Raw genomic sequence first — 55,331 nt, forward strand, 5'->3', positions numbered from 1 at the left:
TCCGCCGCCGCCGGTTCGCCCGTGGGCGAATACGAACAGGTCCCCCGGGTGGTCCCACTCGCTTTTCGTGATCGCCGTCACGCCGTCGGCGACGTGGGCGCCGTTGACGGCGCCGCCGCGGTACTCCCGCTCCGGTTCCCCGCTCGCGTCGCCGGGCGCCGACCACAGGCTCGTCGCGCCCTCGTCGGGCGTCGAGAAGAACACGCGCTCCTCGTCGGGCCCCCACTGCGGGGCGGCCTCGTAGCCCAGGGTCCGGTCCAGGTCCGCGGTGAGGTCGTGCGTCTCGTCGGCCGCGCGGTCGTACACGTGGAGTTCGGTCGGCTGGATGCTCGCCTGCTCCTCCTCGGTGTAGGTGTAGGCGATCCGGTGGTCCTCGGTGACCGCGAGCGACGCGCCCCAGCCCGTCGTCCGGTGGACGTCCTCGGTCTCGCCCGACTCGGTGTCGTAGGCGACGACGTCGATCTGGTAGTTGTCGTCGGGGTCGTCGCCGACCTTCTCGGCGGTGAAGTACAGCGTCCCGTCGTCGGCCCACGTCGGCTCGGCGTGGTCGTGGTCGCCGTCGGTGACGCGGGTGAGGTCGCCCGATTCCACGTCGGCGACGTACACCTGCGGGCGCTTCCCGTCGAAGTACTCGGTCCCGCTCCGGTACACCGTCCGGTCGATGACCCGCGGGTCGGGCTCCTCGGGCTCGTACTCCTCGGGGATCTCGACGTCGCGGCCCTCCTCGCGGTCCTCGGGGGCGACCGACTGGAGGAACGCGATCCGGGTGCCGTCCGGGCTCCACGAGATCCCGCTGACTCCCCCGACCACGTCGGTCACCCGCTCGGCCTCGCCGCCGACGCCGTCGAGCGGGAGCAGCCACAGCTGCTGGGTGTCGTCGTCCTTCCCGCGCGTGGAGGTGAACGCCAGCCGGTCGCCCGAGGGCGAGAACCGCGGCTCCGCGTCGGCGCCCTCCTCGACGGTCAGCCGCCGGGCGTCCGCGCTCGCGTCCGTCGGGGCGAGGTACACGGTGGACTCGTACGACTCGTCGTCGTCCGGGACGGTCCGCACGAACGCCACGTGGTCGCCGTCGGGGGCGACCCGCGGGTCGCTCGGCTTGGCGAGGTCGTGGAAGTCGCTCGCCTGAATCCGGTCCATACCGCGGCGTCGAACCCCCGGGGCAAGTACGTTCGGAACCCGGAACGCGGGGTCGCCGACCGCGGCGTCGGCGCCCCGGACCGTGTCGAGCGCCCGCGACGACGAGGGCGGCGACGCCGGCGATAGCACCACCGGGGGCGTCCCCGTCGCCGCCGGCTCACCCGATGTCGACGCGTCCGCTCGTCGCCGAGCGCAGGCGGTCGCGGAGGCCGTCGGCCTCGGCGACCGGGACGCGCGCCTCGAAGGTCACGCGCTCGTCGTAGTCGGCCTCGAACTCGACGCCCGACGACTCGAGGACCCCGCGCACGGTGCCGGAGTCGTCGTACGCGACCGCGAGGTCGACCCGCTCGTGTGGCTCCTCCTCGACGACGCCGGCGGCGTCGAGCCCCTCCTTCACCGCCCGGGAGTAGGCTCTGGCGAGGCCGCCGACGCCGAGGTTCGTTCCGCCGTAGTAGCGCGTGACGACCGCGACGACGTTCCGGATCTCCTGCTGTTCGAGGACGTTCAGCGCGGGGTCGCCGGCCGAGCCGGTCGGCTCGCCGTCGTCGCTCGAATACTCCCGGAGCATCACCTCCCCCGGCGTCCGCGAGGCGCCGTCGCCGGCGGGGACGCGATAGGCGGGGACGTTGTGGGTGGCGTCGTCGTGCTCGGCCTCGACCTCGGCGACGAACGCCTCCGCCTCGTTCACGGTGTCGGCGGGCGCGAGGTAGCCGACGAACCGCGACCCCTGCACCGTGAACTCGGCGGACGCGCGGCCGGCGACGGTTCGGTACGGCTCGGGGTTCGCCATGGTCGCCCTACCGTGCGGCGGCGGAAAGGGTTACTCGTCGCCGGTCGCGCCGACCTCGTCGCCGCCGGCGTCGGCGGCCCGGGCGGCGGCCCCGGCGCCCGCGTCGCCCCCGTCGTTCCCCGGGAGGTCGGGGTCGGCGACGAACAGCGCGAGGAACGCGGCGACCCCGACGGCCTGCGCGGCGAACGCGACGAGCGCGACCGGGTCGCTCGCGAGGTGCGCGAGCACCTCCCCGACGGGGTTCGCCACCTCGTGGCTCGGGACGAGGCCGCCGTGGTCGGTGAGGTGCCACCACGCGTAGCCGGCGCTGTACGCGAGCAGGACGCCCGCCGTCAGCGAGTAGAGCCGCCGGTGGCGCGCGCCCCGGACGATCAGCGTCGCCAGCGCCACGAGCAGCAGCGCCGAGGGGACGAACAGGTAGGGCCGCGGGTCCCGAACCGACAGCAGCGGGAGGTAGACGAACAGGCGCGGGAGCCCCTCGATCAGGTGGATCGCCGCCGAGACGAGCGCCGCCTGCACGCCGAGGACGCGCAGGACGCTCGCGGTTCGGTCGTCCATACCCGCCCTCGGCGACTCGCGCCCAAAGCCGCGTCGGTTCACTCCGTCGGGTCCGCTAGAACTCGACGCTCCGCACGTACGACAGCTCGCGGATCGACACCAGCAGGTCGCCCGGGAGCTCCTCGTCGGTGATGAGGTACAGCTTCGGCTCGTCGGCGAACTCCGGGTCGTCCGACAACACCTGCCGCAGCGAGATGCCGGCGTCCGCCAGCATCCCGGTGATCTCGGCGACGATGCCGGCGGCGTCGGGGTCGCCCACCTCGACGGTGAGCACCGTGAGATCGAGCACCGGCGCCAGGTCCATCAGGCTCGGCACCGCGGTGATGTTGGCGAAGATCCGGCGCAACTGCTCGTCCTCGCGGATCGCCGTCGTCGTCGCGTCGACGACCCGGCGGTCGACGCCGGCCTCGCGGGCGATGCCGGTGTCGGGGATCTCGATGCCGCCGGAGACGACGCGGCCGTCTTCGTTCACGGAGAAGCCGCGCGCGAGGAGGAGCCTGACCACCGCCTGCTGGCCGGGCGACCCCTCGAACTTCCCCATGATCTCGTCGAACATTCGTGTCCGTCGTCGTCCACGTGCGGGCATAACTGTTCGGTGTCGTCGGGTTCCGCCCCCGCGTCGCCGGGCGGTCGTGTCCTCCCGTCGCTCGGCCACGCCCTGCTCACGACTCCCTTCGGTCGCCGTTCGCATTCGAGGTGCTCGCTCCGCTCGCACCTCGCCCTGCTCGCGGGTCGTTTCACTCCCCGCTCGCCGTCCGTGGCCTCGCTTCGCTCGGCCACGCCCGCAACGCCCTTGTCGTCCCCCACCCACGCCCGGGACATGCGCGAACTCGACTGCGACTTCTGCGGGGGGACCGCGGACGGCGCGTACGAGGTGCTCCCCGCGGAACTGGATCCTACCCCCGCCGAACAGGTCCGGCTGGTCCTCTGTGACGACTGCCGGGAGACGCTCGACGGCGTGCTCGCCCCGCTGCTCGACCGGCTCGACGCCGGCGCCGGCGGCGTCGGCGAGCCCTCCCTCGACGGCGACGCCGCCGGGCACGCGGGTCCGACCCCGACCGACACGCGCGCCCGGGACTCCCCGGACGACGCCGCGAGCGACGCGGCCGGCCACGCCACCCCGGACGCGTCCCGCCGCGACGAGGCGGCGACCGATCCCGATCGGGGGACCGATCTCGACCCGGGCTCCCCGACCGCGACGACCGACGCGACGGACCCGGGGGCGGAACCGGACGGGACGGACCGGCCCGACGCGACGGACGACGCGGTCGACGAGTTCGAGCGCCCGACGGAAGCGACGGCGGACACCGCCGAGGACCGGTCCGCCGCAGACGACACCGACGCCGGCGCCGACGCGGATCCGGCAGGAGAGTCGGCCGGCGGGGACGCGGACCCCGCCGGGGCCGCGACGCCGCCGAACGGCGAGCCCTCGGACGAGCCGGACCAGTTCCGGACGGTGATGCGCCTGCTCAACAACCGGGAGTTCCCGGTCGAGCGCGCGACGGTGACGGATCTGGCCGCCGGCGCCTACGACCTGGAGGACCACGAGGTGGCCGAGATACTGGACTACGCCATCGAGCGCGGCATCCTCGCCGAGGAGGACGGGACACTGGTCAAGGGATAGCGGGCCGTTCGACGTGTCCGGTGGTGTCGTCGCCGGCGGCGACGCGGCCCGGCCCGGTTCGGCGCGCCCCGGCCTACAGGTCGCCCTTCGTGCTCGGGGTGTCGCTGCGGCGCCCGTCGAGGCGGGTCGCGTCGTCCAGCGCCCGCGCGAGCGCCTTGAACAGCGCCTCGACCTCGTGGTGGGCGTTGACGCCGCTCTCGACCTCGACGTGCAGCGTCAGGCCGGCGTTCATCGCCAGCGAGTACGCGAAGTGGCGGGCCATGTCGCTGGTCATCTCGCCGACCTCGTCCTGCGAGAACGAGCCCGAGAACTCGAAGTACGGCCGGCCGCTCACGTCGACGACGACGCCGACGACCGCCTCGTCCAGCGGGACGCGCCGGTCGGCGTAGCGGCGGATGCCGCGCTTGTCGCCCAGCGCCTCCGCGAACGCCTCCCCGAGCGCGATGCCCACGTCCTCGACGGTGTGGTGGTCGTCGACGTGGGTGTCGCCGTCGCACCGGACCGTCAGGTCGAACAGCCCGTGCTTGGCGAACGACGCGAGCATGTGGTCGAGGAAGCCGATTCCCGTCTCCGCCTCGCTCTCGCCGTCGCCGTCGACCGCGAGGGTGAGGTCGATGTCCGTCTCGGCCGTCTCCCGGCTCACGGCGGCCGTGCGGTCGCTCATGCGCGAGGCGTCGGGTCGCCCGGCCAAGACGGTTCCGGCTTCCGCGACCCCGGCGGACCGCTCCGTCGTTCGGCCGTCAGACGCCCGTTCGACCGGGTTTCAAGTCGATCCGTGCGCATCGTTCACGCCCATGAGAATCGACCTCCCGGCCGCGCTCACGTTCGCCGGCGGCTCCGTCTCCCTCTCGTCGGCGACCGACGGCGGGCTCCTCCTCGGGCTGGTCCTGATGGCGGTCGCGACGACGCTGACCGTCGCGTGCGTCTCGCGGCGGCTCGGGTCCTGACCCGGGACCGTCGCGACGGCGGTCGTCCCCCGTCCCGGGGGGTCGCGTACTCCGGTCGTCCCGGCCGACTCAGACTGACTGCGCCTCCGCCAGCGTGAACTCCCCCTCGTACAGCGCGGTGCCGACGACGACCGCCGCGGCGCCGGCGTCGCGAAGTTCCCGGACGTCCGCGAGGGTCGCGACCCCGCCGGAGGCGACGACGGGGATCCCGACGGCGTCGACGACGCGCTCGACGAGGGCGCGGTTCACCCCCTCCAACTGCCCCTCAACGTCCACGTCGGTGAACAGGACCGCCCCCGCACCGAGGTCCTCGTAGCGCCCGGCGGCCTCGGCGGGGTCGAGGCCGGTCCCCTCGGTCCACCCCGAGACGACGACCTCCCCGTCCCTGGCGTCGAGGCTCACCATCACGCTCCCGGGGTACTCCTCGGATATCTCGGCGACGATGTCCGGGTTCTCGACGGCGGCGGTCCCGAGGATGACCCGGTCGACGCCCCGCTCCAGCAGGTCCAGGGCGTCGTCGGCGGCGCGGATCCCGCCGCCGAGTTGGACGGGCACGTCGACGGCGTCGAGGACGGCCTCGACCGCGTCGGCGTTGGCGCGCTCGCCCTCGAAGGCGCCGTCGAGGTCGACGAGGTGCAGCGTTCGGGCGCCGGCGTCGACCCACCTGCGGGCCGCCTCGACGGGGTCGCCGTAGCGGGTCGCGGTGCCGCGCTCGCCCTGCACCAACTGGACGACCTCGCCGTCCTGCATGTCCACGGCGGGGATCACCTCGAACTCCGGGAAGTGGCTCATGGGCGGTGGTGGGTCGGGATCGGGGGTAAGTGGTTCGCGATCGGTCCGGGCCGGTCGGTGTGGGCGGCGCACCCGGGACGCGTTCCCCCGCGACGTGGACGGGCGCGAACGCCCCCGGCGCCCGACCGGAGGACCGACGACGGCGCCCGACCCCGTTCCCGTCGCCGTGCTTATGCTCCGACCGGCCACACCGTTCACGCATGACCGTCTACGAGTCCGACCTCCCGGGGGTCGGGAAGAAACACGAGATCGAGCTGACGGGCGACGAACGGCTCGTCGTCGTCACCCACAACACCGGGAAGCGGGAGGTGTTCCGCCGGGCGGACGCCGACAGCGACGCCGAGAAGCTGTTCGAGCTGTCCGACCGGCTCGCCCGGACCGTCGGCACCGTGCTGGAGGGGGCGTACTTCCAGCCGGTCGCCACCGACAACATCGAGACGGTCCTCGGCGGCGACGCGCTCATCGAGTGGTACGAGGTGCCCGAGGGCTCCGAACTCGCGGGCGAGTCGATCGAGGCCGCCGACGTGCGCCGGCGCACCGGCGTCTCGATCATCGCGGTCGAACACGGGGACGAGGTGACGCCCAACCCCGATCCGGGCGCCGGCGTCCGCGCCGGCGACACCGTCGTCGTCGTCGGCTCGCGCGCGGAGGTCGACGACTTCCACGACACGTTCATCGGGTCGGGCGAGGGGGACGGCGGCGGCCGGTCCGCCGACCCCGACGGCGACGAGGTCGACCCGGGCGACGGCGACGAGGTCGACGACGGCGACGGCGCCGGCCGCTGATGGCGCCGGGAGCGACCGCCGCCGGCGACCTCCACGGCCTGCTCGCGCTCGGGACCCTGATCGCGGCCGCGACGCTCGTCGCCGCTGCCGGCCGGCGCGTCGGGGTCCCGACGGTGCCGCTGTACGTCCTCGGCGGGGTGCTCGTCGGCCCGCACGTCGCCGGCGCCGTCGGCCTCCCCTCGGTCGCCCCCGCGGAGGTGCTCACGCTCGCGGAGGTCGGCGTCGTCCTCCTGCTGTTCTTCCTCGGGCTGGAGTTCAGCCTCGACCGGCTGATCGCCGCCCGGCGGAAGCTCTCGGCGGCCGCCGCCGTCGACCTGCTCGTGAACTTCCCCGTGGGAGTCGCCGTCGGCCTCCTGTTCGGGCTCGGCCCGCTCGGGGCGTTCCTCGTCGGCGGCATCGTCTACATCTCCTCGTCGGCGGTGATCACCAAGTCGCTGGTCGACCTCGGGTGGATCGCGGACCCCGAGGCTGAGCCGGTGCTCGGGACGCTCGTCGCCGAGGACCTCGTCATCGCCGTCTACCTCGCGCTCGCGGTGGCGCTCGTCGCCGGGGGCTCGCCCGTCGACGCCCTCCCGCGGATCGCGGTCGCGCTCGGGTTCCTGCTCGCGCTGGCGGCCGCCGCGCAGACGCTCGCGCCGCGGCTCGCCCCCTATCTGGGCACGACCGACGAGGACCTGGTCGTCCGGACGCTCGCCGTCGCGCTCGTGGTGTCCGGGCTGGCGCTGTCGGTCGGCGCCAGCGAGGCGGTCGCGGGCTTCTTCGTCGGCGTCGGCGTCGGCGCCACCCCGCTGCACGACCGCGTCGCCGACCGGATCGCGCCCCTGCGGGACGCCTTCGCGGTGGTGTTCTTCGCGTGGGTCGGGCTCAACACCGACCCCGTCGCCGTCGCGGGCGTGGCCGTCCCGGTCCTCGCGGCGGCGGCGCTGTCGGGGCCGGCGAAGGTGGTCAGCGGCGGGATCGCCGGCCGGCTGTACGACCTCTCGCCCCGGCGCTCGCTACGGACCGGGCTCGCGCTGGTGCCGCGCGGCGAGTTCTCGCTCATCATCGCGGCGCTGGCGGCGACCTCGCCGGACCCGACGATCGCCCGGGTGATCCCCGCGTTCGCCGTCGGCTACGTGCTCGTGATGGCGTTCGCCGGCACCCTGGCGATGAGCGAGGCCGACCGGATCGAGCGCCTCCTCGGCGTCGCGGACGGCTGACCGGCGTCGCCCCCGGACCGCGCGTGCCGTCGGCTCGTTCCGGTTTTCACCGCTGAGTACGGGTGCGAAACGGTCAAGTCTCCCGGCTCACAGTCGACGGCTATGAGCGAGACGGTCGTCGCCGACTTCGTCGGCCGGTTCTTCGCGCCCGGCGTCGAGGGCGACCCGCCCACGGGGCGGATCATCCTCAGCCAGCGACGGCTCGTGCTCGCGGCCGACGGCTACAAGGAGACGATCCCGCTGTCGTCGGTGTTCGACGTGAAGGTGGGGCAGGTGCCCCCGGAGATGGCCGGCTACTTCAACGACACCGTCACCGTCGCGTACAGGCGCGACGACGCGCGGGCCGTCGCCGCCATCGAGGGGAACGACACCAACATCGACCGCTTCGCCACGGTGCTGTTCAAGGTGCTGCTCAACGGGACGAAGGCGCTCACCCGCCACCCGGCGAAGGTCGGCGGACGGGTGGTCGACAGCGACGCCCAGAAGGCCCGTCTCGACGTGACGCACGGCGAACTCGCGTTCAAGGGGTCCGACCCGTTCACCGTCACCCTGAGCAACGTCGTCTCCGTCGAGCGCGCCGACCGCGACCTCGGCAACGGCAAACACCCCGTCATCTCCTTCCGGCACATCGAGGACGGCACCGCCGTCACCTCCCAGGTCGGCATGACCTCCGGCCGGCTCACGAACGTCCTCGGGCGGTACATCCGCCTGCGCTACGCCGACGTGAAGGAGGAACTGGAGGACGTGGAGCTCGGCGAGGAGGAGACGGAGGTGCTCGTGGCCGCCTACTCCGCGGGGCCGGGCGTCTCGCTGGCGAAGGTGGTCGACATCGAGCCCCAGCGGCTCACCATGCTCCTCAACGGCCTCATCGACGAGGGGCTGCTCGTCGACACCGAGGAGGGGACCGAACTCACCGCGAAGGGCCGGGTCATCGTCGGCCAGCGCATCGAGTCGGTGAACACCTGACGCACGCCCGAGCCGCAGCCGCGGGACTCGGTCAGGAACGGCGCGCTCCCCGCCCGGTTACTGCTCGTTCATCGCCTCGCTGGCGATGTTGCGGCCGCGGGGCTCCAGCGCCACCTCCCGGCGGGTGCGAACCTCCTCCAGCACGTCCACCTCGATGAGGCGCTCGAAGATCTCCTCGACCCGGTCGACGTCCATGCCGAGGAAGTTCGGCACCTCGAACGAGGAGACGCCCGAGTACAGCGCCATGAGCACCTCCCGCTCGGCCTCCGACAGCTCGACGGCGCCGCGGTTCTGGTCGCGCCCCTGCCCGAGGTACGACTTCAGCACGGCGACGGTCCACGGCTCGCCCGAGAGGTACGTCTGGACGCTCGTCCCCTCGTCGTCGGTGTGCTCGGCCTCGATCACCGGCGCCTTCTCGTCCATGACGGTCCGCTCGGTCTCCTCCAGGGTCCCGATGTCGTCGAGTTCGAGGCGCACGAACGCGCCGCTCTGCTGGGCGACAGAGATGCCGCCGGCCTCCACCTTCACGCGGGCCTGCTGCCACTCGGTGTCCTGGACGACGCCCCCCTTGATCGCGGGGTGGCGCGCCTTGATCACCGTACGGTCGAGGAACGCGCGGTACAGGTCCGTGCGGAACTCCTCGTGCTCCTCGGCGGCGATGAGGAACACGTCGTCGCCGATGCGGAGGCTGACGTAGTTCGAGACGCGCTGGATCTCCTGGTTGGCGTCGTAGCGCCCGCCGATGGCGTCGACCGACGAGAGCGCGAGCGTGCGCTTGCCGGCGTTGCTGACGAGGACGGCCCGCTTGTTCGAGAGGACGACCCGGCCGTTCGTCCAGGAGACGTCGTTGAGCTTCCGGCCGTCCTTCATCGCCTGGGCGAACCTGGCGCGGGTGTCCGCGACCTTGTACTCCTCGTCGCCGTCCCGTTGCTGTCCGCCGCCGTTTCGCTGTGTGTTGCTCACTGTCTAACACCTCCGAGCTTCGACAGCGACGCGAACGCGCGCTTGCGGATCTGCTTGTCCACGTCGCCGTCGGTGATCGCGTCCAGCACCTCCTTCGCGCGGTCGCCGCCCACGTCGCCGAGGGCGTACGCCGCCTTCGCCCGCGCGTCGACGGACGCGTCGTCGTCCTTCACCACGTCGATGAGCGTCGACTCCACGTTGTGGCCCGAGAGGCTCGTCACGCTCGTCGCCGCGAACTGCGCGGTCATCCTGTCGTCGTCGTCCAGCGAGTCCACGAGCGCGTCGAGCACGTGGTCCGGGGGCTGCTCGCTGGTCACCCGCCCGAGGAACCACACCGCGTTGCGGCGCTGGCGCGCCTGGGTGGCGTCCTCGAGGATCTCCACGAGCGGCCCGAGCACCGTCTCGTCGTCGGCGTCCTGCAGCTCCGAGACGACGGCGTCGCGGACGGCGTGGCTCTGTTTCGTCGGCGCGTTCGCCAGCAGCTCGATGATCGAGAACACCGCGGCACGCCGCACCGTGTCGTGCTCGTCCGCCAGCGCGCCCGCGAGCTTCGGCACCGGCTTCGCCGAGCTGGCGTTGCCCAGCGCCGAGGCCGCCAGCCGCCGGATGCTCGGGTTGTCGTCGTCGAGGAGGTCGACCAGCGCCGCCAGCGCCTCGCCGCTGGCGATGGTGCCGAGCGCGTCCGCGGCGGCCGACTTCACCGCCGGGTGCTCGTCGTCCAGCTTCCCCTTCAGCCGCCCGACGGCGCGGGGGTCGCCGATGCGCCCGAGCGCGAGGCAGGCGCGCTCGCGCACCCGCGGGTCGGGGTCCTCCAGCCGCTTCGCCAGCGGCCCGACGGCGTCGGAGTCGCCCATCCGCCCGAGCGCGTTGGCGGCGGCCATCCGGTACTCGGGGATGCTCGCGCCGCCGAGCACCTTCGCGAACGCCCGGACGGCGGCCCAGTCGGCCGCGTTCGGGTCGACGCCGGTCTCCCTGGCGATGAGCCGTTCGAGGCCGTCGCCGCCCAGCTCGTCGAGGCCGTCGACCGCCGCCGCGCGGACGGAGTCGTCGTCGTCCTCGCGGGCGAGGTGGATGAGCACGTCCACCGTCCGGTCGTCGTCGGGGTCGCCCACGTCGCCGAGCATCTCGGCCGCCCGCCGGCGCACCGCGGCGCTGTCGCTGTTCTTCGCGGTGTCGGTGAGCTGTTCCATGTCCCCGTCGCGGGCGAGCGTGTACAGCGACATTATCCCGTGTACCGGTAGATCCGGCTCCGCTTCTCGACCGGCTCGAACGCGTCGCGACAGCCCGGCGGGACCGTCTCGGTCTTCCCGAGCACGAGGTAGCCGCCCGGGCGGATCGAGTCGCGGAGCGTCTCGAACAGCGGCTCCTTGTACTCGCTGTCGATGTAGATGAGGAGGTTCCGGCAGAACACCAGGTCCATGCCGCCCTTCGCCCCGTCGCTGACGAGGTCGTACGGCTCGAAGGTCACCCGGGACTTCACCGACTCGCGCACCCGGAAGGTGTCGCCCTCGCGCTCGACGTACGCCTCCGGGTTCGACAGCGGCGCCAGCTCCTCGCCGATGTCCGTCGTGCGCGTCGTCTCGTACAGCCCGACCCTGGCGGCCTCCAGCGCCTCCTCGCTGATGTCGACGGCGACGATCCGCACCCGGCGCTCGTCGACCTCGGGGTCGTCGGCCGCGAGCATCGACAGCGAGTACGGCTCCCGGCCGTCGGCGCAGGGGGCGCTCCAGACGTCGACCCCGTCGCGGCCGTTCTCGGCCGACAGCTCCCGCAGGACCGGGCGAAGGTCCGCCCACATGTCCGGGTCGCGGAAGAAGCCGGTGACGTTGATGGTGAGCGCGTCCAGCAGCGCCTCGCGCTCCTCGTCGTCGCGCTCTAAGAGCGCGCGGTACTCCGCGTGGTCGTCGGCGTCGCGCCGCTGCATCCGCGCGGCGATGCGCCGGCCGAGGTACGCCTCGTTGTAGTACCCCGGCTCGAACGGCACCCGGTCCTCGACGAACTCGATGACCCCCCGCAGGTCGCCGTCGCCGTCGCCATCGTCCGCGTCGGCGCTCGCCCGGCTCATCGGCTCCCGCCTCCCCCGAGCGTCTCCACGTCGAGGATGCTCACCACGTCGCCGTCGCCGAGCACGGCCGTCCCCGAGAGGCCGGGGATGCCCGAGAGGATCCCCTCCAGCGGCTTCACGACGACCTCCTCCTGGTGGAGCACGTCGTCGCAGTGGAGCGCGACCGGGCGCTTCTCCTCGTTGATGCGCAGCAGCATCCCGTCCTCGCCGTCGCCGCCGCGGTCGTGGACGGCGGAGTCGTGATCGTGTGCGTGTGCGTCCGCGCCGCTGTCGCCATCGTCTCCGGGGTCGCCGCCGACGGAGCCGCCGTCGGCCAGCGCGCCGGCTCTGCCGGCGTCGCCCGCGGCGGCCGGGCCGTCGGTGCCGAGCACCTCGCGCAGCCTGATCACCGGGTAGATGTCGCCGTCGTGGCGCACGATCTCGTCGCCGTGGGCCACGTCGATGCCCTCGGCGCGGCTCACCTCCGCGATGTTCTTGATCGGGACGCCGTACTCGACGCCGTCCACCTCGATGAACATCACGCGGACGATGGCGACGGTGACGGGCAGCTTGATCTCGAAGCGCGTCCCCTCGCCGGGCGTCGAGTCGAGCGTGACGCTCCCGTCGAGGTCCTTCACCGTCGTGCGGACTACGTCCATGCCGACGCCGCGGCCGGACACGTCCGTCACCTCCTCGTTCGTCGAGAAGCCCGGGTGGAACACGAGCTCCCGGGCCTCGGCGTCCGACATCGCCTCGACCTCGGCGCGCGACTTCACGCCCTCCTCGACGGCCTTCTCGCGCAGGGCGTCGGCCTCGATGCCGCCGCCGTCGTCCTCGACGACGATGGTGACGTGGTCGCGCTCGCGGTCGGCCCGCAGCTCGATGGTGCCGGCGCGGTCCTTCCCGGCGGCCTCGCGCTCGTCCGGGTCCTCGATGCCGTGGTCGACGGCGTTGCGGAGGATGTGGACCAGCGGGTCCCGGATCTCCGTGAGGATGGTGCGGTCCAGCTCGATGTCGCGGCCCTCGATGTCGAAGTTCACCTCCTTGGACTGGTCGCGCGCGAGGTCGCGCACCAGCCGCGGGAACGTGTCGACGACCGCCGACAGCGGGATGAGCCGCATGTCCATCACCGTGTCCTGGAGGTTCGAGGAGATCTTGTCCAGCTCGTCGAGGTTCTCGGAGTCGATGTCGGCCTCCTCCATCTCCCGACGGAGCTTGATCCGGCTCGTCACGAGCTGTTCGACCAGCCCGTACAGGTCGTCCAGCTGCTCCACGTCGACCCGGACCGACGAGATGTTGTCCGAGGACGTGGACGTCCCCGAGCCGGATCCGGAGCCGGACGAGCTCCCGTCCTCGTCGGCGTCCGCGCCGGCGTCGTCCACGTCGACGTCCGCCCCGGCCGCGCCCGTCGCCGGCGCGTCGCCGGTATCGCCGGCCGCGTCGCCGCCGTCGTCGTCCGCGTCGCCGTCGGCGGTACCTCCGGGGGCGTCGTCGCCCGCCGCCGGGTCGACTGCGGCCACCTCGACGGTCTCGACCTGGCTCACAGCCCCGACGCCGGCCTCGACGGTCGCCGCCGACTCGGCGGGCACGTACACGTCGAAGGTGCCGTCGAACTCGCCCTCCTCGACCGCCTCCCGGTCCGGGTCGCACGCCAGCCCGCCGAAGCCGTCCTCGACGGCCTCCAGCACGAACATCGCGTCGATGCCGGGCATCTCGGCGTCGCCGAGGCCGACCCGGGCGCGGTAGACGCCCTCGTCGTCGCCGGGCGAGAGCCCGTGGTCGACGTCCGTGTCGACCGTCCCGGACGCGGCGCCGCCGTCGTCCGTGGCGTCGCCGGCGGTCCCGCCGCCGGCGGCGTCCGCCGGGTCGTCCCCGCCGGCATCCCCGTCGTCGGCCGTGGTGTCGTCGTCGCCCGGGTCCGCGTCCTCACGGGCCGCTCCGCTCCCCGTTCGGGTCGGGGACTCGCTCAGCGCGTCCTCGCCCTCCTCGGCGAGGGTCCGGAGGTCCTCCTCCACGTCGGTCGGGTCGACGGCGGTGTCGCCCGACTCGTCGATGTCGCCGAGCATCGCGTCGAGCAGGTCGACCGCCTCGAACAGCCGGTCCATCAGCTCCGGCGACACGTCCATGTCGCCGCCGCGGACCTCGTCGAGGAGGTCCTCCATCGCGTGCGCGAGCCCGGAGAAGTCGCCGAAGCCCATCGCCGCCGCGTTCCCCTTCAGGGTGTGGGCGGTGCGGAAGATGGCGTCCATGGCCTCGGGGTCGTCGGGGTCCGACTCCAGCGCGAGCAGGGAGTTGTTCAGCTCCGTGATCCCCTCCTCGGACTCGCGAACGAACGCGCGGATGTGTGCGTCGCTCACGCGGACCACCTCCGGCGGACCGTGTGCGTTCGACGCGACCCGTCGTCACTCACGCCGTCTCACCCGTGATCCCCGCCGCGATGTCGTCCAGCGGGAGGACGGTGTCCACGGCGCCGGTGGCGGCCGCGCGCTTCGGCATCCCGTACACCACACAGGAGTCCTCGTCCTGTGCGAGGACGCGCCCGCCGGCCCGCGAGAGGGCCTGCACGCCCTCGGTGCCGTCGTCGCCCATGCCGGTGAGGACGACGCCGACGAGGGGGTCGTCGACGACCTCGGCGGCCGACTCCATCGTCACGTTCACCGAGGGGCGGACGCCCTGGCCGCGCTCCTCGTCGATCACCGCCAGCCGGAGGCGTCCGTCGCGGGCGTTCGTGATCTCCAGGTGGTGACCCCCGCGGGCGACGGCGAGCTCGCCGCGCCCGATCCGCGTCCCGTCCTCGGCCTCCCGCACCGACAGCTCGCTGGCGGCGTCCAGCCGGTCCGCGAAGCGGCCGGTGAACGCCTCGGGCATGTGCTGGACGACGACGCCGCGGAGGTCGGCGTCGCCGGGGAGCGCCGAGACGACGCGCTCGACGGCGTCGGGACCGCCGGTCGACGAGCCGATGATCAGCGTCGTGTTGGGCTCGACGGAGGGGGTGCCGGTCGCGTCCGCGGCGCCCGTCCCGGGCGCGGCCGTCCCCGCCGCGGCCGCGGCGGCCTCGGTCCGGCGGTCCCGCCCGGCCGGCGAGAGGTCCGCCGTCGCGACCGACCGCACCGTCTCCACGAGCTGTTCCTCCATCCGGGAGACGCCCATCGACACCTCGCCGCCGGGCTTGGCGAAGAAGTCCACCGCGCCCGCGTCCAGCGCCGCGAACGTCTCCTCGGCGCCCTCGGCCGTGTACGCCGACAGCATCAGCGTCGGGGTGGGGTCCTCGGCCATCAGGCGCTCGACGGCCTCGATGCCGTCCATCCCGGGCATCTCGACGTCCATCGTCACCACGTCCGGGTCGGCCTCGGCGACGACCGAGAGGGCCTCCCGTCCGTCCTCGGCCTCGCCGACGACCTCCACGCCGCCGGACTCCAGGATGTCCGTGATGAGGCCCCGCATGAACCGCGAGTCGTCCACCACGACCGTCCGCGGGGACCGCGCGCTCACGGCGCACCCCCGGCCGGCCGTGTGGCGTCTCGAATCATGTTCCCGGCTACCGATACGCCGTTATTGAAGGCTCCGTCCCGAATTTCACCGCTGATAGCTCGTGCGCTACGGTTAAGCGGGAGGCTCCGGGCGTCGTGTGTATGGCAAGCAGCGAGCGCGCGGCGGCCGCGGAGGCCGACACGGCGGAGGCGGAGACCACCCAGGTGCTGGAGTTCGGACTGGGCGAGGAGACGTACTGTCTCGACATCGCCTACATCGACGAGATCGTGGACGCCGGCGACCTCACGGCGATCCCGAACTCCCCCCGACACGTCGAGGGCGTGATGGACCTGCGCGGGAAGACGACCACCATCATCGACCCCAAGACGCTGCTGGGCGTCGCCGGCACGGGCGCCCGCGAGCGCATCATCGTGTTCGACCCCGAGGAGACCGACGACGGCGGCACCGTCGGCTGGGTCGTCGATGAGGTGTACCAGGTGCGCGACGTCGCCGCCGACCAGGTCGACGAGGCGACGACCGCCGGCGACGACTCCGTCCGGGGGATCGTCAAGGGCGACGACCGGTTCGTCGTCTGGGTCGAGCCGCGGACGGAGTGATACCGGCGGACGTACGTCCGCCGGAGCGCCGCCCGCGACCCGGCCGCTATCAGGCGTGAGTATCGGGAGCGAGCCCTTATGCCCCAGGTCGAACGGAGTGCGGGTATGCGCGTATCGAGCGGCGTTGCGGGGTTCGACGACCTCGTCGGCGGGGGGTTGCCGGGCGAACGGCTCTACGTCGTCTGCGGCCCGCCCGGCAGCGGGAAGACGACGTTCTCGGCGCAGTTCATCGCCGAGGGCGCCGACGACGGCGAGCGGTGTCTGTTCATCAGCATGCACGAGAGCCGCGAGGACATCGAGCGCGACATGGCCGCCTACGACTTCGGCTTCGAGGCGGCCCTGGAGTCCGGCTCGGTGACGTTCCTCGACGCCTTCTCCTCGGAGGGGAAGCGCTTCTTCGGGATGCCGGGTGACCGGCGCGACGTCAACAGCGTCACCAACCGGATCAGCTCGTTCATCGAGTCGCGCGACATCGACCGCGTCGTCATCGACTCGACGATGCTGTTGCGGTATCTCCTCGACGACTCCGACAACACGGTGATGCGGTTCCTCTCGGCGCTCAAGCGGACGAGCGCGACGACGTACCTCATCTCGGAGATGACCGACCCGTCCGCGTACGCGGACGAGCACTTCCTCGCCCACGGGGTCGTCTTCTTCCACAACTACATGGAGGACGACGGGATGCGCCGCGGGGTGCAGGTCGTGAAGATGCGGGGGGCCGACGTGGACACGGACATCCAGCCGCTCAGCTTCACCGAGTCGGGGCTCGTGGTCGGCGAGGGCCGGACCGTCTCCCACTGATGTACGAGACACGACTGGGGACCGACTGGGAGGACATCCCCGAGGAGGAGGCGATACGGCGGGCGTACGCGCTCGGGGTCGCCGCCTCCTTCGGCTACGAGAACCGCGAGGAGTTCGAGCGCCTGCAGGACGCGCTCGATACCTCCTACGACCGCAGCATCGTCGACCTCGCGTATCAGGAGGGGAAGCAGGAGGCGGCGGTGGTCAGGGAGGACGGCGAGACCGACACTGACGAGGAGGTGTGGGACCAGCTGGTCACCGGCGTCGACCCGAACGCCGACCCCGGCGACGCCGACGCCGGGTCGGCCGCCGGCGAGCCGATCGCCGCGACTGGTCTCCCGGCGGCCCTCGAGCGGGCGGGCCTGCTCGACGGCGGCGCGGACCTCGACGCGCTCGGCTTTCCGGCGCTGCTCGGCGCGTCCCCGACCGACCCGGGCGGCGCTGAGGGGGACGGCTGACCGTGCCGCTCCCGACGACACTCGACGCGACGGCGCGAGCGTCGCGTTCGCGACCCGCGGCGACGATCCGCGAACCGTCGGACGGCGGGGTGTGCGATTGATGCCAGTTCCCCGATCGGACCCGCTGCTCCGGTCGTTTTGGACAAAGGTTTTAGCTGTCGGTCGCAATCTCACTCGTATGCTGGAGGACGCCCCGCTGTCCATCGACAGCGGCGGGGGAGGCAACAGCCTCCTCATCGCCGGTCCGCCCATGACCGGCAAGTACGACCTCATGCTCCGCCTGCTGGCGGACGCCGGCGAGCGTGGCGTCCTCATCACCACCGGCGACACCGCCGAGACCGTCGCCGCCGACTACGCCGAGGTCGCCGGCGTCGACCCCGCGTCGGTCGGGGTCGTCGACTGCGTCTCCAAGCAGCGCGGCGGCGACCTCGTCGACCGCGAGTTCGTCCGATACGCCTCCTCGCCGAAGAACGTCACCGACATCGGGATGAAGTTCACCGACCTGTACGAGGTGTTCCGCGAGTTCGACACCTCGGTCGGCGTCGGCGTCCACTCGCTGTCGGAGCTGTTGATGTACCTCGACCCGCAGGACGTCTACCAGTTCGTCCGCGTGCTCACCCGGCAGGTGGAGAGCGAGGGCTGGACCACCGTGGCGGTCATCGGCTCGACGATGCACGACGAGCAGACGCTCCACACCATGTACGAGCCGTTCGACACCGTGATCAACACCCGCGAGGAGGACGGCGCCCGCGAGCTCCGCGTCCGCGACCGCCAGCAGGCCGCGACCGCGTGGACGACGTTCTGAGGTCCCCTCTCCCGGCGGCGCCCGTCGAGGCTTCGCGGTCCCGCCGACGACGCGGACTAGCCGGCGATCCCGTCCCGTCTACTCTGACCCTGACCCTCGACGTGTAGGGACCGAGACTATGCTCCGGGCGTCGCTCGGGACGGTACACAGATGGCCGACCGGAACACGACCGGCGACGCCTCTTTCCGGACCGACGGACCGCACGACGGGGCCGCCGAACCGGACGCCGACGGCGTCGTACGGACGCGTATGGGCGACCGGTCGCCGAGCGTCGCCGTGATCGAGGCCGCGGCGGCGGCGCGCGGAACCGACCCGCTCGATCTCGCCCCGCTCCACGCGACGCTCGACCCGGACGCGCTGGAGCGACTGCTCGGCCGGGGGGAGGGCGGCGACGGCCGCGCCCCGAGGACGCACGCGACGTTCGAGTTTGCGGGCTGTCTCGTGTGCGTCGCCGGCGACGGGACGGTCCGCGCGGAACCGGTGGGGGACGCCGCTTCCCGGTAGTTCCGGGAGCGTCGCCGCCGCGGCGGGCGCCCGGTCGCTACCGGCCGTGATCGAACAGGAGGGTGATCAGCTTGCGCTCGGCCGCGTGGATGTGCTCGGAGAAGGTCGCCGAGCTGATCCCCAGTTCGTCGGCGACGCGCTCCCCGGTACACGCGCGGGGCCAGTCGTAATAACCCGCCTCGAAGGCGGTGCGCAGTACCTCCCGCTGTCTGTCGGTGAGGCGGGCGTGTACCACCTGTTCGAACGCCGACCGCGAGAACAGCGGGGCGACCGCGTCCTTCTCCTCGATCGAGACGAGCTCGGATCCCGATATCCGGTCGAGGAACGCCTCCACCACCGACGCCGACTCCGCCGTCGGCGGGATCTCGGCGACGATCCGCCCCTCGCCGGCCTCGCTTTCTACCTCCCGCGGGAGCGCGCCGAGTTCGGCCAGCGCGTGGGCCGGGCAGTCGCCGGAGACGACGAACTCGAACAGGCCCCCGTCGTCGTACTCCCTGAGGAGCGAAGCCTCGACCGTCTCCCGCTCGGCGGCCCCTGACAGGACCGACGGGGGATCGGCGCCACGGACGTTGAAGAACTCCGCGTACCGGCCGTCGCCGCGCGGGAGCATCTCCGCGAGCGAGAACGTACACCCCGCGGCGGCCGACGCGCCGACGAACGGGTACTCCGGGTTCCGGATTCCGAACTCGACCTCGACCGCGGAACCGGATTCGGGGACGGCGTCTCCCTCGGCCATAGTCACGCGGACTTCGCTGTTCTCGGTGATAGCTGTTCCGGGGGTCCGACCGACGCGTGACCGTCGTCCCGGTCGCCTCGATCCACAACCTCGGAGGATGGCTTTGATGCGTGCCTTCTGTTCGTCCGAAGATAGTGTGAAAAGGGAGCTGTCATGCGGTTCTCATTTTATATCAGCAAGAAAACTTTTCTGAGTATCATACTGCGTGGCTGTTTACTAATCACCGGACGCAAGCCCGTCCATCCGCAGTATGCGTGAAAATAAGCCACGCATCAGATCCCATCCTCCGAAACTGTGTCGATCGCGGTACTCGGTTCGATATCGCGGGATATGGTGTATCGGCCCCGACCGTCGCGCTTACACCGTTGCCGGCGGATCGTCCGACAATGGCCGAGTTCGACCCCGAGCGGTTCGAGGACAAGTACGCGAACTACTTCCCGCAGCTCCAGCGCGCGTACAAGAACGCCTTCGAGACGATGAACGACCGCTACGACTCCGAGCTGATCCACGCCATCGACCAGCAGATCCTCAACGAGTCCGAGCCGTTCTACGACGAGGGGACCGGCGAGTTCCGGGTCGAACTGCCGGAGAACCCGACCGAACGCCTGACCGCGATCGTCGTCGACGACGAGAAGCTCGCCGAGACGCTCGACCGCTACGTCGACGAGATCGAGGCCCAGCTGTACCGCGTGTTCGAGCTCGAACCCCCGGAGGAGTGACCCTTCGGGGTCGGGGTCCCCCCGAGCACAAGGTTGAAAGCCTCGTGCCGCCAAGCGTCCGGTAATGAGCGCCGACTCCCAGGACGACGGCGGCGAGGACGAACTGCGCGAGCGGATCACGAACTTCCTGCGCCGCAACTTCCCGCAGATCCAGATGCACGGCGGCAGCGCCGCCATCCAGCACCTCGACCGCGAGACGGGCGAGGTCCACATCCAGCTCGGCGGGGCCTGCTCCGGCTGCGGCATCTCGCCGATGACGATCCAGGCGATCAAGTCGCGGATGACCAAGGAGATCCCCGAGATCGAGGAGGTCGTCGCCGACACCGGCATGGGCGCCGGCGCCGACGGCGACCTCGGCGGCATGGGCCACGACGACGCCGGCATGTCCCCCTCCTTCCCGGGCGAGAGCTCCGACGGCGAGGAGGACGAGGGGCCGCAGGCGCCCTTCTGAGCCGGCGACCCGCTCGCGGTTCCGTCCGCTCGGTTCTCCGTTCTCCGTTCTTCGCGCCGGTAGCGTCGGCTCCGCGTCCGGCCCGGGCTAGACCGCCGCTGCGCCCGGACGCGCCGCCCGCCTGACGCGCGGGGGTACCCCGCGTACCGACCGCGTTCGCTTCCGTCTCGCCCGATCTGTGCCCCCGGTCGGCGGGACTGTCTTCCCCGATAAACTAGATAGCGCGATATCGAATCGACGCTCGGCCGATCTGTCCCCGCGGCGCCACGAGCGACGGCGCCGCGGAGACCAGAAGAGGGATTACCGGCGAGGGGAATCCCGAGGACATGAGCGACGACTCGCCCGCGAACGTGCTGTTCGTCGTGCTCGATACGGTCCGCAAGGACCGCCTCGGGCCGTACGGGTACGACGGCGGGACGACGCCGGGGCTGGACGCGTTCGCCGAGGAGGCGACCGTCTTCGAGAACGCGGTCGCGCCCGCGCCGTGGACCCTCCCGGTGCACGCGTCGCTGTTCACCGGGATGTACCCCCACCGCCACGGCGCCGACCAGGAGAACCCGTATCTGGAGGGAGCGACGACGCTCGCGGAGACGCTCTCGGCGGCGGGGTACCGGACGGCCTGCTACTCCTCGAACGCCTGGATCACGCCGTACACCCACCTCACGGACGGGTTCGACGACCAGGACAACTTCTTCGAGGTGATGCCCGGCGACTTCCTGTCCGGCCCGCTCGCGCGTGCCTGGAAGACGATGAACGACAACGAGGCGCTGCGCGCGGTCGCGGACAAGCTCGTCTCGCTGGGCAACGTCGCCCACGAGTACCTCGCGGGCGGCGAGGGCGCCGACTCGAAGACGCCGGCGGTGATAGACCGGACGAAGTCGTTCGTCGAGGGCGCGGCGGCCGACGGCGACGACTGGTTCGCGTTCATCAACCTGATGGACGCCCACCTGCCGTACCACCCCCCGCAGGAGTACGTCGACGAGTTCGCACCCGGCGTCGACTCGACCGAGGTGTGCCAGAACTCCAAGGAATACAACTCGGGCGCCCGCGACATCGACGACGAGGAGTGGGAGGCGATCCGGGGGCTGTACGACGCCGAGATCGCCCACATCGACGACCAGCTCTCCCGGCTGTTCGGCTGGCTGAAGGAGACCGGCCGGTGGGACGACACCGCGGTCGTCGTCTGCGCCGACCACGGGGAGCTCCACGGCGAACACGACCTCTACGGCCACGAGTTCTGCCTGTACGACCAGCTGATCAACGTCCCGCTCATGGTCAAACACCCGGCCCTCGACGCCGGGCGGCGGGCGGACACGGTCGAACTCCTCGACTGCTACCACACCGTCCTCGACGCGCTCGACGTGACGGGCGGCGACCCGGCCGCGGCGGGCGAGGAGGCCGTCACGCTCGACCGCACGCGCTCGCTGCTGTCGGACGACTACCGGGAGTTCGCCGGCGTCGACGGGACCGACCGCGACCCGGGGCAGCGCGCCGCCCCCGACGGCGACTTCGGCTTCGTCGAGTACTCCAGGCCCGTCGTGGAGCTGAAACAGCTGGAGGAGAAGGCCGCGAGTGCCGGGATCGAGCTCCCGGAGGACTCGCGGTTCTACTCGCGGATGCGCGCCGCCCGGAGCACGGACGCGAAGTACGTCCGCATCGACCGGATCCCCGACGAGGCGTACCGCCTCGACGAGGACCCCGGCGAGGAGCGGAACGTCGCCGACGCCGCGGACGACGAAGACGACCGGATCGCGGCCGCCGAGTCCCGCCTCGGCGAGTTCGAGGCCGCCGCCGGCGGCGCCTGGACCGACGCCGCCGACGGCGAGGTGACCGACGACTCGCTGGCGGAGATGGACGAGGAGGCGACCGAGCGTCTCCGCGACCTGGGCTACGTCGAGTAAGTTCCGATCAGCAGCTTCCTATTTCGTTTTTGACGAAGTCGAAGAAATATCCAAAACCACTATACAGGAACGCAAACCGGAGAGAACCACCGCCGTCACGTCGGCGGGTTCACTCCCCGACCCGTTCGGCCTCCCACGCCCGCAGGAGCCCCGTCAGGACCCGGTTCGTCGGCACGTCGGTCCCGTGGTCCTCGGCGCGCTCGACCACCGCGCCGTTGATGAACTCGACCTCGGTCCGGTCGCCGTCGGTCACGTCCTGGAGCATCGACGACCGGTTCGCGGCCGTCTCGGCGACGACCGTCTCGACGGCGTCGACCGCGTCGTCGTTCGGGAGGTCGATCCCCTCGGCGCGGGCGACGCGGGCCGTCTCGCGGGCGGCGCTGCGGGCGACCCCCGCGGCCGGCCCGTCCGCCAGCGCGCCGTTCGGGACGCGAGCGAGCGCCGTCACCGCGTTGATGCCGGCGTTGACGGCGAGCTTCTCCCAGCGGCGCCGCGGCATCTCCGGGTCGGCCGTGCAGTCGAGGCCGGCGTCGCGGAACGCCGCGGCGACGCGTTCGGCCCGGTCGCTCGCGGCGTCGCCCCCGTCGCTGTCGAGCCGGTCCTCCGCGAACTCGCCGACCCGGATCCGGCCGACGCCGGTACAGCGCACCTCGCCCGGTCCGACGAGTTCGGCGCCGTAGGTCGCCGACCCCGCGAGCACGCGGTCGCCCAGCTCGGCCGCCAGCGTCCCCTCGGTCAGCCCGTTCGACAGCGAACAGACGAGGTCGGGATCGCCGGCGGCGAGCGCCGCGGCGGCGCCGGCCGTGTCGTACGCCTTCACCGTCACCAGCGCGAGGTCCGCCGACAGGTCCTCGGGGGTCGGGTCGGTCGTCGCCCGCGGCCGGGTGCGGGCGTCGAGTTCGCCGACGACGCGGAGGCCCCGTCCGGCCACCCGCCGGGCGTGCGGGTCGCGCGCGACCAGCGTCACCTGGTGCTCGCGCGCGAGCAGTCCGCCGACGAGGCTCCCGAGCGCGCCGGCGCCGAACACGACGATCTCCATGCCCGCCGGTCGGCGGGCGTCGAAAAGAGCGGTTCGGTCGGTCGCGCCGGCCGCCGCGGATCGGTCAGTCCTCGATCCAGTAGTAGACGTGCTCGCGCGGGGCCTCGCAGTTCGGGCACGCCTCGGGCATCCCCTCGCCGAGGTCGCCCATCTCCCCGCAGTCCGAGCAGCGCCACATCAACTCCCCCTCGCCGAACTCGTGGCCGGCCCGCTCGTGTTCGACCGACAGCGAGACGATCCCCTCGCGCGTCGTCACGTAGACGCCGTGCTCGTCGAAGCCGCGGACGGTGCCGACCTCCCGCCCGTCCTCGGTGAACAGGCGCTGGCCGAGCCCGACGGGGGGTACCTCGTCGCTCATGCACGGACGTTTCTCGGCTGACAGAATAAACCCGCCGGCGCTCCCACGACGTCGGGAACGGCCCGACGGGCTGTTTCCCCGGGACGCCGCGTCCGCCGGCCGCCGCGGGACGGGCGCGTCGTCGTCCGCGCGGTCAGTCCTCGACCCAGTAGTACAGGTCCTCGCGGGGCGCCCCGCAGTCCGGGCACTGCGCCGGGAGGTCGCCCTCGATCTGCCCCATCTCGCCGCACTCCCAGCAGCGCCACATCACGTACGACTCCCCGAAGGCGCTGCGGGCCTCCTCCAGCGTCACCCGGCCGGTGTCCTCGGTCGAGAGGACGTAGAAGCCGGCGTCGTCGATGCCCCGAACCGTCCCCAGTTCGTTGCCGTCGTCGTCGTACACGCTCTGTCCGACCGAAATGTCCGTCACCCGGGCTTCGTCCTCCTCTCGCTCGGTGGCCATACGCGCGTGTACGTCGGCTGATCTGTTAAACGATCGCACGGGTATTGTCAACGAGGTGCGCGACTGTCGAACGAACGCGAGCGATCGACGGCTCAGTACGGGGATTCTGTGACACCAGAGAACCGGGAGACGATCGCGTGACGGCGTACCGAATCGGAAAAACTCCCCTCGGGAGTCACATGAAGTCCGCGATGCTCCCCTGTTTGTTCTTATCGTTCTCGAACACGGACTCGAGCGACCGTTCGAGGATCTCCAGCCGCTGTTTCGTGTACTCCCGGCAGCCGAACTCCTCGGCGACGCGGCGGGCGACGTCCATGTACTTGTTCACCGAGCCCCGGTGGACGGTGAGCGTCATGTCGCCGCCGCACTCGCGGCAGTCGCCCGTGAGCGGCATCCGGCGGTACTTCTCCCCGCAGTCGAGACACCGGGTCTCCTGGCGGGAGAACGCCCGGAGGTTGCCGATGAGGTCCGGCAGGAAGTGGTACTCGATGACCCGCTCGGCCACGTCGGTCTCGTCGACCGCGCGGAGCTTCCGGGCGAGCTCCAGCTGGGCGTCCATCTTGTCCATCATCGACCCGAGCGTCTTGTACGCCGAGAGGTCGGGCCCGAGCGCGATGTCGGTCGTGTCGTGGGTGTGGTCGAAGCCGCGGTACTCGTCGTCGGTGCCGAGGGTGTCCTCGCCGATCCGGATGAGGTCCTCGACCTCGCCGGGGTCGGCCATCTCCAGGGTCGCCTCGTAGAACTCCCGGGGGTACTGCCGGACGATGTCCATGTTGTGCGCCTCGTCGTCGATCTCCGAGGGGTCGATCCGCGAGGACATGACGAGGGGCGCGTCCATCTGTCCCCCGCGCTTGTCCGGGAGGTACGATTTGCTGAAGTTGAGCAGGCCGTCCATGAGGAGCATGACGCAGTCCTCGTCGCCGTCGCACTGGGCGGCGTGTATGCCGTTCGTGACGAGCGTGTGCGTCTCCTCGACGGTGAGACAGTACGTGTGCTCGGTGTCGCTCTCGACGTACTCCACCGATTCGACGGGATCGACCGTGCGTCCGCCGTCGGCGTGAATCGGACGGGGGGAGGCGACATCCATCGAGCCGCTTCCCCCGCCCGGCAGCGACGACGGCACGGACAGTTCGTCGCCGACGGACAGTTCGGTCGCTTCCACCTTCTCGACGCCGTCGCGCTGCCGACAGAGCCGGTGGTCCGGCGTCACCGTGATCGCTCTCCCGCTCGCGGTCTCCACGCGGACCATGTGGTCGGGGGCGACGTGCTTCGACACCGCCTCGACCGGTTTCAGCACTTCCTCGCCCTCCTCCGTCACCGACGGGACGAACACGTCGCCGTCGAGTTCCGACACGAGTGTCCCGAAGTCGTCCTCGCTCGGATCGTCCAGCCGGTCCTCGACGAACTCGTCGATCCGGCCGTAGTGCCACTCGTCCCCCTCGTCGCGGTACCAGAGCTTCGTTTCCGGGTGGAAGCAGTTCCGACGCTTCGCCGCGTGGAAGTACGGGTGCGCGTAGCCGACCGCCGCGCTCGTGAAGCCCACTACGCGCCCGACCACGGCGGCGCTGGTGTGGGGAGCCATCCCGAACACCAGTTCGCCCACGAGGTCGTCGCGCTCGTTCACCTCGTAGAACGGCTCCAGGTCGTAGAAGTCGGCGAGCAGTTCGTCGACGAAGTCCGCCGTCTTCATCATGTGGTCGGCGGCGCCGTCCGAGAGGACGATGTCCTGCACCTTCAGCTCGACCAACTGGTCGTCGTGGACGAGCGGCTCGCCGTCGATGTCGGTCTCGTAGCCCAGTTCCCGGAAGTGGTCGGCCGTCACGTCCAGCTCCTCGGGCCGGACCGACGTGACCGGGAGGTCGGTCATGTCGTAGCGGACAGTGCCGTCCTTGAACGAGGAGACGCCGTGTTTCGCGCGGAAGATCCCCTTCTCGATGGGTTCGGGCGTCTTGTCCGAGGAGGACAGCCCCTGGACGCCCTTCAGGATCTCGAAGCTGGCCTCGCGCTCGTCCGCCCGCTCAAGCGCCGACCGGTACTCGTCGTTGAGGTCGACCGTGTGCCAGTCCGGGCTCTCCACCTCGCGCTCGCAGCGGGGGCACTCCACGCGGCCGGACTCGTCGGGCTCGCAGACGGTGCCGCACTCGTCGCACTCGTAGTACGGCTCGGTGTGCGTCGAGCACTCCGGACACAGCGTCTTGAAGGTGTGCTCGCCGCAGTCGGGGCACTCGCGCTCGCCGACGAGCACGTCGTACACCCCCCGCCCCTGGTCGGTGCGCTCGCGGGCGGCGTCGCCGACCGAGCGCTGGCTCCCGCCGAGCTCCTTGATCGGGAAGAGGGTGTGGACCGCCGGGGAGAGCTCGCGGCTCTCGGACTTCTCGGGGCGGCCCATCCGGTTGCCGATACGGGTCGGCGCGCGCTCGCGCACCTCGAAGTCGGCCACCTCGTTGACCGCGCGGATCGCGTTGTCCCCGTCGTCCCACCCGCGCGCCTCCCCGGGGAGATCCTCCGGCGTCCACTCGCGGCGGAGGCCGTCCGTGACCCCGAGTTGCCGCAGGAGGGGGCGGAAGTCGGGGATCCGGAGGGCGTCCTCGGTCTGGGTGTGCTCGACGAGTAGCTTCTCCAGCGCCCGCCGAACGGTGTCGGCGTTCTCGACGACGAGCAGGTCGCCGGTCACCTCGCCCGCGGCGGCCGCGTCGGCGAGGGCGTCGTACTCGTCGACCGTGATATCGTGCCAGCAGTAGGTGTAGGCGGGGTGCAGCGGCGCGTCGTACTCCTCGACCCACGCGAGCGCCTGTTCGGCGTCGGGGTCGTCCAGGTCCGTCGTCAGGTCGTCCTCCAGCGCCTGGAGGTCGGCGCCCGCCTCGGCGAGGTCCTGCTCCCACCACTCGCGGACGTAGGAGGCGGGCGCGAGCGGGTGGTTGTTCTCGACGAACTCGCCGAAGTTGACGAGGTACTCGCCCAGGTCGAGCACCTCCTCGACGCCGTTCCTGACCTCCTTGGCCTCCTTCGGGTCGTCGATGCGGCGCACGTCGCCGTTGGCGAGGCGGACGGTCGGCCCCTCGATGGAGTCGACGGGCACCACCCCCCCGGCCTTCCCGGGTCGCTCGGTCTTGATCTGCGTGCCCGTCGCGAGGAAGTCGTCGACGATGTGCATCGTCGCCGGGTGGACCCCGGCGGTCGCGAAGCCGTGGTTGCGCGCGCGGCCGTACCGCAGGCGGAACCCGCCCGGCTCCGAGGGGTGGCCGAAGACGGGCCGCCCGGCGATCAGGTCGCGCAGGAACTTCTCGGAGGGGTCGACCCGCGGTGAGCCGGCCAGCCCGTCGCCGGCGCCGTCGTCGGCGTCCCCTCCCGCGGCGCCGTCCGCGTCGCAGTCGGCGTCACCCTCGCCACCCTCGCCGCCGGCGTCGCCGGCGTCGGCTCCGTCGTCCGCGTCCTCGGCGGCCGCCTCGTCGCCGGCCCCGTCGTCGTAGTACGTGCCGTCGATGAGGTCCTGGAGCCACGGCCAGTCGACCTCCTCGAGCTGGCGGGTGTAGCGCTGGATCTTCGGCGCCTTCAGCGCGATCCCCTCCGCGAGCACGAGGCACATGCCGCCCCGGGCGGAGTTGGTGTCCACCCGCTCTAGGTCGCGGAAGCCGGAGACCTCCTCGTCGCCGGTGGCCTCCCCGTCGAGCATGATCGGCATGTGCTCGGCGATGAACTTCGTCTCCGCGTCCTTGGGCGTGTACTGGAGGCCGGTCTCCTTGTCGTACAGCGCGACCTCCTCGGCGTAGCGTTCGATCTCGTCGTCGCGGGCGCGGTACTCCTCGATGCCCAGCAGGGCGCGGGCGTAGTCGCCCACGAGCACCGACAGCGCCTGCGCCGTCCCGCCCGCAGAGCGGATCGGGCCGGCGTAGTAGACGTTGATGAACTCGGTGCCGTCGTCGTTCTCCAGGATCTCGACGCGGTCGATCCCCTCGATGGGGGCGGCGACGACCCCCTCGGTGAGCAGGGCGACGGCGGTCCGGACCGCGCCCTCGATCTTGCCCGCGCGGCTGTCGAAGTCGCCGACGGTTCCCTCGACGAAGTCGGTCACCAGCTCCAGGGCCGCCTCCTCGCGGGACATCTCCCCCTCCAGTTCGCGGACGCGCTCGGCGACGCCGGGGATGCCCAGGATGTTCTCGACGCGGTCGGCCATGTCGCGGGCGACGGGGATCTCGATCTCCGTCTCCGGATCCATCCCCCGCGCCTTCGCGGCCTCGGCGCGGTCGAACGCCTCGTCCAGCCTGTCCTCGATCCGCGTGAAGTAGCGCTCGTCGTCCGGTCTCATCGCGTCGCCTCCGTCGGTTCCTCGGTCGACCTCCCGGCCGTCTTCCCGCCAGCGTCGCACCGCTGTCGCGTCGTCGTCGGCGACGACCCCGGAGCCGGCGTCGCGTCGACGGCGGTCGCGCCGCCTCGGCCCGCGTGTCGGGGTCGTCCGTGCACGTCACCTTCCTGTGCGGGGGAGGGTGATAAGCGGTTCGCGTCCCACTCACCCGTCGGCTCCCGTCGAGCCGGACCCGTCCCCCGGTGCCCCTACAGCCAGAGGTCGAGGTCGGTCACCTCGTCGTGCTCGCGCTCCAGCGGCTCCTCGAACGCGCGGAGGTACACCTCGCCCGCGAACACGGTCCCCGCGTTCAGGTGGCCCGCCAGCGCCTGCCCGCTGCGGCGCGAGAGCACCGCGTGGGTGTGGGCGAAGCGCTCGCCGTCCAGCCACGCGACGTTGCCCACGCAGGCGGCCACCTCCAGCGCCTCGTCGAAGAACACCGACCGGTACTCCGTGTCGTCCTGGTCGTAGAACCACACCTCGGCGTCCTGCACGGCGCCCATGGCGTTGAACCACGCCGCGTCCGCCTCCACCTCGTCGGCGAGCGATTCGATCTCCTCGCGCCAGTCCGCCCCGTTGTCCAGACTCGCCAGGTACTCCCCGGTCGCCTCCACCTCGCGGTAGTTCATGCGCGACCCGTCGACCGACCGGCAGTAAAACGTTGCCGCCGCGACAGACCCGGCCGGCACCCGCTCGCCGGCGACCTCGCCGGCCGCCGTGTCTCGTCGCACGGAGCGGGGCGACGGTTCAAATAGGAATACGGGACCAGTCGCGCCGATGCGACGCTGAGAACTGCCGCCGACGGCGAGGCGGGCGCGCGGCCCGACCGTCGGCGCCTCGACCCGATCCGACCGCCGCCGCGACCGGCCGGGTCGCCCGGGCCGCCTGTCAGCCCCTCCGGAGCCGCGACTACCGCGTCGCCTCCGCGATGGCGCGGTCGAGGTCGGCGACGATGTCGTCGGGGTCCTCCACGCCGACCGAGAGCCGGACCATGTCGTCGGTGACGCCCGCGGCCAGCCGCTCCTCCTCGGTGAGCTGTTGGTGGGTGGTGCTCGCCGGGTGGATCACGAGCGTCTTGGCGTCGCCGACGTTCGCCAGCAACGACGCGAGCTCGGTGTTCTCGACGGTGCCCCGGGCGGCCTCGTAGCCGTCCGCCAGCCCGAAGGCGATCATGCCGCCGTAGCCGCCGTCGAGGTACTCCGACGCCTCCGCGTGGGTCTCGTGGTCCGGGAGCCCCGGGTACGTCACCCACTCGACGGCCGGGTGATCGGCGAGGTGCTCGGCGACCTGCCGTGCGTTCGCGCAGTGGCGGTCCATCCGCATCGGCAGCGACTCCAGTTTCTGCATCGTCACCCACGCGTCGAACGGCGACTGCGCGCTTCCCAGGTCGCGCAGGCCGCGCGCGATGGCGGCGTAGGTGAGCGCGGCCTCCCCGAACCGCTCGGCGAAGTTGACGCCGTGGTAGGCGGGGTTGTCGGCGCCAAGCTCCGGGAACCGGCCCGCGTGCTCTCCCCACGGGAACGAGCCGCCGTCGACGAGCACGCCGCCGACCGTGGAGCCGGAGCCGTGGATCCACTTGGTCGTCGACTCCCACACGAGGTCGGCGCCGTGCTCGACCGGCCGGCAGAGGTGCGGCGTCGCGAACGTGTTGTCCACGAACAGCGGGACGCCGTGCTCGTGGGCGATCCCGGCGACCCGTTCGATGTCCGGGGTGACGAGCGCCGGATTTCCGATCGTCTCCAGGTGGACGAACGCGGTGTCGCCGTCGATCGCGTCTGCGTAGGCGTCGTAGTCGAGCGTGTCGACGAAGCGCGTCTCGATCCCCCGTCGCTCCACCGTGTGCGTGAGGTAGGTGTAGGTGCCGCCGTACAGCGACGACGCGGAGACGACGTTGTCGCCGGCGGAGGCGAGCAGGAACGTCGCGAGGTCGAACGCCGCCATCCCGGAGGCGGTCGGGACGGCGCCGACGCCGCCCTCCAGCGACGCGAGGCGCTCGCCGAGGCGCGCGACCGTGGGGTTGAGCAGCCGGCTGTAGATGTACCCTTCCTCCTCCAGCGCGAACAGCCGCGCGGCGTGGTCGGCGTCGTCGAACACGTAGGAGGTCGTCTGCTGGATCGGCGGCGCCCGCGCGCCCGTGGCCGGGTCGGGTTCCGCCCCCTCGTGGACGCTGCGCGTTCGGAAGCCGTAGCCGTCGGTATCTCCCTCCGACATGTCGGTCCGCACTACCGGGGCCGACGGCTAACCGCTACCGTCGCCACGGAGAATCGCCGGCGTTCCGGACGCGCCCGAACGTGTTCGAGTCGGGCGATCGTCCGTGGGATATTATCCCGGAAACAGGCTCGCGTGGACCGGCGCGCGCTCGGGCCCCCCCGCGCGCTCCTCGGCGGGGTCCTCCTCGCCCTCGTCGCGGACGGCGCGCCCGTCGACGCCGTCGGCGAGGAAGTCGCGCAGCGGCGGCCCCACGGACTCGGGTTCGACGAGGAACGCGTCGTGGCCGTGGTCGGACTCGACGACGTGGTGGGCCGTCGGCACCTCCGCCTCGCGGGCGGCCTCGGCGAGCAGGCGCGACTCCTCGACGGTGAAGTGCCAGTCGCCCGTGAACGACAGCGCGAGCAACTCGCCCTCGAAGGCGGCCAGCGCCTCCGCGTCGGAGCCGTAGCCGGCCGCGAGGTCGTACTCGTCCATCGCGCGGGTGAGATAGAGGTAGCTGTTGGCGTCGAACCGGCCGGTGAACGAGTCGGCGTTGTAATCCAGGTACGACTCCACCTCGCGGTAGGGGAAGAACCGGCCCGTCGGGTCCGGCGGCGCGTCGCCGAAGGCGCCGCGGCCGGCCGCGCGGCGGCCGAACTTCCGCGCCATCGACGCCTTCGAGAGGTACATCACGTGGCCGATCCGGCGGGCCTGCGCGAGCCCGTCGTCCGGGTTCGGTCGGTCGGCGCCGTAGTAGTCGCCGCCGTTCCAGTTCGGGTCCGTGGTGATGGCTCGTCGCGCGATCGCGTCGAGCGAGAGGCACTGCGTGTCCAGCCGCGGCGCCGTCGCGACGGCGGCCACGCGGCGTACGTCGTCCGGGTAGCGCTTCGCCCAGTCGACTGCGTTCATGCCGCCGACGCTGCCGCCGACGACGGCGTGCAGGCGGCCGACGCCGATCCGGTCGAGGAGCCGCCGCTGGGCGCGCGTCCAGTCGCCGACCGTCACCGGCGGGAAGTCGGTGCCCCACGGCTCGCCGTCCGGGCCCTCCGACGGCGGCCCCGATGAGCCGTAACAGGAGCCGGGGACGTTCACGCAGACGACGTAGTACTCGGTCGTGTCGATGGCCTTCCCCGGCCCGACCACGTCGTCCCACCACGCGCGGGCCTGCCCCGCCGTCTGGACGCCCGGGGTGCCCGTCGGGCCGTCCCCGGCGTCGGCGTCGCTTCCGCCTTCCTCGTCGTCGCCCTCGCCGCCCGCGTCGTCGCCCCCGTCCGCGCCGCCGCCGACGGCGTCGGCGTCGTGCTCCTCGCTGCGGGGGGCGTTCGAGACGTGCTGGCTTCCGGTGAGGGCGTGACAGACGAGCACCGCGTTATCACCGTCGAACTCGCCGTACGTCTCGTACGCGAGCGTGAGGTCTGACACGGACTCGCCGCACTCGAAGCGGAACTCGCCGACGGACTCGACGGCCGTCATCGCGTCGCCTCCGCGATGGCGCGGTCGAGGTCGGCCACGATGTCGGCGGGGTCCTCGATGCCGACCGACAGGCGAAGCAGGTCCGGGCTGACGCCCGCGGCCGCCTGTTCCTCCTCGGTGAGCTGGGCGTGGGTCGTGCTCGCGGGGTGAATGAGCAGCGACCGCGCGTCGCCGATGTTCGCGAGGAACGAGATCAGTTCCACCTCCTCGCAGAGCCGCTTCCCGGCGACGAAGCCGTCCTCCAGCCCGAACACGACCATGCCGCCGAAGTCGTCGAGGTACTCGGCGGCGTTGCGGTGGGTCGGGTGGTCCTCGAAGCCCGGGTACGTCACCCACGCGACCGCGGGGTGGTCGCGGAGGTGTTCGGCGACGATCCGGGCGTTCTCGCAGTGCTTCTCCATGCGGATGGGGAGCGTCGAGAGGCCCTGGAGGGTCTGCCAGGCGTCGAAGGGTGACTGCGGGTTCCCGAGGGCGCGGACGCCGCGGTGGCGCGCGACCTGCGCGAACGCCCGCTCGCCGAATCGCTCGGAGAAGTCGACGCCGAAGGCGGGGTTCTCCCCCGACAGCTCCGGGTAGTCGGCGTCCGGGTGATCCCACGGGAAGGTGCCGCCGTCGACGAGGACGCCGCCGACCGTGGTGCCCGCGCCGTGGATCCACTTGGTGGTGGAGTTCCACACGACGTCGGCGCCGTGGTCGATCGGGTTGCACAGCGCCGGCGTCCCGAACGTGTTGTCGACGACCAGCGGGACGGCGTGCTCGTGGGCGATGTCGGCGACCCGCTCGAAGTCGGGCGTGACGAGCGAGGGGTTCGCCAGCGTCTCGACGTGGACGAAGGCGGTGTCGTCGTCGACGGCCTCCTCGTAGGCGTCGTACTCGAGGGTGTCGACCGTCCGCGTCTCGACGCCGCGGCGGGAGGCGATGTGCGCGAGGTAGGCGCTCGTGCCGCCGTACATGTCGGCGCTGGCGACGACGTTGTCGCCGGCGCGGGCGAGCAGGCTCGTCGCCGTGTCGATGGCGGCCATCCCCGAGGCGGTGGCGACGGCGTCGGTTCCCCCCTCCAGGTCCGCAAGGCGCTCCTCCAGCACCCGGGTCGTTGGGTTGGAGATGCGCGTGTACACGTCGCCCTCGCGCTCCAGGGCGTACAGGTCGGCGGCGGTGTCGGCGTCGGGGAACGAGTAGGAGGTGGTCTGATAGATCGGCGGCGCGCGGGCGCCGGTCGCGGGATCCCCCCGCCAGCCGGCGTGGAGCGCCCGCGTCCGCTCGCGCCAGTCGCCCCGCGGCGCGTCGGCGTCGTCGGTCATGTACGACGGGAATATTCCCCCGGACGGTTATGCGCGCCAGTTACGGCAACGTCTGCCGGGTGACGAACGGACTCCCAAAGCCTAAAGCGGAGACCGGCGGAAGCGGGCGGTATATGGCCGCCATCGAATTGGAGGGAGTCACGAAGCGGTACGGCGACGTCACGGCCGTCCGCGACCTCGACCTCGCGGTCGAGGAGGGCGAGGTGTTCGGCTTCCTCGGTCCGAACGGCGCCGGCAAGTCCACGACGATCAACATGCTCCTCGACTTCGTCCGCCCGACGAGCGGCACCGTGCGGGTGCTCTCGCGGGACGCGCAGGCGGAGTCGGTGGAGGTGCGCCGCCGTACGGGCGTCCTCCCGGAGGGGTACGACGTGTACGAGCGGCTCACCGGCCGCCAGCACGTCGAGTTCGCCATGCGATCGAAGGAGCTCGATGGCGACGTGGACGCCGTGCTGGAGCGCGTCGGGATCGCCGACGCCGCCGACCGCCGCGCGGGCGACTACTCCAAGGGGATGCGCCAGCGGCTCGTCCTCGGGATGGCGCTCGTCGGCGAGCCCGAGATCCTCATCCTCGACGAGCCCTCCTCGGGGCTGGACCCGACCGGCGCCAAGGAGATGCGCGAGATCGTCCGAACCGAGGCCGACCGCGGCGCGACGGTGTTCTTCTCCAGCCACGTGCTCGGGCAGGTCGAGGCCGTCTGCGACCGCGTCGGCATCCTGCGCGAGGGCGAACTCGTCGCCGAGGACTCCATCGAGGGCCTGCGCGAGGCCGTCGGCGGCGAGGAGCAACTGGTCGTCACTGTCGACGCCGCCAGCGAGGAGGATCTGCAGGGCGTCCGCGCGCTCGCCGGCGTCTCCTCGGCGGCGACCGACGGCGGCACCGTCTCCGTCTCCTGTGAGAGCGACGCGAAGACGAAGGTGATCGGGGCGTTAGAGGACGCCGGCGTCACGGTGAAGGACTTCACCACCGAGGAGGCGAGCCTGGAGGACCTGTTCCTCACGTACGCGGAGGACGGCGGCGCCGGGACCGACGGCGGCGACGCCACCGCCGCCGACACGGGGGTGGCCGAATGACGCCGGCCGGCGACGCGGCGGTCGGCCCCCGGGGGTGGTCGGCGTGAGCCTGGAGGCCGTCGCGCGCAAGGACTTCCAGGACGCCGTCCGCTCGCGCTGGCTGCTGGGGCTGACGGCGTTCTTCGTCCTGCTCGTCTCGGTGGTCGTCTACCTCGTCCGCCCGGGGGAGGGACAGACGCTCTCGACGAGCGCGCTGCTCGGATCGATCTTCGTCCGCGACGCGCTCGTCACGACGCTCATCCCGCTCATCGCGCTGGTCGTCTCGTACAACGCCGTCGTCGGCGAGCGCGAGTCGGGGTCGCTGAAGCTGCTGCTCGCGCTGCCGCACTCGCGGGCGGACGTGGTGTTCGGCAAGGTGGTCGGCCGCGCCGGCGCCATCGCCGTCCCGGTGTCGGTGGGGTTCCTCCTGCCGGCGCTGGTGGCCGCGATCGGCCCGCTGTCGCTGCAGGTCGGGACGTTCCTCGGCTACATCCTGCTGACGCTGCTGCTGTCGTCGGCGTTCGTCGCCATCGCCGTCGGCTTCTCGTCGGCGGTGGCGTCGAACCGGCTCGCCATCGGCGGCGCCGTCGGGCTCTACTTCCTGTTCGTCCCGCTGTGGGGCGCCATCCAGTTCCCCCTGCGGCTGTACCTGGGGACGGGCGGCCCGGGTTGGCTCCCCATCGCCGGCTCGGAGCTGCTGCGGCTGCTCCGGCTGATCAACCCCACGGGCTCGTTCAAGATCGTCTCCGGCGAGTTCGTCGGCGGACTCCTGTTCGCCGCCGGACGGGGCGGGACCGAGGCGGCCGGCCAGTACGGGACGCAGATGGAGATCGCGGCGTTCGCGATGCTGGCGGCGTGGCTGCTGGTGCCGCCGCTGCTCGGACTGTGGCGGTTCGAGGGCGAGGACCTGTAGACTCCCACCGAACCGGATTCGCTCTCGTCGTTCTCGTCAGTGTCGAGGTGCCCGCGCTGTCGCTCGCGAAAGCCCCCGACGCTCTCGACTCGCGCGGCTCGCTGCGCTCCTCGCTACGGTCGCTACCGCTCCCTCCGCTGCGGTGCTTGCGTCGCCGTGCTTCGTCGGGAGCGCCGGCCCCTTTCAGTCCCGCCCGACAGCACCGCACGGCAGCCACGACCTCCCCAGCCGATTCACTCGTCGCTCACCCCGTTCGCTCCTCGTTCATCCCTCGCGCGCTCCCGGCGGGCACAGAGGCCCGCCGCCGCGCGCCACCGCCGTTCTCTATTCCTCCCCTTCTTCGGGCGGCCACTCGATACCGTGGTCCGCGAGGAGGTCGGCGAACGCCTCCTCGTCCAGTTCGGGCACGTCGTTCGCCGCGGCGTCCTCGCGCTTGCTCGTCCCCGGGTTCTCGCCGACGACGAGGTAGTCCGTGTTGCCAGAGACCGACGAGGTCGCGTTCGCGCCGTGCGCCTCCACCAGGTCCTGTGCCTCGCTGCGAGTGGTCGACAGCGACCCGGTGAACACGAAGGTGCGCCCGTCGAGGGCGTCGCCCGTCTCGGTGTCGTCGGGCTGGGGGTCGACGTACCGGAGGAGGTCGTCGATGACGCGGGCGTTCTGCTCGGCCTCGAAGAAGTCGCGGACCGTCCGCGCGACCGTCTCGCCGATGTCGTCGACCGCCTGTAGCTCCTCCTCGCTCGCCGTCCGGACGGCCTCGAAGGTGCCGAAGTGGCGCGCGAGCCGGCGGGCGGTCGCCTCGCCCACCTCGTGGATGCCGAGCGCCGCGAGGAACTCCGCCAACTCCGGCTCGGTGCTGGCCTCTATCTCGCGGATCAGGTTGTCCGCGCTCGTCTCGCCCCACCCCTCCAGCGCGGCGAGTTCCTCCCGGCGGTCGGGCAGGCGGTACAGGTCCGGGATGGTCTCGACGAGCCCCGCCTCCCGGAGCTGTTCGACCGACTCCTCGCCCAGCCCCTCGATGTCGAGCCCTCCGCGGCTGGCGTAGTGGACGACCGCGCGCTCGGCCTGGGCGGGACACGCCAGCCCGTTCGGGCAGAACGCGAGCGGCCCGTCGCGCTCCACCTCGCTGCCGCAGGCGGGACACTCCCCGGGGAACTCGTAGGGGGCGTCGCTGCGGGACTCGACCACCTCGGCGACCTGCGGGATCACGTCGCCGGCGCGCTTCACGCGCACCTCGTCGCCGACGTTCACGCCGAGCGACTCGATCTCGTCGGGGTTGTGCAGCGTCGCCCGCGAGACCGTCACCCCGCCCACGTCGACCGGGTCGAGGAGCGCAACCGGGGTGAGCCGCCCGGTGCGGCCCACCTGCACCACGATGTCCTCGACGGTCGTCACCTCGTGGCGCGCGGGGAACTTGTAGGCGAACGCCCAGCGGTAGCTCCGGGCCTTCGTCCCCAGCTCCTCGCAGGCGGCGCGGTCGTTCACCTTGATCACGACGCCGTCGATCTCGTAGTTGAGGTCCTCGCGCTCCTCGGCGAGGCGGTCGCGGTAGTCGATCGCCGCCTCGATGTCGGCTGCGAGTTCGGCCCGGTCGTTCACGTGCAGGCCGAACGAGTCCAGCGCGTCCAGTTCCCCGAGATGGGTGTCGGGACGGGCCGGGGCGTTCGGATCGGCGTCGCTGTCCGGTTCCCACCCGAGCACGTCGTAGAAGAAGCAGTCCAGCGGCCGCTCGGCGACGGCGTCGATGTCCAGCTGTCGGAGGGTGCCCGCGGCGGCGTTGCGGGGGTTCGCGAACGGCTCCTCGCCCGCCTCGACGCGCTCGCGGTTGTGCTCCTGGAAGGCGTCGCGGGGGATGAACACCTCCCCGCGAACTGCCAGCGTCCCGGGCGGGTCGCCCCCGAGGCGCTCGGGGACCGAGCGGACCGTCCGCACCTGCTCGGTCACGTCGTCGCCCTCGCGGCCGTCGCCGCGCGTGGCCGCCTGCACGTAGCGCCCGTCCTCGTACACCACCTCGACCGAGAGGCCGTCGAACTTCGGCTCGCACGAGTAGGTCACCTCCGCGTCCGCGCCCAGTTCGCGCCGGACGCGCTCGTCGAACTCGCGCACGTCCTCGGCGTCGCCCGACTGGTCGATCGACAGCATCGGCGCGGCGTGCTCGACCGTCTCCAGCTCGTCGAGGGTGCCGCCCCCCACGCGGCGCGTCGGCGACTCCGACGTGTCGAGGTCGAAGGCGTCCTCCAGCTCCGCCAGCCGCGAGAACAGCGCGTCGTACGTCCGGTCGGCGACCAGCGGGTCGTTCTCGGCGTAGTAGCGGTAGTCGTGCTCGCGGACCGCCGCCCGGAGCAGGGCGGCCTCGCGCTCGGCCTCGTCGGCGTCGAGGTCCTCGACGGGCGCGAAGTCGGTGTCGGGGTCCGTCAGGTAGGGGTTGTCCGGGTCGGCGAACCGCAGGTCGTCGGCGTCGACCTCCGCGGGCGTGCTCATCGCCGGCGCTTGGGGCGGTCCCCGCCTCAATCCATCGAAGGCGACGCGCGCTCGGCGGCGATCGTCTCCCCGCCGGGGCCTACGCCCCGCCGTCGCCGACGAGGACGCCCTCGGCCTCGAACAGGTCCGCGAGCTCGAACATCGACTCCACGACCGCGTCGCACGCCGGCTCGACCGCGGGCTTGGGCTCGTAGCCGACGGCCAGCCCCGCCACCTCCAGCATCGGGAGGTCGTTTGCGCCGTCGCCGACGGCGACGGTCCGGGTCATCGGGACGCCCTGCTCGTCGGCGACGCGCTCCAGTTGCTCGTCCTTCGTCCCCTCGACGAGCGGCCCCTCGACCTCGCCGGTCAGCCTGCCGCCCCGGATCGGCAGGCGGTTGGCGACGATCTCGTCGACCTCGGCGCCGGCGCTCTCCAGCGCGCGGGCGACGCCGCGCTCGAAGCCGCCGGTGAAGATGGCGACGTAGTGCCCCCGCTCGCGCAGGCGCCCGATCACGTCGGCGGCGCCCTCGCGGAGTTCGACCGCTCCGTACGCCGCCTCGGCGTCCGCCTCCTCCAGGTGCTCCAGCAGCGCCGCGCGCCTCCGGAGGCTCTCGGCGTAGCTGAGTTCGTCGTTCATCGCCCGCTCGGTGATGTCGGCCATCTCGTCGGCGACGCCGCACCGCTCGCCCAGCAGCACCGTCATCTCCGAGTCCGAGAGCGTCCCGTCGAAGTCGAAGGCCACGAGTCGCGTCATGGCTCACGGTTCGGCGGCCGGGGCTTCAACTCCCCGGCTCGGGCGAGCGTTCCGGGACCGACCGTCCGGCCGGGCTCGCCCCCCGGTCACCGGCCCCGGGGCGGCCGCTCGGACGGTCCTCGCCGGCGTCCCGTCGCCGCGGCAGCACCGGCACAGCGCCCGCCGGATAATACACACACGTGGTACCTACTCCCGGACGGAGGGAGTGACATATCCATCTACGTGGACAGTTCCGCCGGGCGAGTTCCGCCGAGGTGGAAAGCCTTTACCACGCGCCGGAACTCCGGTCGGGCATGAAGGTACTCGTCACGGACCCCATCGCCGACGCGGGGATCGAGACGCTCCGAGACGCAGGCCACGAGGTCGTCACGGGCTACGAACTGGAGGGGGAGGCGCTGCTGGAGGCCGTCGCCGACGCGAATGCGCTGATCGTGCGGTCGGGGACGGAGGTGACCGCCGAGGTGTTCGAGGCGGCCCCCGAGCTGGTGATCGTCGGGCGCGCCGGCATCGGCGTCGACAACATCGACATCGAGGCGGCGACCGATCACGGCGTCGTCGTCGCGAACGCGCCGGAGGGGAACGTCCGCGCGGCCGCCGAGCACACCGTCGCCATGACGTTCGCGGTCGCCCGCTCCATCCCGCAGGCGCACGGCCGCCTCAAGGAGGGCGAGTGGGCAAAGGGCGACTACCTCGGCCGGGAGGTGAACAACAAGACGCTCGGCATCGTCGGCCTCGGGCGCGTCGGCCAGGAGGTCGCCAAGCGCCTCGACTCGCTGGGGATGGATCTGGTCGTCTACGACCCGTACATCAACGAGGAGCGCGCCGCCCAGTTCGGCGCCGAGCTCGTCGACGACCTCGACGACTGCCTCGCCCGCGCCGACTTCGTCACCATCCACACGCCGCTGCTCCCCGAGACGGAGGGGATGATCGGCGCCGAGGAGCTGGAGACGATGGGCGACGCCTACCTCGTCAACTGCGCGCGCGGCGGCATCGTCGACGAGGACGCCCTCGCCGAGGCCGTCGAGGACGGCCCCGTCCCCGGCGCGGCGCTGGACGTGTTCGCCGAGGAGCCCCTCCCGGCGGACTCGCCGCTGCTCGACGTGGACGACGTCATCGTCACGCCCCACCTCGGCGCGAGCACGGAGGCCGCCCAGGAGAACGTCGCCGTCGACACCGCCAAGCAGGTGCTTGCGGCCTTCGAGGACGAGCCGGTCGTCAACGCGCTCAACGCCCCCTCGGTCGACGAGTCGGCGTTCCCGCGCATCGAGCCGTACCTCGACGTGGCCGAGACCGCCGGCAAGATCGCCGCCCAGCTGCTCGGCGAGCGCATCTCCGGCGTCGAGGTCCACTACGAGGGCGACATCGCCGCCGAGGACGTCGAGCTCGTCACAGCCAGCGCGCTGAAGGGCGTGTTCTCGCCGCTGGAGTACGAGGTGAACGCGGTCAACGCACCGCAGCTCGCGAAGGACCGCGGCATCGAGGTCACCGAGAGCAAGACCCGCCAGGCCGAGGACTTCCAGAGCCTCGTCACGGTGACCGTGAAGGACGGCGACACGGAGCTGTCCGTCTGCGGGACGCTGTTCGCCGGCGACGACCCCCGGATCGTCCGCATCGACGGCTACCGCGTCGACGCCCGGCCGTACGGCCAGATGCTCGTCGCGCGCAACCGCGACGAGCCGGGCGTCATCGGCCTCATCGGGACCGTCCTCGGCGACGCCGACGTCAACATCGCGGGGATGTTCAACGCCCGCGAGACCATCGGCGGCGAGGCGCTCACCGTCTACAACCTCGACGACCCGCTCCCCGAGGACGCCGTCGAGCGTCTCATGGCCGACGACCGGATCATCTCGGTGACCCGGATCACGCTCGACGGCCGCGAGGAGAGCGGCTGACCCGGCCGTCGGCGACCCCGGCTCAGGGGCGTCGCAGGCGGTCCAGGACCCGTTCGAGCACCGACCGCTCGGGCGGCCCGTGACTCACGCCGCCCCCGCTTCCGTCCCCGTCTCGCTCCCGTTCTCCCTCGTCCTCCCCGCCGGTCCCGTCGGGTCGCTGTCCCCGGCCGACGCGGTCGGGGTGGGTCCCCCCGTCGCTTCCGTCGGGGCCGTCGGAGCCGTCGCGGGCGGCGTCCAGCAGCGCCTCGTAGTGGTCGACGATCCCCTCCCGCTCGCGCCGCCGCGCCGCCAGTCGGTTCCGAAGCCGCTCGTTCTCCGCGCGCAGTTCCTCGACCGCCTCCGCGGTCGCCCGTCCCGCCGTCGACTCGACCCCGTCGGTCGGCGTCTCGCGGTCCGTCGCCTCCTGCTCCGCCGCGGTCCGACCGATCGCCGCCCGTCCCGTCGTCCCCTCCCCGTCCGCCTCGCGCTCCGTCGCCTCCCGATCGACCGCCCGTTCCGCCGTCTCGCGCCCCGCCGTCCGCCCTCGCGGCGCTCGCCCCGCGTCCGCCGACGGTCCCCGGTCTCCTGGGTCCCTCGCCATGTTCACATGTACCACCCGAGGCCGCAAAAACCCGCGTCGGACGCGCGGGTGACGGGCGAGTCACGCGGGCGATCCGGATAACGCGCGGGAGTCCGGAGACGGTCGGCCGGGTCGCCGCCGGCCTACTTCGCGCCGATGTGCTCCAGCACCGCCTCGGTGGAGTTGTCGACGGGCTCGGGATCGCCGCCGGCCTCGTAGGCGGCGTCGGGGTCCTTCAGCAGGTGGCCGGTCGTGAGACACACCACGTCCTCGTCGGCGTCCACGCGGCCCGCCTCGCGGAGTTTCCGGAGGCCGGCGACGGAGGCGGCGGAGGCGGGCTCGACGCCCACGCCCTCGCGGGCGAGGTCGCGCTGCGCCTCGGTGATCGCCTCGTCGTCGACGGCGACGGCGGTGCCGCCGGTCGCGCGGATCCCCGGCAGCGCCTTCGGGGCGTTCACCGGGTTGCCGATGCGGATGGCGGTCGCGCGCGTCTCCACCGACTCCCAGCGGCGCACCTCGTCGGCGCCGTTCTCGATGGCCTCGACCATCGGCGCCGCGCCGGCGGCCTGCACGCCCGTCAGCGCGGGCACCTCGTCGGCGTCCATCGCGCCGGCGGCGACGAGCTCGCGGAACGCCTTGTACAGCGCCGCGGTGTTGCCCGCGTTGCCGACGGGGAGGACGATCCGGTCGGGGAGGCGGCCGTAGTCCTCGCGGAACTCCTCGAGGATCTCGAAGCCGATCGTCTTCTGGCCCTCCAGCCGGAACGGGTTCAGCGAGTTGAGCAGGTACACCTCCCCGCGGGCCGCGAGGTCCTGCACGATGTCGAGGCAGGCGTCGAAGTTGCCGTCGACCTCGAGGATGCGCGCGTCGTGGAGGCTCGCCTGCGCGACCTTGCCGGCGGCGACCTTCCCCGCCGGGAGCAACACGAGCGTCTCCATGCCCGCGCGGGCGCCGTAGGCGGCCAGTGCGGCGGAGGTGTTGCCGGTGGAGGCGCACGCGAGCCGGCCGACGCCGAGCTCGCGCGCGACGCGGACGCCGACGGTCATCCCGCGGTCCTTGAACGAGCCGGTCGGGTTCATCCCCTCGTGTTTGATCCGGAGGCGGTTCACGCCGAGGTCCTCGCTGAGCCGCGGCACCTCGTGGAGGGGGGTGTCGCCCTCCGGCAGCGAGTACCACGCTCCGCCGCCTCCGGCGGCTCCGTCCGAGGCGCTCCGCGCCTCGCCCTCCTCGAAGGGAAGCGCGGCCGCGTACCGCCAGACTCCCTCGCCCTCGAAGTCGGCGAACGTCGGCGGGTCCGCGTAGCGGACCTCCAGCAGGCCGTCGCAGTCGTTGCAGGTGAAGCGGACGGCGTCGAAGGGGGCGAACTGCGCGCCGCACGCGATACACTCCAGCCAGACGTCGTCGTCGGCGACCGCCGGGGCGTCCTGGGCCGGCGCGTCGAGGGAGAGGCTCATGCGGTAGCGGTCGAACTCGCCGGGTAAAAGTCGGCCGTTCGTGGCGGGTAGTGCCAGCGATGGCGAACGGCGCGGGGCCGACCGACGGGAGGCCCCGGCGGACGGCGGAGCGGTCCCGTGCCGCCCCGCCCCGACAGTAGAGCGAGACGATCCGCGAACCCGGACGGACCGGGGGCCGGGGCCGCTACTCCGTCTCCTCGCCGAACTCCTCGATGACCTCGTGGACCGTCTCGGCCCACTCGTCGAGCGCCTCGTGGAGGAGTTCCTTCGCCTCCGGCAGCGGCGTGGCGGTGTACTGGTACACGTAGCCGCCGGGGTCGAGCAGCCGGCGCTCGCGCTCGGCCAGCCCCTTCTCCAGGAGCGTCGTGAGCGAGCGGTTCACGTTCGACCGGTCGCGCTCCAGCACGTCCGCGAGCTCCTCGACGGTGCTGCCGGGGTTCTCCAGCAGGCGGAGGTACGTCCGGCTCTCGTGCTCCTGGATGCCGAAGACGCACGCCATCACGTGGCCGAAGCTGGGGTCGTTCGTGTCGATGAGGTCCTCCATGTCCGGCGTCTCGCTCATGTCGTCCGTACCGACGGCGCCTCCGTGAATAAACCCCGGCGGTCCCCGACGGTATCGCCGTCGCCGCCGGCCGGCGGGCCCGGAGCTCACCGCTCCGCTTCGGACTCGGCGGCGTCCGTCCCGTCTCGGTCGCCCGGCTCCGCTCCGGCCTCGTCGCTCGCGTCCGCCCCCTCCCCGTCGTCCCGGGCGTAGCCCATCCGCCGGATACAGGTGAGCATCCCGTCCTCGTCGTCGTGTTTGTGGAGCCGCGTGGGCGTGTCGCAGTAGTACGTCTCCCCGTCGTGACGGAGGGTGAGCTTCCGCTCGCTCCCGAACAGGTCGGCGGTGACGACGACCCGGCGCCCCTCCCGGAGGGCGTCGATGATCTCCTCGGCCGTGAGCTCGCCGGCGTCGACTTCGAGCGGCTGCATGCCCGGAACTGCGCGGGCCGGCGTTATGTTTCTTGTCTCCCCGCCCGGAGTTCCCGCCGTGAACGTCCGCACCATCGACCACGTGAACCTCCGGATCCCCGGGGACGGGCTGGCCGACGCGCGCGCCTTCTACGCCGACGGCCTCGGCCTCGACCTGGAGGGCGTCGACCGCTTCGAGTCGGGCGAGAAGCCGTTCTTCGACGTGCGCCTCGCCCCGGAACACGTGATCCACCTGTGGCCCACGGAGGACTTCGAGCCGCCGGAGGCGACGAACTACGACCACGTCGCGCTCGTCGTCGAGGAGGACGTCGAGACGGTGAAGGACCGCCTCGCGGCCGCCGGGATCGACGTCGAGACGGAACTGGACAGCCCGCTGGGGGCGACCGGGGAGGCGGGCGCGGTGTACGTCCGTGACCCGTTCGGCTACCGGGTGGAGCTGAAGGAGCCGGTCGCGACGGAGTAGGGGGGCGCCGACCGTCCCGGTCGCCGGAGCGACCTCAGTTCGTCGTCGGGCTTCTCCACCCCGACGCCGACCGAGACGGCCGACGGCGCGGCCTCAGTTCGTCGTCGGGCTGGACTCCCCCTCGTTGCCCTCCTCGACCGTCTCCGTGGGCGCCTCGGCGCCCTCGGCGGCCTCGGCGCCCTCGACCTCCTTCGGCGTGTCGACGTGCCAGCGGTCCACGTCGTCCTCGTAGCCGGCGAGCCGCTCGGACACCTCGTCCTTCAGGTCGTCGTCGTTGACGTTCACCTCGAAGATGAACTCCGGGCCGCCCTCGCCACGGGTGGACTTCTGGATGTTCGCCGAGACGAGCTCGTTGTCGAAGTAGTACGGCGCCATCTGGGTCATGACCCGCCGGTAGACGGTGTTCTCGAACTTCCGGACGGCCTTCCGGCCGGCGGAGTCGGCCGCGCGGGCGACGTGGTCGATGGAGTCCTTCCAGGAGTCGAGCGCGCCGTCGTTGTCGCCGTCCTCGACGCGCTCGTACGACTCCGAGAGCTTCTCGCCGGCGGTCTGGAGGTCCTCCTCGGGGCTCTTCCCCTCCTTCTCGCCTTTCCCCTCGGCGACGCTGGCCTGGTCGGCGGTCTTCTCGTTGACGTCCTCGCCGAGCCGCTCGTGCGCCTTGGGGCGCCACTCGTCCCACTCCTCGAAGGCGTCGCGGTCGACGTCCGGCGCCCCGGCCTCGTGGAGGGCGCGAGTGATGCGCTCGCCGTGCTCGACGACGTCGCCCCACTCGCCGCGGACCTTGAAGCCGGAGATGCTCTCTTCCATGCGATTGAGCGCCGGCTACGACCCGAAGCGGGATAAGCGTCTCTCCATCGTCACGCGCCCGTCGGACGCGGCCGCCGGCCGGGCGACGGCTCGGTCCGGTCCGGCGGGCGGCGCCGCGGTCACCGCTTGCCGTACGTGAGCCGGGTCGCCACGTCGTCGATCTTCGAGACGACGCCGCCGAGCCACGCGCCGGGCGAGGCCCGCCGGAGCTGGTCGTCGTCGACCTCGATGCGCTCCTCTCCGAAGGGGTCGCGGTCGGCCGCCCCTTCGCCGTCCTCGGTCGCGTCGACGACCGTCGTCATCGAGCACCGGCCGCACGTCTCACGTTCGCCGAATCCCATGGTGATCGGTCACACCGTCGTGGACGACGGTGATAAACCCTCCGCGCGGATGTCGTCGCCGCGGACGACCGCGGACGACGGGCTTTTCATCCCCGTGGGCTTCCCGCGAGGTATGGGATACCACGTCGTGACCCCGGACGAACTGGAACCGGTGCCGGATCGTCCCTGCGAGCTCAGACGCGTGAGCGAGGCCGCCGGCTTCGAGGAGATGGCGGCCAACTGGTTCCGCGCCGAGCCGGGCGAGGAGATCCCGCTGGCGTACCACTACCACGACGATCAGGAGGAGCTGTTCTACGTGATCGAGGGGACGCTCCACGTCGAGACCCCCGAGGGGACCTACGAGGTGCCTGAGGGGTCGCTGTTCGCGGTCGAGCCTGAGAGCCCGCAACGGGCGCACAACCCCGCGGACGCCGACGCGCCGGTGACGACGCTCGCCGTCGGCGCGCCCGCCGTCGACGACGTCCACCCGTACGAGCCGGAGTCGTGAGATGAGCGAGGACGAGGGCGGCGGGCGACCGGGCGGGGCCGCCGACGGCGGCGGGGACGACCCCGGCGGCGCGCTCGGCGGCGGCGTCGACCCGGCGACGGCCGGGGCAACCGGGGCGGACGGCGAGGAGCCGCGGACCGACGAGCACGGGCGGGTACTCGACGGCGACGCCTACGAGGACGTCCCCGTGTGGGACGACGAGTACCTCGACCGCGTCAGCGACCGCCTCATGTTCAACTACGACCTCGAGCGCGACCACCGCGCGCTCGGCGAGCGGTTCGACCTCTACGGGAACATGCGGATCGCCTCCCAGAAGGAGTTCTTCCACCCGTCGCTCGACTACGCAAACCACCACAGCGACGAGCACCTGTTCGCCCGCCGGGTCGACTCGGCGACCGTCCGGGAGCTGGAGCGGCTCGTCGACCTCGGCCACCGGCTGGCCGACGAGCGCGTCGAGGCCGACGAGGAGCACTTCGGGACCGACTTCTCGTTCGTCCTCGTCGCCCCGGAGATCCCCGAGGACGTCCGGGAGTTCGTCGTCGACTTCCGCGAGCGCCAGCTACTGAAGCTGGGGTACTACGGCCACTACGAGATCACCCTCGGCGTCGTCGCGCCCGAGCGCGAGGAGGCGGTCGCCAGCCGCGAGGCGGACGTGGTCGCGGCGTTCACGCTGTGGGACGACGTGCCCGAGCGCCGGTCCGGCGGGCTCGTCTCGCGGCTGCTCCGCCGGCTCAGGGGGTAGATCGGGTCGAGTCGGGTCGAGTCGGGTCGGGTCGAGTCGGGTCGAGTCGGGTCGAGTCGGGTCGGGTCGAGTCGGGTCGAGTCGGGTCGGGTCGAGTCGGGTCGAGTCGGGTCGAGTCGGGTCGGGGCCCCCACGGTCGCCGGCCTACAGCGCCTCCTTGTACGCCTCCAGCGTCTCCTCGACGTCCGCCTCGGTGTGGGCGTAGGAGACGAACTGCGACTCGAACTGGTTCGCCGTCAGCCAGATCCCGCAGTCCTTCATCTCCTGCCAGAACACGCGCTCCCAGCGCTCGGTGGCCGCCCGGGCGACGTCGGCGCCGGTCTTCGGGCAGGCCTCGAAGCGGGGACACGACTCGCGCTGGCGGCAGCCGCCCTCGCAGTGCCCCTCGAAGGTGTCGGGCGCCTCGCGGGTGAACACCGTCTTGAACATCGAGTCGGTGCCGACGACGGTGTACTCGGGCGCCTGGTCCTCGCAGATGTCCCGGATCCCCGAGCGGAGCCGCTCGCCGAGTTCGTTCACGTGGTCGTAGACGTCGTGTTCGGCCGCGTACTTCAGGTACTCGTGGCCGGCGGCCATCGTCACCGGGTGGCCCGAGAAGGTGCCCGACTGGAACACGTCGCCGCCGGGCGTGAAGTGCTCGATGACCTCGGCTTTGCCCCCGATCGCGCCGACGGGGAAGCCGCCGCCGATGATCTTCCCGAAGGTGGTCACGTCGGGGGTGACGCCGAACTTCCCCTGGGCGCACTGGAGGCCGCCGACGCGGAAGCCGGTGATCACCTCGTCGAAGATCAGCAGCGAGCCGTGGTCGTCACAGAGGTCCCGGAGCGTCTCGTGGTAGCCCTCGACCGGGTGGACGATGCCCGAGTTCGCCAGGATCGGCTCGGTCATGACCGCCGCGATCTCGTCGCCGCGCTCGGCGAACACCTCCCGGATCGCGTCCTCGTCGTTGAACGGGACGGCGATCGTGTGCTCGGCGAACTCGTCGGGGATGCCCGGCGAGGAGGGGTGGGTGTGGTACGGGTCGTCGCCGGCCTCCACCAGCGTCGACTCCTGGGCGCCGTGGTAGCCGCCCTGCATGATCACGATCTCGTCGCGCCCGGTGTACCCGCGGGCGAGGCGGACCGCCGAGACGGTGGCCTCCGTGCCCGAGTTGACGAACCGGAGCATCTCCACCGACGGGACGTGCCGGGCGACGAACTCGGCGTGCTTCACCTCCACCTCCGTGGGGCCGCCGTACATCGGGCCCTGGCTGGCGTGGCGCTGGACCGCCGACTGCACCCGCTCGGGCGGGTCGTGGCCGTACAGGAGCGGGCCGTACCCCATCACGTAGTCGAGGTAGCGGTTGCCGTCGGCGTCGATCACGTGGGCGCCGTCGCCGCGCTCGACGACGAACGGGTACGGTCGGGTCGCGCGAACCGAGGAGTTCACGCCGCCCGCCAGCACCGAGAGCGCGCGGTCGTACAGCTCGCGCGAACGGTCGTGGTTCATACGCCGCCCTTGGGGTGTGACGCCGAAAGTAGTTACTGGGTCGCGGCGGACGCCGCCGCTGGGCGGGTCGGGTGTGTGGTATCGAAACGGGTGACGAACCGCGACGGCCTGGCGGGCCCGTCGCGGGTAGCCGGACGCGTCACCCGGCAGGCGGCTACGGCGGCCGCGGGGGCGGTGACACGGAACGTGACACGGTGGCGGGCGCGCGGAGGGAGCACCAGTACCAGTGGGGTCCTCCGTCGCGTCGCCCCCGGCGGCCGCGTCCGCGCCGCGTGCGGGGTGCGGACCGAGGTCGGTGTGCGGGCGATGCGGATCGGCGATCGGCGGACCGGATCGGGGACCCGACCCGGTCGCGTGCGTGGGGGCCTACACCGCGCTGCGCCCCCGCTCGCCGGTCCGGATCTGGTAGGCGTCCTCGACGGGGAGGACGAACACCTTGCCGTCGCCCTTCTCGCCGGTCTGTGCGGCCTCGCTGATCGCCTCGGCCACGTCGCCGGCGGGGATGTCCGCGACGACGCACTCGATCTTCACCTTCTGGTGGAGGTCGACCGTGTACTCCTCGCCGCGCCACTGGCCCTTCTTGGCGGGCTGGCTGCCGCGGCCGGAGACGTTCGTCACCGTCAGCGAGGGCGCGCCGATCTCCGCGAGGCCGGTCTTGACCGCCGAGAGCTTGTCCGGGCGGATGAAGGCGGTCACCATCTTGATGCCGCCGTCGTTCGCCTCGCCGCCGTCGGCGCGGATGACGCCGCTCTCGTCCTCGACGAAGCCGCCGTCGGCGGCCGTGTCGGGGCGGCCGAACTCGGGGTAGGTGTCGACGCCGTGCTCGGAGGAGTCGAGCCCCTCGAGCTCGTGGTCGCGGGTGACGCGGATCTCGCCCAGCGCCTTGATGACGCCGAAGACGAGGCCGGTCGCGGCGACCGTCCAGACCGCGATGACGCCGACGCCGACGACCTGCGCGACGAGCGCGCTCACGGTGAAGCCGTCGACCGCGAAGAACGGCAGCAGCACCGCGCCGAGCACGCCGGCGCTCCCGTGGACCGGGAACACCGCGCAGACGTCGTCGATCTTGAGGCGCTTCTCGACGAACTCGAAGACGATGGGGAGCTGGGCGCCGGCGAGCAGGCCGATGACCAGCGCGCCGGGCCAGACGATCGCGTCCGTGTTCGAGGTGACGCCGACGAGGCCCGCCAGGAGCCCGTTGGCGACGTACAGCGTGTCGACCTTCCCGGTCTTGTACAGCGAGAGCGCGCCCGCGCCGATGGCGCCGGCGGCCATGCCGAGCGTCGTCGTCAGCGCGACGCGCCCGACGTAGGAGAACGCCCCGAGCGTGAGCTCGCCGTTCTCGACGGCGAACACCGAGGCCGCGGTGCCGACGTTGAAGCCGTACCAGCCGAACGCCAGCACGAGCGTGCCCAGCACCGCGAACGTCATCGAGTGGCCCGGGATGACGTTCACCGACCCGTCCTCGTTGTAGCGGCCCAGGCGCGGGCCGACGACGTACGCCGCCGTCAGGCCGGCGATGCCGCCCATCCCGTGGACGATCATCCCGCCCGCGAAGTCGGCGAAGCCGAGCGAGGCGAGGAAGCCGCCCGCCCACGTCAGGCCGGTGACGACCGGGTAGATGACCGCCGCCAGCAGGACCGTGTAGGTCACGTACGCGCGGAGCTTCATGCGGCCGGCGACCGCGCCCGAGACGATGGTCGCCGCCGTCATCGCGAAGACGGCGCCGAAGAGCCAGCCGACCCAGTCGGCGGAGTTCTCGGTCGTCAACACGCCGAACGCCTCGGCGATGGAGTAGCCCCCGCCGCCGGTCAGCCCGCCGACGAGCGACGAGACGCCGGCGCCGACGAGGAAGAAGGCGACGACGCCCACGCTCCAGGTGAGGAGGTTCTTCGTCAGCTGGTTCGCCACGTTCTTCGAGCGCACCTGCCCGGCCTCCAGCATCGCGAAGCCGGCGTGCATGAAGAAGATGAGGAAGGTGACCACGAGCACCCACATCATGTTCACCCCCTCGGCCAGCACCGCGGGGTCGACCTGCAGGAGACTCACCGTGCCACCTCACTCGTTCCGCATTCGTTCACCGTTTCCGCGTATTCCGTGTCGTTCTGGTACATCTCCACGCGAGAGGACCTGATTTGGAAGCACATAAACCTTGGAGTTGACAATATCGAATTTCGGGGAGCATATTCGGATGCGTGTCGAATCTTCAGGTGAATATAGGTCATATAAGGTTGTAACGTCGCCGCACGGTCGGCAAGTGTTGCGCGCGACGTAGACGCACATAGTGTAATTCTATTGGTATATAAACACGGATATCCGGGGAACCGGGCGGATTCGCTCGCGCGCGCTCCCCGATCGGGACGGACCGAGCGGGATCTGTGGACGCGAACGGACGCGGAGGCGGCCCGAACCGATCAGCCGTCCAGCTCGGCGACGACCGCCTCGGCGAGCGCCCCGAACGACGCCTCCGCGGGGACGACGTCGACGGCGACGCCGTGACGTTCGGCCGTCTCGCGAGTCGGATGGCCGATACAGCCGACGACGGCGTCGTTCAGCCCCGCGAGGGCGTCCTCGCGGAGGCCCCGCTCGGCGGCGGCGTCGAGGAAGTGATCCACCGTCAGCGAGGAGGTGAAGCAGGCGCCGTCGAGGTCGCCCCGTGCGGCCGCCTCGGCCGAGTCGCCGCTTCCGGCGGGGCGGACGAGTTCGTACAGCACCGTCTCGTGGACGCTCGCGCCGAGGTCGCGGAGGCCGTCGAGCAGGACCGGGCTCCCGTGATCCGAGCGGGCGACCTCGACCCGGACGCCGTCGACGCCGGCGTCGTCGCCGGCCCCCGTCCGGTCGTCCGCGGGCCCCCGTTCCGCGCCGTCGAACGCCGCGACCAGCCCCGTCGAGGAGTACTCGTCGGGGATGAGGTCCACGGTCCAGCCGGCGTCCTCGGCCGCGTCGGCCGTCGCGGGGCCGATGCACGCGATCGCGGGCCGGGTCCCGGCGTCGCCGGGACGGGCGTCCGCGGGCGACCACCCGGCCTCGGCGGCCAACTCCACGCCCGTCTTCGAGGTGAACACGATCCAGTCCGCCGCCCCGGGCGTCGCGCCGGTGGGACGCACTTCGAGCATCGGGTCCGGCACCGCCTCGACCCCGAGCGCGTCGAGGAGTTCGACCGCTTCCGTCAGGCGCTCGTCGTCGGGACGGAACGCCGCGACGCGCGGGCGGTCGTCGTCGCTCATTCGTCCGCCCCCGTGCGGGCCCCGGTCCCGTCGGCGCCGACGCTCGCGTCGGCGTCGCCGCGCCCGCGGAGGAACTCGACCACCCGGTCGCGGGTGCCGGCAACCGCGCCGATCACGGTGATCGCGGGCGGCTCGATGCCCGCCTCGTCGCGCACGTCGACGATGTCGGCGAGCGTGCCGGTCGCGACGCGCATGTCCGGCCAGGTGCCGCGCTCGACGAGCGCGACGGGCGTCTCGGGGTCCATGCCGGCCTCGCGGAGCGCCGCGGTGTACCCCGGGAGCTTCCCGACGCCCATCAGGACGACGATGGTGCCGCCGGTTGCGGCGAGCGCCTCCCAGTCGACGGCCGACTCCTCCTTCGTGGGGTCCTCGTGGCCCGTGACGAACGAGACGGAGGAGGCGTGGTCGCGGTGGGTCACCGGGATGCCGGCGACGCCCGGCGCGGCGACGGGCGAGGTGACGCCGGGCACGACCTCGAACGGGATCCCGTGCTCGGCGAGGTGTTCGGCCTCCTCGCCGCCGCGGCCGAAGACGAACGGGTCGCCGCCCTTCAGCCGGACGACCGACTTCCCCGCGCGTGCGAGTTCCACCAGGCGGTCGTTCGTGTACTCCTGGCTGGTGCGCTCGCCGCCGGCGCGCTTGCCCACGTCCTCGCGCCTGTCCTCCGGGACGGAGCCGAGTATCTCCGGCCCCGGGAGCTTGTCGTGGAGCACCACGTCGGCCTCCTCCAGCAGTCGACGCGCCTTCACCGTGAGCAGGTCGGGGTCGCCGGGCCCCGAGCCGACGAGGTAGACGGTGCCGACGTCGGCGGTCGCGTCGCCGGGGCGCCCGGCGTCCTCCGCCTCGCCGGCGCGGTCGGCGCCGTCGGTGTCGCCCGCCATCTACTCCTCCGCGGCCCCCGCGGCGTCGCCGCCGGGGGGGCCGCCGCCCCCGTCCTCCTCCGCCCGCTTCGCCGTCTCCGTGTCCGCGGCGCGCTTCGCGGCCTCGATGAGTTCGGCGGCCCCCTGCTCGCGCAGCGACGCGGCGAACTCGGCGGCGGCCTCCCGGTAGGTGCGCAGCGGGAGGTCCCGGGTGGCCTTCACCTCGGTCGCGCCGTCGGCCGACAGCACCCGGACGCGGGCGCTGACGTGCTCGCCCTGGACGAGCGCGTTGACGCCGATGGGGGCGATGCAGCCGCCGCCCAGCTCGGCGAGCACGGTGCGCTCGACGCTGGTGGCGACCCGGGTCGGCTCGTGGTCCATCGCCGACCGGATCGTCTCGATCACGTCCGGGTCGCTGGCGGTGACGGCGACGGCGCCTTGGCCGGGGGCGGGGACGTGGTCCGCGCGGTCGAGGCGCTCGACCGCGTACTCGTCGCGGTAGAACAGGTCCGAGCGCCGGAGCCCGGCCTCCGCGAGCACGATCGCGTCGTACTCGTGGTCGACGTCGTACTCCAGGGCGGTGCGCTGGAACTCGCTGAGGTCGTCGAACCACTCCTCGACCGTGCGCTCGTACTCGCGGTCTTCTTCCCGCGCGCCGGGGTCCCCCTTGTGGTCGGCGTCGGCCTCGACGCGGCGCTCGTGTTCGGCCTGCAGATCGGGCGCGACGAGTTTCTGCAGGCGGGTGTCGACGTTCCCGCGGAGGGGCCGCACTTCCAGGTCCGGCCGCTCGGCCAGCACCTGCGCCTTCCGCCGCAGCGACGAGGTGCCGACGACCGCTCCCCGGGGCAGGTCCGCGAGACCGCCGCCGTCGCGGGTGACGAGCGCGTCGCCGGCGGGCGCGCGCTCGCCCACCGCGGCGACGACGAGGCCGTCGGGCATGTCGGTGGGCATGTCCTTCAGCGAGTGGACCGCGGCGTCCACCTCGCCCGACAGCACCTCCTCGTCGAGCGCGCGGACGAACGCGCCCGTGCGCCCCAGCTCGGTGATGAGCGCCTCGTCGAGCTCGTCGCCGCGCGTCTCCACCTCCACCAGCTCCACGTCGCGCCGGCGCGTGGAGAGCTCCTCCCGTACGCCGGCGGCCTGTCGGAGCGCGAGGTCGGAGCCGCGGGTGGCGAGCCGCAGCGTCCCGGATGTCATACCCGCAACTGGGGTTCGACCGGGGAAAACGGGTTCGCTTCGGCGGCGCTCCGGCGCGTGACGGTCCCTCGCGCCCCGCGGGCGACGAGCAAGCTTCGCCGAACCGGCACCGTTTATGAGGGAGGAGCGGGTACGTGCGACCGTGACAGCAGACGCCGTCGCTCACGTCCGCTCCTCCTCCGAGCGACGCGTCCGGGCGGCCGCGGCCCGGAGCCGAGCCTCCGCGCCGCGACGACCGGGCCGCTAGGCCCACCTTCACCCCCTCTCCCTCGTCCCGACCCGCTCGCGTTCCTCCGGGTAGCGTGCAGTCCGCGATTAATTTCCATAAGTTACAAACGTCGAATTTATGGGCGTCGACGTGCGACCGTGAACCATGACGAAACGCGTTGCGCTCGCATTCAGCGGCGGACTGGACACGACCGTCTGCGTGCCGCTCCTCGAGGAGGAGTACGGCTACGACGAGGTCGTCGGCGTCACCGTCGACGTGGGCCAGCCCGAGGAGGAGTTCGACGAGGCCGAGGAGACGGCCGAGGCGCTCGACCTGGAGCACTACGTCGTCGACGCGACGGAGGCGTTCGCGGAGCTGTGTCTCGATTCCGTGCGCGCGAACGCCACCTATCAGGGCTACCCGCTCGGAACCGCCCTCGCGCGCCCGGTGATCGCCGAGGCGATCCTCGACGTCGCCGAGGAGCACGACTGCGACGCCCTCGCACACGGCTGTACGGGCAAGGGGAACGACCAACTGCGCTTCGAGACGGTGTGGCGCGCCTCCGACAAGGAGGTCATCGCGCCCGTGCGCGAACTCGGCCTCACCCGCGAGTGGGAGATCGAGTACGCCGACGAGAAGGACCTCCCCGTCGAGGGCGGCAACGAGGGCGCCTGGTCGATCGACACGAACCTCTGGTCGCGCTCGGTCGAGGGCGACGACCTGGAGGACCCGACGTACGTCCCGCCGGAGGACATCTACGACTGGACGGCCACGCCCGGCGAGGTCGACGGCGAGGAGCTGGTCGAGATCGGCTTCGAGATGGGCTACCCCGTGACGCTGAACGGGGAGCCGGTCGACTCGGTCACGCTCATCGAGGAGCTGAACGAGATCGCGGGGCAGTACGGCGTCGGGCGGACGGACATGATGGAGGACCGCATGCTCGGGCTGAAGGTGCGCGAGAACTACGAGCACCCCGCGGCGACCGTCCTCCTCACCGCCCACGAGGCGCTCGAACAGCTCGTGTTCACCAAGTCCGAGCGCGACTTCAAGCAGCAGATCGACGACCAGTGGGCCCAGCAGGGGTACAAGGGGCTCGTCGACTCGCCGCTCGTGAACTCCCTGGAGGGCTACCTCGACGCCGGCCAGGAGAAGGTCACCGGGACGGTCACCGTCAAGCTGCAGGGCGGCCAGTGCCGCCCGGTCGCGCGTGACTCCGCGTACGGCGTCTACTCCGAGTCGGCGGCGTCGTTCAACACGGAGACGGTCGACGGCATCGAGCAGGCCGACGCGACGGGCGTCGCGAAGTACCACGGCTTCCAGGAGCGCCTCGCCAACCGCGTGCTGGAGAACGTGAAGACCGGCGGCGACGGCGAGACGCTGGCGGCCGACGGGGGCGAGGACGAGCGGAGCGAGTCCTCGACGGGAGCGGGGAGCGAAGCGACCCGCGGACGCGGTGGCGAGGACGACGAGTAGATGACCGACGACGGGGGCGCCGACGGCGGCGACGCGGGGGACGCCGAGACGGTCGTCCGGCGCGACCGCTTCGCGGGCGGCCCCGCCCGCGGCTTCATGTCGAGCCTCGCGGCCGACGAGCGCATCTTCGCGGCCGACCTCGCCGTCGACCGCGCGCACACGGTGATGCTCGCCGAACAGGGGATCGTCGGCGACGACGAGGCGGCCGAGATCCTCTCGGGCCTCGACGCCGTCGAGGAGGCGGGCCACGGCGCGCTCCCCGACGGCGAGGACGTCCACGAGGCGATCGAGTCGGCGGTCGTCGACCGGGTGGGGAGCGTGGGCGGGAAGATGCACACCGCCCGCTCGCGCAACGACGAGGTGGCCGCCTGCATCCGCTACCGCTACCGGGCGGACCTGCTCGACGCCGCCGAGGCGACGCTGGCGCTGCGGGAGGCGCTGCTGGAGACGGCGGCCGAGCACGCGGACACGGTCATGCCGGGGTTCACCCACCGGCAGTACGCCCAGCCGACGACGGTCGGGCACTTCCTGTCCTCGTACGCGGGCGCGATCGAGCGCGACACGGCTCG

Annotated in this window: 53 protein-coding genes and 1 pseudogene (2 of these 54 only partly in view); 21 read left to right on the forward strand and 33 right to left on the reverse strand. The window is 72.1% G+C overall.

Going from position 1 to position 55,331, the window contains the following annotated elements; translation table 11 throughout:
- From ACQUQ1_RS06290 to ACQUQ1_RS06305, 4 genes are all read right to left on the reverse strand, one after another.
- Positions 1-1,137, reverse strand: partial view of a S9 family peptidase gene (locus ACQUQ1_RS06290; protein WP_435063421.1) — the 5' portion only. It extends 1,014 nt beyond the left edge of the window; the window shows 1,137 of its 2,151 coding nt (coding positions 1-1,137); it begins with the start codon at positions 1,135-1,137; its stop codon lies beyond the left edge, outside the window.
- Between the two features lie 157 nt (positions 1,138-1,294).
- Positions 1,295-1,927: an IMPACT family protein gene (locus ACQUQ1_RS06295; protein WP_435063422.1), complete on the reverse strand. Its 633-nt coding sequence runs from the start codon at positions 1,925-1,927 to the stop codon at positions 1,295-1,297.
- Between the two features lie 30 nt (positions 1,928-1,957).
- Complete coding sequence (locus tag ACQUQ1_RS06300; protein WP_435063423.1) at positions 1,958-2,485, reverse strand: hypothetical protein; 528 nt, start codon at positions 2,483-2,485, stop codon at positions 1,958-1,960.
- A 55-nt stretch (positions 2,486-2,540) separates the two neighbouring features.
- Complete coding sequence (locus ACQUQ1_RS06305; protein WP_435063424.1) at positions 2,541-3,041, reverse strand: amino acid-binding protein; 501 nt, start codon at positions 3,039-3,041, stop codon at positions 2,541-2,543.
- A 264-nt stretch (positions 3,042-3,305) separates the two neighbouring features.
- Between ACQUQ1_RS06305 and ACQUQ1_RS06310 the strand changes: the two genes are divergently transcribed.
- Entirely contained in the window at positions 3,306-4,109 is an 804-nt protein-coding gene (locus ACQUQ1_RS06310) for a hypothetical protein (protein ID WP_435063425.1), read from the forward strand.
- Between the two features lie 73 nt (positions 4,110-4,182).
- Here the strand turns inward: ACQUQ1_RS06310 and hisB are convergent, their stop codons facing one another.
- Complete coding sequence (gene hisB, locus ACQUQ1_RS06315) at positions 4,183-4,773, reverse strand: imidazoleglycerol-phosphate dehydratase HisB (RefSeq protein ID WP_435063426.1); 591 nt, start codon at positions 4,771-4,773, stop codon at positions 4,183-4,185.
- Positions 4,774-4,903: 130 nt separating this feature from the next.
- Here hisB and ACQUQ1_RS06320 point away from each other — a divergent pair, with 130 nt between their 5' ends.
- Positions 4,904-5,056: a hypothetical protein gene (locus tag ACQUQ1_RS06320; protein ID WP_435063427.1), complete on the forward strand. Its 153-nt coding sequence runs from the start codon at positions 4,904-4,906 to the stop codon at positions 5,054-5,056.
- A 69-nt stretch (positions 5,057-5,125) separates the two neighbouring features.
- Here the strand turns inward: ACQUQ1_RS06320 and hisA are convergent, their stop codons facing one another.
- Positions 5,126-5,848, reverse strand: a complete 723-nt coding sequence (hisA, locus tag ACQUQ1_RS06325) for a 1-(5-phosphoribosyl)-5-[(5-phosphoribosylamino)methylideneamino]imidazole-4-carboxamide isomerase (protein ID WP_435063428.1) — start codon at positions 5,846-5,848, stop codon at positions 5,126-5,128.
- Between the two features lie 200 nt (positions 5,849-6,048).
- Between hisA and ACQUQ1_RS06330 the strand changes: the two genes are divergently transcribed.
- From ACQUQ1_RS06330 to ACQUQ1_RS06340, 3 genes are all read left to right on the forward strand, one after another.
- A complete protein-coding gene (locus tag ACQUQ1_RS06330) occupies positions 6,049-6,633 on the forward strand; it encodes a cation:proton antiporter regulatory subunit (RefSeq protein WP_435063429.1) in 585 nt (194 codons plus the stop codon).
- On the forward strand, positions 6,633-7,832 hold the full coding sequence (locus ACQUQ1_RS06335) for a cation:proton antiporter (protein ID WP_435063430.1): 1,200 nt from the start codon (positions 6,633-6,635) through the stop codon (positions 7,830-7,832). Before ACQUQ1_RS06330 ends, ACQUQ1_RS06335 begins: the two co-directional genes overlap by 1 nt.
- Positions 7,833-7,934: 102 nt before the next feature.
- On the forward strand, positions 7,935-8,798 hold the full coding sequence (locus tag ACQUQ1_RS06340) for a CheF family chemotaxis protein (protein ID WP_435063431.1): 864 nt from the start codon (positions 7,935-7,937) through the stop codon (positions 8,796-8,798).
- Between the two features lie 57 nt (positions 8,799-8,855).
- Here the strand turns inward: ACQUQ1_RS06340 and ACQUQ1_RS06345 are convergent, their stop codons facing one another.
- From ACQUQ1_RS06345 to ACQUQ1_RS06365, 5 genes are read right to left on the reverse strand one after another with little or no spacing between them, the layout of a single operon-like run.
- Positions 8,856-9,761, reverse strand: a complete 906-nt coding sequence (locus ACQUQ1_RS06345) for a CheF family chemotaxis protein (protein ID WP_435063432.1) — start codon at positions 9,759-9,761, stop codon at positions 8,856-8,858.
- Positions 9,758-10,984 (reverse strand): HEAT repeat domain-containing protein, encoded by a 1,227-nt coding sequence (locus ACQUQ1_RS06350; protein WP_435063433.1) that lies wholly within the window; start codon positions 10,982-10,984, stop codon positions 9,758-9,760. The genes ACQUQ1_RS06345 and ACQUQ1_RS06350 overlap by 4 nt, the downstream gene beginning before the upstream one ends.
- Positions 10,984-11,826 (reverse strand): CheR family methyltransferase, encoded by an 843-nt coding sequence (locus ACQUQ1_RS06355; RefSeq protein WP_435063434.1) that lies wholly within the window; start codon positions 11,824-11,826, stop codon positions 10,984-10,986. Before ACQUQ1_RS06355 ends, ACQUQ1_RS06350 begins: the two co-directional genes overlap by 1 nt.
- Positions 11,823-14,162: an ATP-binding protein gene (locus ACQUQ1_RS06360; protein WP_435063435.1), complete on the reverse strand. Its 2,340-nt coding sequence runs from the start codon at positions 14,160-14,162 to the stop codon at positions 11,823-11,825. Before ACQUQ1_RS06360 ends, ACQUQ1_RS06355 begins: the two co-directional genes overlap by 4 nt.
- Before the next feature lie 49 nt (positions 14,163-14,211).
- Positions 14,212-15,297 carry a protein-glutamate methylesterase/protein-glutamine glutaminase gene (locus ACQUQ1_RS06365; protein WP_435063436.1) on the reverse strand — a complete coding sequence of 362 codons (1,086 nt, stop codon included), beginning with the start codon at positions 15,295-15,297 and terminating at the stop codon, positions 14,212-14,214.
- A 140-nt stretch (positions 15,298-15,437) separates the two neighbouring features.
- On the opposite strand from ACQUQ1_RS06365, the gene ACQUQ1_RS06370 reads away from it, so the two are divergent.
- The 5 genes from ACQUQ1_RS06370 (at position 15,438) to ACQUQ1_RS06390 (ending at position 18,461) form a co-directional block, all read left to right on the forward strand.
- Positions 15,438-15,893, forward strand: a complete 456-nt coding sequence (locus ACQUQ1_RS06370; protein WP_435063437.1) for a chemotaxis protein CheW — start codon at positions 15,438-15,440, stop codon at positions 15,891-15,893.
- Between the two features lie 105 nt (positions 15,894-15,998).
- Positions 15,999-16,694 (forward strand): RAD55 family ATPase, encoded by a 696-nt coding sequence (locus ACQUQ1_RS06375; protein ID WP_435063438.1) that lies wholly within the window; start codon positions 15,999-16,001, stop codon positions 16,692-16,694.
- On the forward strand, positions 16,694-17,152 hold the full coding sequence (locus ACQUQ1_RS06380) for a hypothetical protein (RefSeq protein ID WP_435063439.1): 459 nt from the start codon (positions 16,694-16,696) through the stop codon (positions 17,150-17,152). Before ACQUQ1_RS06375 ends, ACQUQ1_RS06380 begins: the two co-directional genes overlap by 1 nt.
- A gap of 178 nt (positions 17,153-17,330) precedes the next feature.
- On the forward strand, positions 17,331-17,957 hold the full coding sequence (locus ACQUQ1_RS06385) for an RAD55 family ATPase (protein ID WP_435063440.1): 627 nt from the start codon (positions 17,331-17,333) through the stop codon (positions 17,955-17,957).
- Between the two features lie 150 nt (positions 17,958-18,107).
- Positions 18,108-18,461: a HalOD1 output domain-containing protein gene (locus ACQUQ1_RS06390; RefSeq protein WP_435063441.1), complete on the forward strand. Its 354-nt coding sequence runs from the start codon at positions 18,108-18,110 to the stop codon at positions 18,459-18,461.
- Positions 18,462-18,498: 37 nt separating this feature from the next.
- On the opposite strand, the gene ACQUQ1_RS06395 is transcribed toward ACQUQ1_RS06390, so the two are convergent.
- The gene (locus ACQUQ1_RS06395; RefSeq protein ID WP_435063442.1) at positions 18,499-19,197 is read right to left on the reverse strand and encodes a bacterio-opsin activator domain-containing protein; all 699 of its coding nucleotides are present in this window, start codon (positions 19,195-19,197) and stop codon (positions 18,499-18,501) included.
- 386 nt (positions 19,198-19,583) lie between these two features.
- Between ACQUQ1_RS06395 and ACQUQ1_RS06400 the strand changes: the two genes are divergently transcribed.
- From ACQUQ1_RS06400 to ACQUQ1_RS06410, 3 genes are all read left to right on the forward strand, one after another.
- Entirely contained in the window at positions 19,584-19,916 is a 333-nt protein-coding gene (locus ACQUQ1_RS06400; protein ID WP_435063443.1) for a DUF5783 family protein, read from the forward strand.
- Between the two features lie 64 nt (positions 19,917-19,980).
- Complete coding sequence (locus ACQUQ1_RS06405; protein WP_435063444.1) at positions 19,981-20,367, forward strand: NifU family protein; 387 nt, start codon at positions 19,981-19,983, stop codon at positions 20,365-20,367.
- A 326-nt stretch (positions 20,368-20,693) separates the two neighbouring features.
- A complete protein-coding gene (locus ACQUQ1_RS06410; RefSeq protein WP_435063445.1) occupies positions 20,694-22,268 on the forward strand; it encodes a sulfatase in 1,575 nt (524 codons plus the stop codon).
- A gap of 109 nt (positions 22,269-22,377) precedes the next feature.
- Here the strand turns inward: ACQUQ1_RS06410 and ACQUQ1_RS06415 are convergent, their stop codons facing one another.
- The 8 genes from ACQUQ1_RS06415 to ACQUQ1_RS06450 form a co-directional block, all read right to left on the reverse strand.
- Positions 22,378-23,307, reverse strand: coding sequence for a ketopantoate reductase family protein (locus ACQUQ1_RS06415; protein WP_435063446.1), 930 nt, complete (start codon positions 23,305-23,307; stop codon positions 22,378-22,380).
- Between the two features lie 64 nt (positions 23,308-23,371).
- Positions 23,372-23,665 (reverse strand): DUF7130 family rubredoxin-like protein, encoded by a 294-nt coding sequence (locus tag ACQUQ1_RS06420; protein ID WP_435063447.1) that lies wholly within the window; start codon positions 23,663-23,665, stop codon positions 23,372-23,374.
- A gap of 133 nt (positions 23,666-23,798) precedes the next feature.
- On the reverse strand, positions 23,799-24,107 hold the full coding sequence (locus ACQUQ1_RS06425; protein WP_435063448.1) for a DUF7130 family rubredoxin-like protein: 309 nt from the start codon (positions 24,105-24,107) through the stop codon (positions 23,799-23,801).
- A gap of 175 nt (positions 24,108-24,282) precedes the next feature.
- The gene (locus tag ACQUQ1_RS06430; RefSeq protein WP_435063449.1) at positions 24,283-28,413 is read right to left on the reverse strand and encodes a DNA-directed DNA polymerase II large subunit; all 4,131 of its coding nucleotides are present in this window, start codon (positions 28,411-28,413) and stop codon (positions 24,283-24,285) included.
- 245 nt (positions 28,414-28,658) lie between these two features.
- Positions 28,659-29,078 (reverse strand): PPC domain-containing DNA-binding protein, encoded by a 420-nt coding sequence (locus tag ACQUQ1_RS06435; protein ID WP_435063450.1) that lies wholly within the window; start codon positions 29,076-29,078, stop codon positions 28,659-28,661.
- Between the two features lie 280 nt (positions 29,079-29,358).
- The gene (locus ACQUQ1_RS06440; RefSeq protein ID WP_435063451.1) at positions 29,359-30,660 is read right to left on the reverse strand and encodes an O-acetylhomoserine aminocarboxypropyltransferase/cysteine synthase family protein; all 1,302 of its coding nucleotides are present in this window, start codon (positions 30,658-30,660) and stop codon (positions 29,359-29,361) included.
- Between the two features lie 111 nt (positions 30,661-30,771).
- Positions 30,772-32,112: a homoserine O-acetyltransferase MetX gene (gene metX, locus ACQUQ1_RS06445; protein WP_435063452.1), complete on the reverse strand. Its 1,341-nt coding sequence runs from the start codon at positions 32,110-32,112 to the stop codon at positions 30,772-30,774.
- Positions 32,109-33,413: an O-acetylhomoserine aminocarboxypropyltransferase/cysteine synthase family protein gene (locus ACQUQ1_RS06450; protein ID WP_435063453.1), complete on the reverse strand. Its 1,305-nt coding sequence runs from the start codon at positions 33,411-33,413 to the stop codon at positions 32,109-32,111. The genes metX and ACQUQ1_RS06450 overlap by 4 nt, the downstream gene beginning before the upstream one ends.
- Positions 33,414-33,526: 113 nt before the next feature.
- On the opposite strand from ACQUQ1_RS06450, the gene ACQUQ1_RS06455 reads away from it, so the two are divergent.
- On the forward strand, positions 33,527-34,486 hold the full coding sequence (locus ACQUQ1_RS06455) for an ATP-binding cassette domain-containing protein (protein WP_435063454.1): 960 nt from the start codon (positions 33,527-33,529) through the stop codon (positions 34,484-34,486).
- A gap of 43 nt (positions 34,487-34,529) precedes the next feature.
- Positions 34,530-35,378: an ABC transporter permease gene (locus tag ACQUQ1_RS06460; protein WP_435063455.1), complete on the forward strand. Its 849-nt coding sequence runs from the start codon at positions 34,530-34,532 to the stop codon at positions 35,376-35,378.
- A gap of 324 nt (positions 35,379-35,702) precedes the next feature.
- On the opposite strand, the gene ligA is transcribed toward ACQUQ1_RS06460, so the two are convergent.
- Complete coding sequence (ligA, locus tag ACQUQ1_RS06465) at positions 35,703-37,856, reverse strand: NAD-dependent DNA ligase LigA (protein ID WP_435063456.1); 2,154 nt, start codon at positions 37,854-37,856, stop codon at positions 35,703-35,705.
- Positions 37,857-37,935: 79 nt separating this feature from the next.
- Positions 37,936-38,592 carry a phosphoserine phosphatase SerB gene (serB, locus tag ACQUQ1_RS06470; protein ID WP_435063457.1) on the reverse strand — a complete coding sequence of 219 codons (657 nt, stop codon included), beginning with the start codon at positions 38,590-38,592 and terminating at the stop codon, positions 37,936-37,938.
- Between the two features lie 293 nt (positions 38,593-38,885).
- Here serB and serA point away from each other — a divergent pair, with 293 nt between their 5' ends.
- Positions 38,886-40,484: a phosphoglycerate dehydrogenase gene (gene serA, locus ACQUQ1_RS06475; RefSeq protein ID WP_435063458.1), complete on the forward strand. Its 1,599-nt coding sequence runs from the start codon at positions 38,886-38,888 to the stop codon at positions 40,482-40,484.
- Positions 40,485-40,506: 22 nt separating this feature from the next.
- On the opposite strand, the gene ACQUQ1_RS06480 is transcribed toward serA, so the two are convergent.
- From ACQUQ1_RS06480 to ACQUQ1_RS06495, 4 genes and pseudogenes are all read right to left on the reverse strand, one after another.
- Entirely contained in the window at positions 40,507-41,064 is a 558-nt protein-coding gene (locus ACQUQ1_RS06480) for a hypothetical protein (protein ID WP_435063459.1), read from the reverse strand.
- Between the two features lie 122 nt (positions 41,065-41,186).
- On the reverse strand, positions 41,187-42,497 hold the full coding sequence (gene thrC / locus ACQUQ1_RS06485; protein WP_435063460.1) for a threonine synthase: 1,311 nt from the start codon (positions 42,495-42,497) through the stop codon (positions 41,187-41,189).
- 184 nt (positions 42,498-42,681) lie between these two features.
- Positions 42,682-43,059 (reverse strand): helix-turn-helix domain-containing protein, encoded by a 378-nt coding sequence (locus ACQUQ1_RS06490; protein ID WP_435063461.1) that lies wholly within the window; start codon positions 43,057-43,059, stop codon positions 42,682-42,684.
- Positions 43,060-43,238: 179 nt separating this feature from the next.
- Positions 43,239-43,469: pseudogene (locus ACQUQ1_RS06495) on the reverse strand (hypothetical protein); the annotation flags it as partial.
- Between the two features lie 58 nt (positions 43,470-43,527).
- Here ACQUQ1_RS06495 and ACQUQ1_RS06500 point away from each other — a divergent pair.
- Positions 43,528-43,932, forward strand: coding sequence for a VOC family protein (locus ACQUQ1_RS06500; RefSeq protein WP_435063462.1), 405 nt, complete (start codon positions 43,528-43,530; stop codon positions 43,930-43,932).
- 93 nt (positions 43,933-44,025) lie between these two features.
- Here the strand turns inward: ACQUQ1_RS06500 and ACQUQ1_RS06505 are convergent, their stop codons facing one another.
- Positions 44,026-44,739, reverse strand: coding sequence for a DUF5828 family protein (locus ACQUQ1_RS06505; protein WP_435063463.1), 714 nt, complete (start codon positions 44,737-44,739; stop codon positions 44,026-44,028).
- A 119-nt stretch (positions 44,740-44,858) separates the two neighbouring features.
- Positions 44,859-45,080, reverse strand: a complete 222-nt coding sequence (locus ACQUQ1_RS06510; protein WP_435063464.1) for a hypothetical protein — start codon at positions 45,078-45,080, stop codon at positions 44,859-44,861.
- Positions 45,081-45,192: 112 nt separating this feature from the next.
- Here ACQUQ1_RS06510 and ACQUQ1_RS06515 point away from each other — a divergent pair, with 112 nt between their 5' ends.
- Positions 45,193-45,567 (forward strand): cupin domain-containing protein, encoded by a 375-nt coding sequence (locus ACQUQ1_RS06515; protein WP_435063465.1) that lies wholly within the window; start codon positions 45,193-45,195, stop codon positions 45,565-45,567.
- A gap of 1 nt (position 45,568) precedes the next feature.
- Positions 45,569-46,309: a hypothetical protein gene (locus tag ACQUQ1_RS06520; protein WP_435063466.1), complete on the forward strand. Its 741-nt coding sequence runs from the start codon at positions 45,569-45,571 to the stop codon at positions 46,307-46,309.
- A 144-nt stretch (positions 46,310-46,453) separates the two neighbouring features.
- On the opposite strand, the gene hemL is transcribed toward ACQUQ1_RS06520, so the two are convergent.
- From hemL to hemC, 5 genes are all read right to left on the reverse strand, one after another.
- On the reverse strand, positions 46,454-47,797 hold the full coding sequence (gene hemL, locus ACQUQ1_RS06525; protein ID WP_435063467.1) for a glutamate-1-semialdehyde 2,1-aminomutase: 1,344 nt from the start codon (positions 47,795-47,797) through the stop codon (positions 46,454-46,456).
- 366 nt (positions 47,798-48,163) lie between these two features.
- Positions 48,164-49,798: an ammonium transporter gene (locus ACQUQ1_RS06530; protein ID WP_435063716.1), complete on the reverse strand. Its 1,635-nt coding sequence runs from the start codon at positions 49,796-49,798 to the stop codon at positions 48,164-48,166.
- A gap of 413 nt (positions 49,799-50,211) precedes the next feature.
- The gene (locus ACQUQ1_RS06535) at positions 50,212-51,024 is read right to left on the reverse strand and encodes a uroporphyrinogen-III synthase (protein WP_435063468.1); all 813 of its coding nucleotides are present in this window, start codon (positions 51,022-51,024) and stop codon (positions 50,212-50,214) included.
- Entirely contained in the window at positions 51,021-51,905 is an 885-nt protein-coding gene (gene cobA, locus ACQUQ1_RS06540) for a uroporphyrinogen-III C-methyltransferase (RefSeq protein ID WP_435063469.1), read from the reverse strand. Before cobA ends, ACQUQ1_RS06535 begins: the two co-directional genes overlap by 4 nt.
- A complete protein-coding gene (gene hemC / locus ACQUQ1_RS06545; protein WP_435063470.1) occupies positions 51,906-53,081 on the reverse strand; it encodes a hydroxymethylbilane synthase in 1,176 nt (391 codons plus the stop codon).
- 373 nt (positions 53,082-53,454) lie between these two features.
- Between hemC and ACQUQ1_RS06550 the strand changes: the two genes are divergently transcribed.
- Together ACQUQ1_RS06550 and argH are read left to right on the forward strand one after the other, a co-directional pair.
- Entirely contained in the window at positions 53,455-54,762 is a 1,308-nt protein-coding gene (locus ACQUQ1_RS06550) for an argininosuccinate synthase (RefSeq protein WP_435063471.1), read from the forward strand.
- Positions 54,763-55,331, forward strand: partial view of an argininosuccinate lyase gene (gene argH, locus ACQUQ1_RS06555; RefSeq protein WP_435063472.1) — the beginning only. It continues 931 nt past the right edge of the window; only the first 569 of its 1,500 coding nucleotides appear in the window; the start codon lies at positions 54,763-54,765; its stop codon lies beyond the right edge, outside the window.

Source organism: Halobaculum sp. EA56 (assembly GCF_051195075.1).
Taxonomy (GTDB): domain Archaea; phylum Halobacteriota; class Halobacteria; order Halobacteriales; family Haloferacaceae; genus Halobaculum.

Bases quoted from the DNA above. Each gene is read 5' to 3' on its own strand.
- ACQUQ1_RS06295 (WP_435063422.1), bottom strand. From the start codon at position 1,927: ATGGCGAACCCCGAGCCGTACCGAACCGTCGCCGGCCGCGCGTCCGCC.
- ACQUQ1_RS06300 (WP_435063423.1), bottom strand. From the start codon at position 2,485: ATGGACGACCGAACCGCGAGCGTCCTGCGCGTCCTCGGCGTGCAGGCG.
- ACQUQ1_RS06305 (WP_435063424.1), bottom strand. From the start codon at position 3,041: ATGTTCGACGAGATCATGGGGAAGTTCGAGGGGTCGCCCGGCCAGCAG.
- ACQUQ1_RS06310 (WP_435063425.1), top strand. From the start codon at position 3,306: ATGCGCGAACTCGACTGCGACTTCTGCGGGGGGACCGCGGACGGCGCG.
- hisB (WP_435063426.1), bottom strand. From the start codon at position 4,773: ATGAGCGACCGCACGGCCGCCGTGAGCCGGGAGACGGCCGAGACGGAC.
- ACQUQ1_RS06320 (WP_435063427.1), top strand. From the start codon at position 4,904: ATGAGAATCGACCTCCCGGCCGCGCTCACGTTCGCCGGCGGCTCCGTC.
- hisA (WP_435063428.1), bottom strand. From the start codon at position 5,848: ATGAGCCACTTCCCGGAGTTCGAGGTGATCCCCGCCGTGGACATGCAG.
- ACQUQ1_RS06330 (WP_435063429.1), top strand. From the start codon at position 6,049: ATGACCGTCTACGAGTCCGACCTCCCGGGGGTCGGGAAGAAACACGAG.
- ACQUQ1_RS06335 (WP_435063430.1), top strand. From the start codon at position 6,633: ATGGCGCCGGGAGCGACCGCCGCCGGCGACCTCCACGGCCTGCTCGCG.
- ACQUQ1_RS06340 (WP_435063431.1), top strand. From the start codon at position 7,935: ATGAGCGAGACGGTCGTCGCCGACTTCGTCGGCCGGTTCTTCGCGCCC.
- ACQUQ1_RS06350 (WP_435063433.1), bottom strand. From the start codon at position 10,984: ATGTCGCTGTACACGCTCGCCCGCGACGGGGACATGGAACAGCTCACC.
- ACQUQ1_RS06355 (WP_435063434.1), bottom strand. From the start codon at position 11,826: ATGAGCCGGGCGAGCGCCGACGCGGACGATGGCGACGGCGACGGCGAC.
- ACQUQ1_RS06370 (WP_435063437.1), top strand. From the start codon at position 15,438: ATGGCAAGCAGCGAGCGCGCGGCGGCCGCGGAGGCCGACACGGCGGAG.
- ACQUQ1_RS06375 (WP_435063438.1), top strand. From the start codon at position 15,999: ATGCGCGTATCGAGCGGCGTTGCGGGGTTCGACGACCTCGTCGGCGGG.
- ACQUQ1_RS06380 (WP_435063439.1), top strand. From the start codon at position 16,694: ATGTACGAGACACGACTGGGGACCGACTGGGAGGACATCCCCGAGGAG.
- ACQUQ1_RS06385 (WP_435063440.1), top strand. From the start codon at position 17,331: ATGCTGGAGGACGCCCCGCTGTCCATCGACAGCGGCGGGGGAGGCAAC.
- ACQUQ1_RS06390 (WP_435063441.1), top strand. From the start codon at position 18,108: ATGGCCGACCGGAACACGACCGGCGACGCCTCTTTCCGGACCGACGGA.
- ACQUQ1_RS06395 (WP_435063442.1), bottom strand. From the start codon at position 19,197: ATGGCCGAGGGAGACGCCGTCCCCGAATCCGGTTCCGCGGTCGAGGTC.
- ACQUQ1_RS06400 (WP_435063443.1), top strand. From the start codon at position 19,584: ATGGCCGAGTTCGACCCCGAGCGGTTCGAGGACAAGTACGCGAACTAC.
- ACQUQ1_RS06405 (WP_435063444.1), top strand. From the start codon at position 19,981: ATGAGCGCCGACTCCCAGGACGACGGCGGCGAGGACGAACTGCGCGAG.
- ACQUQ1_RS06410 (WP_435063445.1), top strand. From the start codon at position 20,694: ATGAGCGACGACTCGCCCGCGAACGTGCTGTTCGTCGTGCTCGATACG.
- ACQUQ1_RS06415 (WP_435063446.1), bottom strand. From the start codon at position 23,307: ATGGAGATCGTCGTGTTCGGCGCCGGCGCGCTCGGGAGCCTCGTCGGC.
- ACQUQ1_RS06420 (WP_435063447.1), bottom strand. From the start codon at position 23,665: ATGAGCGACGAGGTACCCCCCGTCGGGCTCGGCCAGCGCCTGTTCACC.
- ACQUQ1_RS06425 (WP_435063448.1), bottom strand. From the start codon at position 24,107: ATGGCCACCGAGCGAGAGGAGGACGAAGCCCGGGTGACGGACATTTCG.
- ACQUQ1_RS06430 (WP_435063449.1), bottom strand. From the start codon at position 28,413: ATGAGACCGGACGACGAGCGCTACTTCACGCGGATCGAGGACAGGCTG.
- ACQUQ1_RS06435 (WP_435063450.1), bottom strand. From the start codon at position 29,078: ATGAACTACCGCGAGGTGGAGGCGACCGGGGAGTACCTGGCGAGTCTG.
- ACQUQ1_RS06440 (WP_435063451.1), bottom strand. From the start codon at position 30,660: ATGTCGGAGGGAGATACCGACGGCTACGGCTTCCGAACGCGCAGCGTC.
- metX (WP_435063452.1), bottom strand. From the start codon at position 32,112: ATGACGGCCGTCGAGTCCGTCGGCGAGTTCCGCTTCGAGTGCGGCGAG.
- ACQUQ1_RS06450 (WP_435063453.1), bottom strand. From the start codon at position 33,413: ATGACCGACGACGCCGACGCGCCGCGGGGCGACTGGCGCGAGCGGACG.
- ACQUQ1_RS06455 (WP_435063454.1), top strand. From the start codon at position 33,527: ATGGCCGCCATCGAATTGGAGGGAGTCACGAAGCGGTACGGCGACGTC.
- ligA (WP_435063456.1), bottom strand. From the start codon at position 37,856: ATGAGCACGCCCGCGGAGGTCGACGCCGACGACCTGCGGTTCGCCGAC.
- serB (WP_435063457.1), bottom strand. From the start codon at position 38,592: ATGACGCGACTCGTGGCCTTCGACTTCGACGGGACGCTCTCGGACTCG.
- serA (WP_435063458.1), top strand. From the start codon at position 38,886: ATGAAGGTACTCGTCACGGACCCCATCGCCGACGCGGGGATCGAGACG.
- ACQUQ1_RS06480 (WP_435063459.1), bottom strand. From the start codon at position 41,064: ATGGCGAGGGACCCAGGAGACCGGGGACCGTCGGCGGACGCGGGGCGA.
- thrC (WP_435063460.1), bottom strand. From the start codon at position 42,497: ATGAGCCTCTCCCTCGACGCGCCGGCCCAGGACGCCCCGGCGGTCGCC.
- ACQUQ1_RS06490 (WP_435063461.1), bottom strand. From the start codon at position 43,059: ATGAGCGAGACGCCGGACATGGAGGACCTCATCGACACGAACGACCCC.
- ACQUQ1_RS06505 (WP_435063463.1), bottom strand. From the start codon at position 44,739: ATGGAAGAGAGCATCTCCGGCTTCAAGGTCCGCGGCGAGTGGGGCGAC.
- ACQUQ1_RS06510 (WP_435063464.1), bottom strand. From the start codon at position 45,080: ATGGGATTCGGCGAACGTGAGACGTGCGGCCGGTGCTCGATGACGACG.
- ACQUQ1_RS06515 (WP_435063465.1), top strand. From the start codon at position 45,193: ATGGGATACCACGTCGTGACCCCGGACGAACTGGAACCGGTGCCGGAT.
- ACQUQ1_RS06520 (WP_435063466.1), top strand. From the start codon at position 45,569: ATGAGCGAGGACGAGGGCGGCGGGCGACCGGGCGGGGCCGCCGACGGC.
- hemL (WP_435063467.1), bottom strand. From the start codon at position 47,797: ATGAACCACGACCGTTCGCGCGAGCTGTACGACCGCGCGCTCTCGGTG.
- ACQUQ1_RS06530 (WP_435063716.1), bottom strand. From the start codon at position 49,798: ATGATGTGGGTGCTCGTGGTCACCTTCCTCATCTTCTTCATGCACGCC.
- ACQUQ1_RS06535 (WP_435063468.1), bottom strand. From the start codon at position 51,024: ATGAGCGACGACGACCGCCCGCGCGTCGCGGCGTTCCGTCCCGACGAC.
- cobA (WP_435063469.1), bottom strand. From the start codon at position 51,905: ATGGCGGGCGACACCGACGGCGCCGACCGCGCCGGCGAGGCGGAGGAC.
- hemC (WP_435063470.1), bottom strand. From the start codon at position 53,081: ATGACATCCGGGACGCTGCGGCTCGCCACCCGCGGCTCCGACCTCGCG.
- ACQUQ1_RS06550 (WP_435063471.1), top strand. From the start codon at position 53,455: ATGACGAAACGCGTTGCGCTCGCATTCAGCGGCGGACTGGACACGACC.